Origin of the sequence: Martelella mediterranea, from assembly GCF_021021415.1 — a bacterium.
In the GTDB taxonomy this organism is placed as follows: Bacteria; Pseudomonadota; Alphaproteobacteria; order Rhizobiales; family Rhizobiaceae; genus Martelella; species Martelella mediterranea_C.
In genome coordinates, this window is record NZ_JAINWJ010000015.1 from 1 (window position 1) to 57,671 (window position 57,671).

The 57,671-nt window shown below is 61.9% G+C and carries 51 protein-coding genes and 2 pseudogenes (1 of these 53 running past the window's edge); 34 read left to right on the top strand and 19 right to left on the bottom strand.

Annotated features, from left to right (window positions below):
* The 8 genes from K7H91_RS11210 to K7H91_RS11245 all read left to right on the top strand — a co-directional run.
* A partial coding sequence (locus K7H91_RS11210) for a dihydroorotase (RefSeq protein ID WP_230720318.1) occupies positions 1-865 on the top strand: 865 nt, incomplete at its 5' end.
* Positions 862-2,109, top strand: coding sequence for a Zn-dependent hydrolase (locus K7H91_RS11215; protein ID WP_230720319.1), 1,248 nt, complete (start codon positions 862-864; stop codon positions 2,107-2,109). The genes K7H91_RS11210 and K7H91_RS11215, both read left to right, overlap by 4 nt.
* A gap of 3 nt (positions 2,110-2,112) precedes the next feature.
* A complete protein-coding gene (locus K7H91_RS11220; protein WP_230720320.1) occupies positions 2,113-3,204 on the top strand; it encodes a DUF917 domain-containing protein in 1,092 nt (363 codons plus the stop codon).
* Between the two features lies 1 nt (position 3,205).
* Positions 3,206-4,864, top strand: coding sequence for a urocanate hydratase (locus K7H91_RS11225; RefSeq protein WP_230720321.1), 1,659 nt, complete (start codon positions 3,206-3,208; stop codon positions 4,862-4,864).
* Positions 4,865-4,927: 63 nt separating this feature from the next.
* On the top strand, positions 4,928-5,932 hold the full coding sequence (locus tag K7H91_RS11230; protein ID WP_230720322.1) for a hypothetical protein: 1,005 nt from the start codon (positions 4,928-4,930) through the stop codon (positions 5,930-5,932).
* 27 nt (positions 5,933-5,959) lie between these two features.
* On the top strand, positions 5,960-6,517 hold the full coding sequence (locus tag K7H91_RS11235) for a TRAP transporter small permease (RefSeq protein ID WP_230720323.1): 558 nt from the start codon (positions 5,960-5,962) through the stop codon (positions 6,515-6,517).
* Complete coding sequence (locus tag K7H91_RS11240) at positions 6,517-7,809, top strand: TRAP transporter large permease (protein ID WP_230720324.1); 1,293 nt, start codon at positions 6,517-6,519, stop codon at positions 7,807-7,809. Before K7H91_RS11235 ends, K7H91_RS11240 begins: the two co-directional genes overlap by 1 nt.
* 99 nt (positions 7,810-7,908) lie before the next feature.
* Entirely contained in the window at positions 7,909-9,576 is a 1,668-nt protein-coding gene (locus tag K7H91_RS11245; RefSeq protein ID WP_230720325.1) for an HAL/PAL/TAL family ammonia-lyase, read from the top strand.
* A gap of 177 nt (positions 9,577-9,753) precedes the next feature.
* On the opposite strand, the pseudogene K7H91_RS11250 reads toward K7H91_RS11245, so the two are convergent.
* The 10 genes and pseudogenes from K7H91_RS11250 to K7H91_RS11295 all read right to left on the bottom strand — a co-directional run.
* Positions 9,754-9,861: pseudogene (locus K7H91_RS11250) on the bottom strand (IS5/IS1182 family transposase); the annotation flags it as partial.
* Positions 9,846-10,132: pseudogene (locus K7H91_RS11255) on the bottom strand (Tn3 family transposase); the annotation flags it as partial. The pseudogenes K7H91_RS11255 and K7H91_RS11250, both read right to left, overlap by 16 nt.
* 185 nt (positions 10,133-10,317) lie before the next feature.
* Positions 10,318-11,664 carry an MATE family efflux transporter gene (locus K7H91_RS11260; protein ID WP_230720326.1) on the bottom strand — a complete coding sequence of 449 codons (1,347 nt, stop codon included), beginning with the start codon at positions 11,662-11,664 and terminating at the stop codon, positions 10,318-10,320.
* Positions 11,665-12,024: 360 nt separating this feature from the next.
* Positions 12,025-13,146 carry a PLP-dependent cysteine synthase family protein gene (locus tag K7H91_RS11265; RefSeq protein WP_230720327.1) on the bottom strand — a complete coding sequence of 374 codons (1,122 nt, stop codon included), beginning with the start codon at positions 13,144-13,146 and terminating at the stop codon, positions 12,025-12,027.
* The gene (locus K7H91_RS11270; protein WP_230720328.1) at positions 13,143-13,517 is read right to left on the bottom strand and encodes a RidA family protein; all 375 of its coding nucleotides are present in this window, start codon (positions 13,515-13,517) and stop codon (positions 13,143-13,145) included. The genes K7H91_RS11265 and K7H91_RS11270 overlap by 4 nt, the downstream gene beginning before the upstream one ends.
* Positions 13,514-14,101 (bottom strand): peroxidase-related enzyme, encoded by a 588-nt coding sequence (locus K7H91_RS11275; protein WP_230720329.1) that lies wholly within the window; start codon positions 14,099-14,101, stop codon positions 13,514-13,516. Before K7H91_RS11275 ends, K7H91_RS11270 begins: the two co-directional genes overlap by 4 nt.
* Complete coding sequence (locus K7H91_RS11280) at positions 14,098-14,586, bottom strand: hypothetical protein (RefSeq protein WP_230720330.1); 489 nt, start codon at positions 14,584-14,586, stop codon at positions 14,098-14,100. The genes K7H91_RS11275 and K7H91_RS11280 overlap by 4 nt, the downstream gene beginning before the upstream one ends.
* On the bottom strand, positions 14,583-15,872 hold the full coding sequence (locus K7H91_RS11285) for a TRAP transporter large permease (RefSeq protein WP_230720331.1): 1,290 nt from the start codon (positions 15,870-15,872) through the stop codon (positions 14,583-14,585). Before K7H91_RS11285 ends, K7H91_RS11280 begins: the two co-directional genes overlap by 4 nt.
* A complete protein-coding gene (locus K7H91_RS11290) occupies positions 15,869-16,390 on the bottom strand; it encodes a TRAP transporter small permease (protein WP_230720332.1) in 522 nt (173 codons plus the stop codon). Before K7H91_RS11290 ends, K7H91_RS11285 begins: the two co-directional genes overlap by 4 nt.
* Before the next feature lie 5 nt (positions 16,391-16,395).
* Complete coding sequence (locus tag K7H91_RS11295; RefSeq protein ID WP_230720333.1) at positions 16,396-17,406, bottom strand: TRAP transporter substrate-binding protein; 1,011 nt, start codon at positions 17,404-17,406, stop codon at positions 16,396-16,398.
* 124 nt (positions 17,407-17,530) lie between these two features.
* Between K7H91_RS11295 and K7H91_RS11300 the strand changes: the two genes are divergently transcribed.
* The 3 genes from K7H91_RS11300 to K7H91_RS11310 are packed head-to-tail and all read left to right on the top strand — an operon-like array spanning position 17,531 to position 20,947.
* Positions 17,531-18,496 (top strand): LysR family transcriptional regulator, encoded by a 966-nt coding sequence (locus tag K7H91_RS11300; protein WP_230720334.1) that lies wholly within the window; start codon positions 17,531-17,533, stop codon positions 18,494-18,496.
* A gap of 19 nt (positions 18,497-18,515) precedes the next feature.
* Entirely contained in the window at positions 18,516-19,952 is a 1,437-nt protein-coding gene (locus tag K7H91_RS11305; RefSeq protein WP_230720335.1) for an NAD(P)-binding domain-containing protein, read from the top strand.
* An 11-nt stretch (positions 19,953-19,963) separates the two neighbouring features.
* Positions 19,964-20,947: a membrane dipeptidase gene (locus tag K7H91_RS11310; RefSeq protein ID WP_230720336.1), complete on the top strand. Its 984-nt coding sequence runs from the start codon at positions 19,964-19,966 to the stop codon at positions 20,945-20,947.
* A gap of 78 nt (positions 20,948-21,025) precedes the next feature.
* Here the strand turns inward: K7H91_RS11310 and K7H91_RS11315 are convergent, their stop codons facing one another.
* Entirely contained in the window at positions 21,026-22,402 is a 1,377-nt protein-coding gene (locus tag K7H91_RS11315; RefSeq protein WP_230720337.1) for a PLP-dependent aminotransferase family protein, read from the bottom strand.
* Between the two features lie 310 nt (positions 22,403-22,712).
* On the opposite strand from K7H91_RS11315, the gene K7H91_RS11320 reads away from it, so the two are divergent.
* From K7H91_RS11320 to K7H91_RS11375, 12 genes are all read left to right on the top strand, one after another.
* Complete coding sequence (locus K7H91_RS11320) at positions 22,713-23,102, top strand: DUF983 domain-containing protein (protein WP_230720338.1); 390 nt, start codon at positions 22,713-22,715, stop codon at positions 23,100-23,102.
* Between the two features lie 379 nt (positions 23,103-23,481).
* A complete protein-coding gene (locus K7H91_RS11325) occupies positions 23,482-25,263 on the top strand; it encodes an SLC13 family permease (protein WP_230720339.1) in 1,782 nt (593 codons plus the stop codon).
* Between the two features lie 107 nt (positions 25,264-25,370).
* On the top strand, positions 25,371-26,069 hold the full coding sequence (locus K7H91_RS11330; protein ID WP_230720340.1) for a DUF4129 domain-containing protein: 699 nt from the start codon (positions 25,371-25,373) through the stop codon (positions 26,067-26,069).
* Positions 26,066-27,418 (top strand): hypothetical protein, encoded by a 1,353-nt coding sequence (locus tag K7H91_RS11335; RefSeq protein WP_230720341.1) that lies wholly within the window; start codon positions 26,066-26,068, stop codon positions 27,416-27,418. Before K7H91_RS11330 ends, K7H91_RS11335 begins: the two co-directional genes overlap by 4 nt.
* Positions 27,372-28,328: an AAA family ATPase gene (locus K7H91_RS11340; protein WP_230720342.1), complete on the top strand. Its 957-nt coding sequence runs from the start codon at positions 27,372-27,374 to the stop codon at positions 28,326-28,328. Before K7H91_RS11335 ends, K7H91_RS11340 begins: the two co-directional genes overlap by 47 nt.
* Complete coding sequence (locus K7H91_RS11345) at positions 28,328-29,641, top strand: DUF58 domain-containing protein (RefSeq protein ID WP_230720343.1); 1,314 nt, start codon at positions 28,328-28,330, stop codon at positions 29,639-29,641. Before K7H91_RS11340 ends, K7H91_RS11345 begins: the two co-directional genes overlap by 1 nt.
* Positions 29,638-30,681 carry a stage II sporulation protein M gene (locus K7H91_RS11350; protein ID WP_230720344.1) on the top strand — a complete coding sequence of 348 codons (1,044 nt, stop codon included), beginning with the start codon at positions 29,638-29,640 and terminating at the stop codon, positions 30,679-30,681. Before K7H91_RS11345 ends, K7H91_RS11350 begins: the two co-directional genes overlap by 4 nt.
* Complete coding sequence (locus K7H91_RS11355) at positions 30,678-31,610, top strand: RDD family protein (protein ID WP_230720345.1); 933 nt, start codon at positions 30,678-30,680, stop codon at positions 31,608-31,610. Before K7H91_RS11350 ends, K7H91_RS11355 begins: the two co-directional genes overlap by 4 nt.
* Positions 31,611-31,696: 86 nt before the next feature.
* The gene (locus K7H91_RS11360; protein ID WP_230720346.1) at positions 31,697-32,470 is read left to right on the top strand and encodes a hypothetical protein; all 774 of its coding nucleotides are present in this window, start codon (positions 31,697-31,699) and stop codon (positions 32,468-32,470) included.
* A gap of 670 nt (positions 32,471-33,140) precedes the next feature.
* The gene (gene dctP, locus K7H91_RS11365) at positions 33,141-34,097 is read left to right on the top strand and encodes a TRAP transporter substrate-binding protein DctP (protein WP_230720347.1); all 957 of its coding nucleotides are present in this window, start codon (positions 33,141-33,143) and stop codon (positions 34,095-34,097) included.
* Between the two features lie 253 nt (positions 34,098-34,350).
* A complete protein-coding gene (locus tag K7H91_RS11370) occupies positions 34,351-34,860 on the top strand; it encodes a TRAP transporter small permease (RefSeq protein ID WP_230720348.1) in 510 nt (169 codons plus the stop codon).
* 2 nt (positions 34,861-34,862) lie between these two features.
* Positions 34,863-36,179, top strand: coding sequence for a TRAP transporter large permease (locus K7H91_RS11375; RefSeq protein ID WP_230720349.1), 1,317 nt, complete (start codon positions 34,863-34,865; stop codon positions 36,177-36,179).
* Positions 36,180-36,302: 123 nt separating this feature from the next.
* Here the strand turns inward: K7H91_RS11375 and K7H91_RS11380 are convergent, their stop codons facing one another.
* The 4 genes from K7H91_RS11380 to K7H91_RS11395 form a co-directional block, all read right to left on the bottom strand.
* Positions 36,303-37,601, bottom strand: coding sequence for an NAD(P)/FAD-dependent oxidoreductase (locus K7H91_RS11380; protein ID WP_230720350.1), 1,299 nt, complete (start codon positions 37,599-37,601; stop codon positions 36,303-36,305).
* Positions 37,602-37,655: 54 nt separating this feature from the next.
* A complete protein-coding gene (locus tag K7H91_RS11385; protein ID WP_230720351.1) occupies positions 37,656-38,081 on the bottom strand; it encodes a RidA family protein in 426 nt (141 codons plus the stop codon).
* Positions 38,082-38,108: 27 nt separating this feature from the next.
* Entirely contained in the window at positions 38,109-39,248 is a 1,140-nt protein-coding gene (locus K7H91_RS11390) for a tyramine oxidase subunit B (protein WP_230720352.1), read from the bottom strand.
* A 360-nt stretch (positions 39,249-39,608) separates the two neighbouring features.
* On the bottom strand, positions 39,609-40,706 hold the full coding sequence (locus K7H91_RS11395; RefSeq protein WP_230720353.1) for an AraC family transcriptional regulator: 1,098 nt from the start codon (positions 40,704-40,706) through the stop codon (positions 39,609-39,611).
* Between the two features lie 360 nt (positions 40,707-41,066).
* Here K7H91_RS11395 and K7H91_RS11400 point away from each other — a divergent pair, with 360 nt between their 5' ends.
* The 5 genes from K7H91_RS11400 to K7H91_RS11420 all read left to right on the top strand — a co-directional run bounded on the left by K7H91_RS11400 (position 41,067) and on the right by K7H91_RS11420 (position 47,977).
* Positions 41,067-42,599, top strand: a complete 1,533-nt coding sequence (locus K7H91_RS11400) for an ABC transporter substrate-binding protein (RefSeq protein ID WP_230720354.1) — start codon at positions 41,067-41,069, stop codon at positions 42,597-42,599.
* 73 nt (positions 42,600-42,672) lie between these two features.
* Entirely contained in the window at positions 42,673-43,689 is a 1,017-nt protein-coding gene (locus tag K7H91_RS11405) for an ABC transporter permease (RefSeq protein WP_230720355.1), read from the top strand.
* Positions 43,686-44,525: an ABC transporter permease gene (locus K7H91_RS11410; RefSeq protein ID WP_230720356.1), complete on the top strand. Its 840-nt coding sequence runs from the start codon at positions 43,686-43,688 to the stop codon at positions 44,523-44,525. The genes K7H91_RS11405 and K7H91_RS11410 overlap by 4 nt, the downstream gene beginning before the upstream one ends.
* Positions 44,526-44,544: 19 nt before the next feature.
* Positions 44,545-46,377 carry an ABC transporter ATP-binding protein gene (locus tag K7H91_RS11415; protein ID WP_230720357.1) on the top strand — a complete coding sequence of 611 codons (1,833 nt, stop codon included), beginning with the start codon at positions 44,545-44,547 and terminating at the stop codon, positions 46,375-46,377.
* A 97-nt stretch (positions 46,378-46,474) separates the two neighbouring features.
* Complete coding sequence (locus K7H91_RS11420; protein WP_230720358.1) at positions 46,475-47,977, top strand: aldehyde dehydrogenase family protein; 1,503 nt, start codon at positions 46,475-46,477, stop codon at positions 47,975-47,977.
* 44 nt (positions 47,978-48,021) lie between these two features.
* Here the strand turns inward: K7H91_RS11420 and K7H91_RS11425 are convergent, their stop codons facing one another.
* The 4 genes from K7H91_RS11425 to K7H91_RS11440 all read right to left on the bottom strand — a co-directional run bounded on the left by K7H91_RS11425 (position 48,022) and on the right by K7H91_RS11440 (position 51,623).
* Positions 48,022-48,759 carry an SDR family NAD(P)-dependent oxidoreductase gene (locus K7H91_RS11425; protein ID WP_230720359.1) on the bottom strand — a complete coding sequence of 246 codons (738 nt, stop codon included), beginning with the start codon at positions 48,757-48,759 and terminating at the stop codon, positions 48,022-48,024.
* A gap of 157 nt (positions 48,760-48,916) precedes the next feature.
* The gene (locus K7H91_RS11430) at positions 48,917-50,059 is read right to left on the bottom strand and encodes an acyl-CoA dehydrogenase family protein (RefSeq protein WP_230720360.1); all 1,143 of its coding nucleotides are present in this window, start codon (positions 50,057-50,059) and stop codon (positions 48,917-48,919) included.
* Positions 50,060-50,155: 96 nt separating this feature from the next.
* The gene (locus K7H91_RS11435) at positions 50,156-51,079 is read right to left on the bottom strand and encodes a flavin reductase (RefSeq protein WP_230720361.1); all 924 of its coding nucleotides are present in this window, start codon (positions 51,077-51,079) and stop codon (positions 50,156-50,158) included.
* 133 nt (positions 51,080-51,212) lie between these two features.
* Complete coding sequence (locus tag K7H91_RS11440; protein WP_230720362.1) at positions 51,213-51,623, bottom strand: DUF4440 domain-containing protein; 411 nt, start codon at positions 51,621-51,623, stop codon at positions 51,213-51,215.
* 311 nt (positions 51,624-51,934) lie between these two features.
* Between K7H91_RS11440 and K7H91_RS11445 the strand changes: the two genes are divergently transcribed.
* The 6 genes from K7H91_RS11445 to K7H91_RS11470 all read left to right on the top strand — a co-directional run.
* Complete coding sequence (locus tag K7H91_RS11445; RefSeq protein WP_230720363.1) at positions 51,935-52,408, top strand: MarR family winged helix-turn-helix transcriptional regulator; 474 nt, start codon at positions 51,935-51,937, stop codon at positions 52,406-52,408.
* Between the two features lie 421 nt (positions 52,409-52,829).
* Positions 52,830-53,852 carry a TRAP transporter substrate-binding protein gene (locus K7H91_RS11450; protein ID WP_230720364.1) on the top strand — a complete coding sequence of 341 codons (1,023 nt, stop codon included), beginning with the start codon at positions 52,830-52,832 and terminating at the stop codon, positions 53,850-53,852.
* Between the two features lie 28 nt (positions 53,853-53,880).
* On the top strand, positions 53,881-54,384 hold the full coding sequence (locus tag K7H91_RS11455) for a TRAP transporter small permease (protein WP_230720365.1): 504 nt from the start codon (positions 53,881-53,883) through the stop codon (positions 54,382-54,384).
* Positions 54,381-55,670 carry a TRAP transporter large permease gene (locus K7H91_RS11460; RefSeq protein WP_230720366.1) on the top strand — a complete coding sequence of 430 codons (1,290 nt, stop codon included), beginning with the start codon at positions 54,381-54,383 and terminating at the stop codon, positions 55,668-55,670. The genes K7H91_RS11455 and K7H91_RS11460 overlap by 4 nt, the downstream gene beginning before the upstream one ends.
* A gap of 48 nt (positions 55,671-55,718) precedes the next feature.
* On the top strand, positions 55,719-56,810 hold the full coding sequence (locus tag K7H91_RS11465) for an NAD/NADP-dependent octopine/nopaline dehydrogenase family protein (RefSeq protein WP_230720367.1): 1,092 nt from the start codon (positions 55,719-55,721) through the stop codon (positions 56,808-56,810).
* Positions 56,807-57,671, top strand: partial view of a 3-hydroxybutyryl-CoA dehydrogenase gene (locus tag K7H91_RS11470; RefSeq protein WP_269066170.1) — the 5' portion only. It continues 119 nt past the right edge of the window; 865 of the gene's 984 nt are visible here — the first part of the coding sequence; the start codon lies at positions 56,807-56,809; its stop codon lies off the right edge, out of view. Before K7H91_RS11465 ends, K7H91_RS11470 begins: the two co-directional genes overlap by 4 nt.

The window sequence follows — 57,671 nt, forward strand, 5'->3', positions numbered from 1 at the left end:
GCAAGGATCAGAGACCAAACCATCAAACAGAGTTGATGACGATTATGTGCGCGCAGCAATCGCCGAGGTCGAGGCTGCGGGCATCACCGACTGGCGCGCCCACGGCCTGTCGCGCCCGCAACTGGCCGAAACGCTGGCAATGTTGCAGATCTACGAAACCGGCGCGGAGACCGGCTGCCCGGCCCATGTCGTGCACTGCTCGGTCGCGCGCGGCTACGAAATTGCCGAGAATTACCGCCGCCAGGGCTTCTACGCGACCGCCGAATGCTGCATCCACTATCTGACGCTGGACGAGGAAAACGATGTCGCGCGTCTGGGCGGCATGGCCAAGATCAACCCGCCGGTGCGGCCGCGCCGCGAGGTCGAGGCGATCTGGCGTCATGTCGCCGAAGGTCGTGTTTCCATGGTCTCGACCGACCATGTGAGCTGGGCGCGCGAGCGCAAGATCGATCCGGAAATACTCAAATGCGCCTCCGGCGTTCCCGGGCTCGAGGTGATGGTGCCACTGTTCGTCAAGGGCGCGATGGAACGCGGCGTCCCGCTGTTCTGGGCTGCCCGGCTGATGGCCGAAAACCCGGCGCGCCATTTCCGCCTCGATCATCGCAAGGGCGGCATCGAAGTCGGCCGCGACGCCGACCTGACCGTGCTTGTCGACCGGCCCGCCGTCTATGAGGCCGCCGCCAGTGCGCATTCGGTTGCCGACTGGTCTCCCTATGACGGCATCGCCTTGCCCTGGACCGTGGCCGCGGTCTGGCATGAAGGCAGGATGGTGTTCGACGGCAACGCGGTTCTGGCCGCACCGGGCAGCGGCGGCTTTGTCCGCCCGCCCGAAACGCTGGGCCTGCGCCGGGAGTTGCACGCATGAAACGCAATCTCCACGCCTCACAGGATCGGATAACCGCTGACCTGACTGCGCTTTCCGCGATCACCGACACCGAAAGACCGTGGACGCGGCGCGCCTTCTCGCCCCTGTTCGACGAGGGGCGTCGCTTCCTGTGGGATCGTTTCAAGGCGGCGGGCCTTGATGTTTCGCTGGACGCCGGCGCCAATCTGACCGGAATTCGCCAGGGAATCGCGCCGGACTCCGGCACGATCATGCTGGGGTCTCATTCCGATACCGTTCCCGATGGCGGGCGCTTCGACGGCGTTGCCGGGGTCGTCGTGGCGCTTGAGGTGGCTCGCATTCTTGCAGACAGGGGCGTGATGCTGCGCCACAACCTTGCCATCACCGACTTTCTGGCCGAGGAAGTGTCTATTTTCGGTGTTTCGTGCATCGGCTCGCGCGCCATGGCCGGTGTTCTGCCGCCCGCCTGGCTTGAGCGCCAGAGCGCCGGTCGCGATCTTCGCCGTGCCATTGGTGATGTCGGCGGCAATGCCGAGGCTCTCACCGGACCGTTGCGCCTCGATCTCAGCGCCTTTCTGGAAATGCACATAGAACAGGGACCCGTGCTGGAACGCGAGGGGCTGAGCCTTGGCATGGTGACCACGATCGTCGGCATAACCCGGGTGGAGGTCAGCATCACCGGGCGACCCGAACACGCCGGCACGACCCCGATGGATGGCCGCGCCGACGCCCTGGCTGCCGCCTCCGAACTGGTCCTTTCAATCCGCGCGAAGGCCGTTGAGATGACGGCAGCGGGGCGGCATTTCACCGCGACGGTGGGCGAGTTCGAGATGAAGCCCAATGCCGCCAATGTCGTTCCCGGCCATGTCCGCATGCTGATCGATATCCGCGCCGAGACCGAGGCCGACATGGAGGCCTTTCTACGCTGGATCAAGGACAGCGAACAGGATGGGCATCAAAACGGCATCGTCATCGAGACCCGCAAGATTTCTGAAAACGATCCGGTGCGCCTTGATGACGCTCTTGTCGACGCCCTGTCCGACGCGGCTTCTGCGCTGGATATCGGCCACCGGCGCATGGTTTCCGGCGCCGGCCACGATGCAGCGTTCATGGCCCGGCTCTGCCCGGCGGCAATGGTGTTCGTACCCTGTGTCGGCGGGCGCTCGCATTGCCCGGAGGAATGGGCCGACGCGGCCGATCTGTCTCTTGCCGCCGAGGTCCTGGCGGATACCGTAATCTCGATCGACGCGAACAAGGAAGGATAACAGATGGCACGCGTTCTCACCGAAAAGGATGTGGAACCCGCCGTGCGCGGCGGCGCGGTCTATGCCGCGGGCGGCGGAGGCTGGGTGCATCACGGGCGCATGCTTGGCCGCGCGGCTGTCAATGCAGGCGCGCCGGAATTGGTCTCGGTCGAGGAGCTTGACGATGATGACTGGGTCGCCACCGCCGCCGCCATCGGCGCGCCCGCCTCGACCACGCCCTGGGAGATGCGCGGCGTCGATTATGTGAAGGCGGTTGAGCTCCTTCAGGAGGCGCTCGGCGCGCGCGTCGCGGCGCTGATGATCGGGCAGAACGGTAAATCCTCGACCCTCAACGCCTGGCTGCCTTCCGCCATTCTCGGCTGCAAAGTGCTCGATGCGGTTGGCGACATGCGCGCCCACCCGACCGGCGATATGGGCGCCATCGGCATGGCCGGACGGCCGGAAGAAACGATCCAGACCGCCGTCGGCGGCAATCGCGCGCAAAACCGCTATATCGAGCTTGTCGCCAGAGGCGCCACGGGCCGCGTCTCGCCGGTTCTGCGCACCGCCTCGGATATGTCCGGCGGCTTTATTGCCTCGGCGCGCAACCCGGTACGCGCGTCCTACGTCGCCCGAAATGCGGCCCTTGGCGGAATTTCGAAGGCGCTGGAACTGGGCGAGGCGATTCTGGCGGCCGAACCCAGGGGCTCCTCCGCCATGCTCGATGCCATCGCCCATACAACTCGCGGAAGCTATATCGTCGAAGGAGAGATCACGGCAAAGAACGTGACCTATACCAACGAGGCCTTCGATGTCGGAACCGTGACGATTGGCAGCGGCGACCGCGCCGTCACCTTGCATGTGATGAATGAATATATGGCCGTCGACGCGGCAGACGGACGCCGTATCGCCACTTTCCCCGACGTTATCACCACGCTTTCGCCCGACGCGGAACCGCTGTCAGTCGGCGAGCTGAAGGTGGGTATGAAGATCCATGTCCTGCACGTGCCGAAAGCGCTTCTGCCGATCAGCGCCGGCGTTCTCGATCCCGCCGTCTATGTTCACCCGGAAAAGGTCATGGGCATCGACCTGACCTCTTATGCCTTGGAGGGCTGACATGCCGAAGGACAATCCCCGCCATCCGGCTTTTCCGATCCCCTCCGGCCCGACGCTTCGCGCCAAAGGCTGGCGGCAGGAGGCCCTGTTGCGCCTGATGGAAAATGTCCTGGCCGTCGGCGAGGACCCGGCAAATCTGGTGGTCTATGCCGCTCTGGGCAAGGCCGCGCGCAACAAGGCCGCACATGATGCGATCCGTCAGGCACTGATCGGCATGGACGAAGACCAGACCCTGGTGATCCAGTCGGGCAAACCCGTCGGCCTGATGAAAACCAGTCCCGAGGCGCCGATCGTGATCATGGCGAACTGCAACATCGTCGGGCAGTGGGCCAGGGCCGAAAACTTCTATGATCTGGAACGCAAGGGATTGATCTGCTGGGGCGGCCTCACCGCCGGGGCATGGCAGTATATCGGCTCGCAGGGCGTTATTCAGGGGACTTATGAGATATTCATGCGGATCGCCGAGCGCCGTTTTGCTGGCAGTCTTTCCGGCCGTTTCATCTTGACCGCCGGTCTCGGCGGCATGGGCGGCGCCCAGCCGCTGGCCGGACGGATGGCGGGCGCTGCGATCCTATGCGTTGAGGTCGATCCCGCCCGCGCGGAAGCGCGGAAGAAAATCGGTTATCTCGATGAAATCGCACCGGACCTCGACGCAGCACTCGCGCGGATCGAGCAGGCCCGCGCCGAAGGTCGTGCGGTCTCAGTCGGGCTCGTCGGCAACGCCGCGGAGATTTACCCCGAGATCGCCCGGCGCGGCATCACCCCCGATATCGTGACTGATCAGACCTCGGCGCACGATCTGGTCTATGGTTATATCCCCGAGGGGTACGACATCGAGCGCGTGCGCCGCCTACGCTTGCAGAACCCGGACGAACTGATCGAGGCCGGCCGCGCTTCAATCACGCGACATGTCTCGGCCATGCTGGATTTTCAGAAGAGCGGCGCCGAAGTGTTCGACAATGGCAATCTGATCCGCACGCAGGCGCAGATCGGCGGTGTGGAGAATGCCTTCGACATTCCGGTCTTCACCGAAGCCTATCTGCGGCCGCTGTTTTGCCGCGCGATCGGTCCGTTTCGCTGGATGGCGCTGTCGGGCGAGGCTTCCGACATCGGCAAGATCGACGATCTCGTGCTCGAAATGTTTCCCGACAACAGGATCGTCACCAACTGGATCCGGCTTGCGCGTGAAAATGTTCCCTTTGAAGGACTGCCCGCCCGTATCGCCTGGCTTGGCCATGGAGAGCGCAGCGCGCTGGCGCGCGCGGTCAACCAGATGGCCGCGACCGGCGCGTTACAGGGGCCGGTTGCGTTTTCCCGCGATCACCTTGACTCGGCCGGGATGGCGCATCCCAATATCATGACCGAGAACATGCGCGACGGCTCCGATGCGATCGCCGACTGGCCGCTTCTGGACGCGATGCTGTTATGCTCGTCCCGCGCCGATCTCGTCACCGTGCATTCCGGCGGCGGCGGCTATGCCGGCTATATGACCTCGGCCGGCGTCACGATCGTCGCCGATGGCACCGAGGCGGCCGACCGTCGCCTCGAAATCGCGCTCGACAATGACACCGGGCTCGGCGTCATCCGCTATGCCGATGCCGGCTACCAAGACGCGCTGGACGAGGTGGCGCTTAAAAAAATCAACCATATTCCCGTCTGATCCTCCGGAGTGACGGGAGACGCATGCACAACCGAAAAATACCAATCAAAGAGGGAAATGATCATGAAACTGAAGACCATTCTCACAGGCGCATTGCTGTCGGTCACGCTGGCCTCTGCCGCCTTTGCCCAGGAGGCGACCGATGAGCTCAAATTCTCATCCTTCCTGCCGGCCTCGACCGTGAACAACGCCGTATCGGTTCCGGCATTCATCGAACGCGCCGAAGAGCTTTCGGACGGCGCCTTGCAGATCAAGCTTTATGCCGGCGGCTCGCTGGTTTCGGGCGGCGAGGTGCAGCTCAAGATCGTGCAGGACGGCATAGCCGATATCGCCGAAATCCCGATCCCCTACACGCCCGGCCGCATCGAAGGCATGGATGTCTTCGAGCTTCCCAATCTCGCGCGCTCCAACTCCGACGGTTCGCTGGCGACGCTGGCGCTGATCGAAGAGGGCAAGATCACCGGACTGGATGATCTCGTCGTGCTCGGCGTGTTGCAGGCCGGCCCTTATTTCATCCACACCAGCGAGGAAATCGACAGCCTGCGCGACCTGCGCGGCAAGAAACTCAGGGTTTCAGGACAAATGCAGGCACAGATCGTCTCGCGGCTGGGCGCGGTCCCGGTTTCGAATATTCCGGCCACGGGGCTGGCGGAGAATATCAGCCGCGGCCTGATTGACGGCGCGCTGGTCGATACCGGCAATCTCTACAATTTCGGCATCGGCGATCTCGTGCATTATCACGTCACCAACCTTCCGCTGGGCTCGTTCACGGTGTTGTGGGCAATGTCGCGCGATCGCTATGAAAGCCTGTCGCCGAAATCACGCGAGGCGATCGACGCGCTGCGCGGCGAGTGGTTCACCGAAGTGCTGGGCGCCAACATGGACAAGCAGACCGATGAAGTGACGGCGCGGCTGGAAGCATCGGGCGATCACCATTTCGTCACCTTCAGCGAAGCCGATATGGAGCGGGCCGACAAGGTGCTGCAGCAGGTCGTCGACAACTGGGTCGCCGCCGACCCGGCCAATGCCGATACGCTGGAAGCCGCGAAGACACACCTGGGCAAATGATCGCCCAGCCGGGAGAAGGAACGCGAAATGGCCAGGCTGTCCAATATGCTTGCGGTGGTGGGCCTAAGCGCCCTTCTGGCGGTGACCGCCCTGACCCTGTTCGATATCGCGCTGCGATCGGACATCGTTTACGGCCTGCGCGATCTTTCCCCCGGCTTCGACAATTTCGTGATGAACTCCGGCATTGACGGCTTGTCCGATCTATATGCCCCGCTCGGCATCGTCGCCATCGCCTTTTGTTTTCCGGCGATGGCAGCGGGCCGCAGCGCGATCACGGTGCGCTTCCTGATTGACGTCTTGCCGTGGCGTCTGCGCGAGACTCTGGATGTCTGCGGACACCTGTGCCTGCTGGCGATGTTCGCGCTGATGGCGTGGTGGGTCAGCGACTATACGCTCGACATCTGGCGCTCGGGGGAAACGACCTGGCTCCTGAACCTGCCGCGCTGGCCGGCATGGGCGCTCGCCTCGCTTGCCTTGTGGATGTCGACACTGATCCAGTTCGTCGTTCTGGCGCGGCAATGCGGACGGGCGATTTCGGCATCCGAGCCACCCCCTCTGGAAAACGCCGCGGAAGGAGCGGAATGATGTCGGACATCATGATCGGAGCGGCAGGTCTCGTAACGCTCTTGGCCTTCATTCTGGTCGGCGTCCCAATCGCCGCATCAATGGCTATCGTCGGCACGCTCTTCACCCTTTTCCTGACCTTCGAAGCCTCGGTCTTCTCGATCTTTGGCGTGGCGACGGTGCAGTCACTTTCCTCTCAGGAATTGCTGATCATTCCGCTGTTTATACTGATGGGTGGCTTTTCCATCATTGCCGGAATGTCCTCGGAGATCTATCGGCTTGCGCATGCCTGGGTCGGACATCTGCGCGGCGGCCTGGCGCTGACGACCGTGGGCAGCAGCGCCGCCTTCGGCGCGATCTGCGGTTCATCCGTTGCCACCACCGCGACCATGGTCCAGATCGCCCTGCCGGAAATGCGGCGGCGCGGCTATTCCGATTCCCTTATCGCCGGTTCCATCGCCGGCGGCGGAACGCTGGGTTCGCTGATCCCGCCCTCCGTGGTGATGGTCGTCTATGCCATCCTGACGCAGCAGAGCGTGCTGTCGCTGTTTCGCGCGGCAATCGTGCCCGCCATTGTCGCAGTGCTGTTTTACGCCATCGCCGTGCGCGTCTATATCGCCGTTCACGGAGACACGTCGGAAACCCTGGCCCGCGCCACCTGGAGCGAGCGCGCCAAGGCGACGGGACAGGCCAGGCTGACCATGCTGGTCGGCGTGATCATGCTTGGCGGCATCTACAGCGGCATTTTCACCGTCAACGAAGGTGCGGCGGTCGGCGTTGCCCTGGTGTTCGCGACCTGCATCGTGCGGGCACGTCTGACCCGCAGCAATTTCATCGACACGCTCAAGAAGGCGGCCTCGAACGTCGCCATGATCTATCTCATTCTGATCGGGGCCGAGATCTACAAGAGCTTTCTCACCCTGTCGGGCCTGCCCGAGGCCGCGATCGCCTGGGTCGGCGGCATGGGACTGCCGCGCGAGGCGGTGCTGATTATCGTGATCCTGCTCTATATCGGCCTCGGCTGCGTGTTCGATGCGATGGCGGCGATGATTTTGACGATGCCGTTCATCTATCCGCTGATCGTCGGGCAACTTCAGTACGATCCGATCTGGTGGGGGATCATGAATGTGATGATCATCGAGATCGGCATGATCACGCCACCCGTCGGCATCAACCTGTTCGTGCTCAATGGCATCCAGAAGGACCTCAAACTGCGCGATATCTACCGCGGCGCGTCGTTCTTCATCGTCGCCGACGTGCTGCGCATCATTTTCTTCCTGCTGTTTCCCGGCCTGGTTCTGCTTTTCGTCTGAGCCGGACGACAGCGTCTGTGCCGTTAATGCGGCACCTCAGCGTATACCGGCCGCGGTAAGGCCGGATCTGCCATTCAAACAAAACAGAGGGTGACCACGATGAGTTTTATGTTCAGAATTTCGAGACAGCTTATCGCCGGCAGCGCCGGCCTCGCGATCTGCCTTGCCGCAGGTGCGGCACTCGCCGACGACTGGGTGATCGCAGGGCAGGACATGACCTTGGAAGATATTGCCGGTATCAGCCATGACAAGGATGCGCGGATAACCCTTACTGGGCCAGCATCCGAGCGCATCGAGCAGGGGCTCGACCTGGTCATGGAGGCGGCGTTGCAGGGCAAGGCCGTCTACGGCTTGACCGTCGGCGTCGGCTGGAACAAGGATCGTCCAATCTTCGCGATGGAGGACGGCAAAAAGGTGCTGGATGCGGACTTGCTGGAGATGTCGCGAACCTTCAACCTCTCCTCGCTGCGTGCACACGGCGCCGGCATCGGAGATCCGATGCCGGTGGACGATGTTCGAGCGGCCATGGCAATCCGCCTGAACCAGATCGCGACGGGGCGAACCGGCGTGCAGCCGGCGGTGGCGGAAATGTACCGTCGGTTTATCGAACAGGGCATCACACCGGTCGTGCCCGAACGCGGTTCGGTTGGCGAGGCCGATATCACGCTTGCGTCTCACATCGGACTTGCAATGATCGGCGAAGGAGACGTGTTTGTCGAAGGCGAACGGATCTCCGCCGCACAGGCGCTGAACGATGCTGGCATTGCCCCGCTGGAGCCGATCGGCAAGGACTTCCTGTCGATCCTGAGCACGAATGCGCTCACTGTTGGCCGGGCGGCTCTGCTGAGCGAGGAGGTCAGGGAGTATCTCGATCTTCAAACCGCGATCTTCGCACTGCAACTGGAAGGTTTTAACGGCAATATCGCACCTTTCCTCGCCGAGAGCGCCGAGGAGCGGCCCTTTGATGAAAACATTACCGGCGCGGAAAAGGTCCGTAGCGCGCTCAAGGGTAGCTATCTCTGGGAAACCTCCGCCGGCCGACCTTTGCAGGACCCTCTTTCCTACCGGACGATGGCCTATGTACTGGGCGGTGCCTATGTGGCATTGCAGGATTTGCAGGACGCGCTCGAAATCCAGACCAATCACAGCGACGACAATCCGATGGTGGTCGTCGGCTCAGTCGATACGGACGCCTCCTCGCAGGTCGCCAGCTATCTGATCGAAGGCGATGTCTCGGGTGCGATCTATCCGAGCGCGAATTTCGAAATGCTGCCCATTGCGACGCGCATCGAGGCTTTGAACACAGCTCTGGTCCGGCTGTCGCAGGCGATCACGATGCAGACCATTCGCCTCGAAAACCCCGAAATGACGGGGCTTTCCCGCTTCCTGGCGGCAGACGGCAATGCGGGTCACGCCTTCGGCGCGATCCAGAAACCGCTTGTGTCGCTGCTGGTCGAAAACGCGCAGATCGGCGCGCAAGCGCCGGTCGCGTCGATTGCCATGGCGGGCAATATCGAGGACCTCAACAGCAACGCACCGTTGTCTGTCGACAATCTGGCGCGGATTCTGGACAATATGTACTGGATGTCGTCGATCGCGTTGCTCCACGCCGCGCAGGCCGTGGATCTGCGCGATAGCCCGGCGCTGGGAGAAGCCTCGGGCGCGCTGCTTGAGGCCTACCGCGCGACCGTACCCTTTGTCGAGCAAGACCGCATCTACACCATCGATTTCGCCAACGGCTACGAATTCTTGCGCAATGGTGGATAAAACAACCGCATGGCCGGTACCGGCGTCGCGTCGGCCCGGCCTTGCCTGTTCTTTCTAGGTCCGCAATTGAAGGCTTTGGACATCTGGCCCAACCCTGCGGTCAGAACAAGAGCAGTCCGGAGTCGCGACAAGGCCGAACCGAACATGATCGTTGCCGTTAGAGCCGGATTCAAAAGTTCATGATGGGAAGCAATATCGTGCAAGGCGTCTGGTCATAACCGTGATGCTTGCGACCCATGTTGTGGTGCTTGCGATGGACTTCTCCCAATCCTTGGCGAGGCGACGGCCCGTTCGCTATAGACCGTATTCCAATGCACGATCGCGTTGACGACAAGATTGAGGCCGGATGCGCGAAATAAATGGCTTTCGAACAATCGGTCGCGGATTTCGCCGCGCTCGCGGAAGAAAGCAGTGCGCTTCAGCTCGTGCGCAGCTTCGCCTTTATTCAGGCCGGCCTGGCAGTGGCGGCGCAATGATCGGCTGGTTTACCATTCGATCATGAACAGTGATCGCTCGATCCGCCGAGTTCCCGTAGCGCTCTTGCGAGCTGGCTTTCTACAGAGATGCGGACGGCTTCTGTTATTTGACACGGCACCGGGCCCCACTCGCCTTAAATATTTCAAAGTCTTATTGTGCTGACCGGCGTCGAATCCACATGCCGATTTACAAGTAGTGGTTGGCTTGAGAGACAGAGGAGCGAACAGGTTTCCTGCAATCCGCGTCCTCCTTTTTCCCGGACGTTCAACGGTGCTGTGTGCCCGATGGCGAAAAGGTCCGTTCCGCCAGCTTCGGCAACGTCAGCCGGAAGAAGATCGAGCGCGCGCCCTGGAACAGCAGCATCGCCATCCAGAGCCCGTGATTGCCGAATAGCGGCTGCAGCACCGCCCATGCCGCGAAATAGCAGGCGAGCGACGCCAGCATCAGCGTGCGCATCTCGCGCGACCATGTCGCGCCGATGAATACGCCGTCCATCTGGAACGCGATCACGCCGATAAGCGGCATGATCGCCGCATAGGGCAGATAGGTGTGGGCGAGCGCCTGCGTCTCCGGGATCGGCGCGATCAACGCCACAACCATGGGCCCGGTCATAAAGAAGATCGCCGATACCACGAGCGCCATTGCCACGCCCCAGAGCGTGGTGAGCTTGATGACGCGATCGAAGGCCGGGCGATAGAACGCGCCGACGGCACGGCCAGCAAGCTGTTCAGCGGCGGTCGCAAAACCGTCGAGGAAGGCAACGCCAAGGAAATAGTAACGCAGCAGCACGGTATTGGCGGCCAGGATGTCGGTGCCCAACACGCCTGACTGGCGGGTGAAGAAGGAAAGCCCGATCAGAAGCGCGAAGGAGCGGATCATCATGTCGCGGTTGACCGAGAACATCCGCTTGAGGGCGGAAAGGTCGGGCCACTCCCAAAGCTGCCGGTCGGTGCGCCGAAGGATGAGGGCCGCGCCGATCACGGCCGTCAGCCCCTCGGCGATCAGGCTCGCCGCACCCGCTCCGGCCAGTCCGAAGCCCAGCCACAATACGCCGGCAAAGGCCAGAAACAGGTTCAGTGCATTCAGCGCCACCTGCAGAAGCAGCGCGGTTACCGCTTCGCCGCGACCGATCACCCAGCCGAAGACCACGAAATTGAACAGCGCGAACGGTGCCGACCACACCCGCCAGGCATAATACGTCCAGGCCGCTTCGCCCACCGCGCCTTCGGCATCGAGCGCTGCCAACCCCAGATGCCCGATCGGCACGTGCAGCAGGAGAATGAGCAGGCCTGCGACGAGCGCGATCAGGATGCCCCCAAGCAGCATGCGTTGCTCCTGGCGGCGGTCGGCCGCGCCGACAGCTTGCGCGATGAAGCCAGTCGTCGCACCGCGCAGGAAGTTGAAGGTGGTGAACAGGACATCGAAGATGACGGCAGCAAGCGCCACGCCGCCAATCAGCACCTGATCGCGCAACTGGCCGACCACGCCGGTCGCGGCGAGGCTGACCAGCGGCGTCGAAAGATGGGCGACCATCATCGGCAGCGCGATCGTGAAAACCTGCCGGTGCGTTACCTGAAAGGGGCGCGAAACCCGACCGACGGTATTCTCCACGATAAGCTGTTCCCTGCTGGCACAACGAACGACTCGAAAAACGGACTCGGTTTTCGGCACGCGCGATGCGTAGATTCAATAACTTCGGAGCGCCCTTGGGGGTCCAAATGGACGCACGATGCTCCAAGCGATCCGCCAATCATAGCTGGCTGGTCCAGCGGAAAAGACAAAACATGGATTAGGGCGAGAATCTCCAACTCGTCAAGAGCGCTCGCCGGTGACCGGCTTCAGGCGATGGCGCCAGTCGAAACCGGCATTCTCCTGAGTACCTAAACAGTTGAAAAAATGTGAGTACCGCCGCCATGCCCGACGTGAAGACCTCTCATCCTGGCCTCTCAACCCAAACCGGAAAGACGCGGCTCACGCTTCGCGCAATTCTCCGCTATCGAGAAAGCGCTCCAACTGATCGACATAGGGCGCAATGTCGAGGCCGTTTTCCTTCAGCCAGTCGGGGTTGTAATAGGTATCGGCGTAGCGTGCGCCGCTGTCGCAGATCAGGGTGACGAGCGCGCCTTCGCGCTTTTCGTGCATCATCTGCGCCGCGATCCGGCAGAGGCCGAAGAAATTGGTGCCGGTCGAGCCGCCGACCTGGCGGAAGATTCGCTTTGAGAGCACGTGCATGGCAGCAAGCGATGCTGCGTCGGGGACCCGGATCATGTGGTCGATGACCGTCGGCAGGAAGGAGGGTTCGACGCGCGGCCTGCCGATGCCCTCGATCCGGGAGCCGTCATTGCGGCTGATGGTGCGGTCGCCGCTGACATAGCTGTCATAGAACACCGAGTTCTCGACATCGACCACGCAGAGCCGTGTCGGCAGGTTGCGGTAGCGGATATAGCGGCCGATCGTGGCCGAGGTGCCGCCGGTTCCCGCGCTCATCACCACCCATTCGGGCGTGGGATGCTCCTCGTTTTCCATCTGCGCGAAAATGCTCTCGGCGATGTTGTTGTTGCCGCGCCAGTCGGTGGCGCGCTCGGCGAAGGTGAACTGGTCGAGATAGTGGCCGCCGGTCTCGGCGGCGATCCGCTGCGCGGCCTCGTAGACCTCGCCGGAGCGTTCGACCAGATGGCACTGGCCGCCGAAGCGTTCGATCGCCTCGATCTTCTGGCGCGATGTGGTGCGCGGCATCACGGCGATGAACGGCAGATGGAGGATGCGGGCAAAATAGGCTTCCGAAACCGCCGTTGAGCCCGACGACGCCTCGACCAGCGTGGTGCCCTCGCGGATATGGCCGTTGCAGATGCCGTAAAGCACCAGCGAGCGGGCGAGGCGATGCTTCAGGCTGCCGGTCGGGTGCGTGCTTTCATCCTTCAGATAGACCGAAAGACCGGCAAGGCCGGGAAAGACCGGCTTGATCAGATGGGTGTCGGCGGAGCGGCGGGCGTCGCCCTGTAAAAGCCCGATGGCGCGGCGCGCCCAGGCCCGCTCGGCGCAGGCCGGCAGCGCGATGTCCAGACTGTCGGTCAGGAGGCTCTCGCCGCTCATAGCGCGATTACCGCCTCGACTTCGACCATCGCCCCCTTGGGAAGGGCCGAGACTTCATAGCAGGCGCGCGCCGGGAACGGCTCGGCAAAGGTCTTGCCGTATTCTTCGTTGACGTCGGCGAAGCCGGAAAGGTCGGTCAGAAGCACGGTAGTCTTGATCGTCTTCGTCAGGTCGGTTCCGGCTTCCTCGGCAATCGCCGCGATATTCTTCAGGCATTGCCGCATCTGCTCCACCGCGCCACCTTCCACGAACGCGCCGGTTGCCGGATCGATCGGAAGCTGACCCGACACGAACAGCAGATCGCCATGGCGAACGGCCTGGCTGTAGGGCCCGATGGCGGCGGGTGCCTTGTCGGTGGCGATGGCTTTCATGGCGATGTCCTCTTCTCTTCATTGTCGGAATGGCCAAGCGGGTGCATCAGCCGGTTGGCCCAGCCGAATATAGCAATAGCATGAATGAGGTCGATGATCTCGAAGGGTTCGAGGCCTGCGGCCTTCAGCGCCGCGATATGGCTTTTGTCGGCTTTGGGCGGTGTCGCCGTCAGCGCCTCGGCGAACGCGACGATCGCGGCATCGCGGCCCGACAGCGCAGCGCGATTCTCGGTCCAGAGCGCGGCTATAACGTCGGATGAGCCGGACAGGCGAATGTGCTGGCGGGCGTGGACATTGGCGCAGTAGCGGCAGCCATTGACCTGGGATGCGGCCAGCGCGCCAAGCTCGCGGTCGGCGCGCGGCAGTCCGCCCTCGGCATACATGATCGCGTTGAACAGCGTGGTGCGCGCGACATAGCTTTCGGGATCATGGGCAAGGGTGCGCACATAGGGCGAAACCTTCTTCGCCGACGGCGTCACCTTCATCGCTTCCAGTTGTTCCGGTGTGGCGTCCTCGATCTCGACCGGCGGCAGATGCGGATGCCAGGTGAGCGGTTTGATGCGGATGGCTCCCAGAGCGCTCATGCACCTTCCTCCAACAGTGAAAGGCCGTGGGCGACCCTGATCTGAAAGCAGGCAAAGGCCAGAAGCTCGGACAGCGCGATCACCTGCGACACGCTCAGTCCGGCCTCAAGCAGCGCATCGAGGCTTTCGCGGGTGCTTGCGCCCGGATTGGCGGCGATCATGTCAGCATGGGCGGCGATCGCTGCAAGGCGATCGTCTTCCGGCATCTCACCGCGTGAAAGCGTGGCCAAGGCCTCGTCTTCCGGCACGGGATATTCGGCGAGCAGGCGTTCATCGTCCGCGGTCAGCGCCACCCGGCGGGCGATCGCAGCGCGCAGCGCCGGCGATAGGCCGAGATCGTTTTGAGGGGTGAGAACCGCCGCGCGGCAGTCTTCCGCGCCGTTCAGGAATTCGGGACGAAGCGCGCGAAATTTGTAGATTTCGCCCTCGTCGGCAAGGCCGCCGGCGCGGTCCAGCGCGTCGGGCCGGGCATGGTGTATAGTCATTGCGGTCCCATGATGAGATTGGGGAGCCAGAGCGTGATTTCCGGCACGGTCGCCAGCAGGATCAGCACGACGATCGGCGGGATCAGCAGTGGCAGGATCGATATCGCCAGCTTTTCGAAACGCACGCCCGAAACGGCCGACATCAGGTAAAGCCCGACGCCGAGCGGCGGCGTGGCGATGCCTAAAAGCAGGGCAAGGGTGATCACCATGCCGAACTGCACCCGGTCGATGCCGAAGGCATCGGCGGCGGGCAGAAGCAGCGGCAGGAGAATGATCTTGGCCGGCGTCGCCTCCATGAAGCAGCCGATGATGACCAGCAGCACGATGGTGAAGGCCATGAACACCCACGGCTTGCTGATCGCCTCCAGAATGCCGGAGGCAAAGGCCTGCGGCACCTGCTCGAAGGCAAACAGCCAGCCCATGATCTGGGAGACGCCGATGATCATCATGATCAGGGAGGAAAGCACCGCACTTTCGGTGAGCGCGTCGCGCACGCCCTTCCATGTCACCGTGCGATAGAACAGGCCGATCAGCAGCGAATAGCCGCAGGCGATCACGCCGGCTTCGGTGGCCGTGGCAAAGCCGAAGATGATGGCGCTCAGGATGATGGCGGGCGCGATCAACGCCGGCAGTCCCTCGAGCGTGGCGCGGCGGATATCGCCGATGCTGGCGCGTTTCTCACGCGGCATCGGCGTCCAGATCGAAACGACGCGGATATAGAGGATGAAGGAAATCGCCACGAGAATGCCGGGAATGATGCCGGCCAGAAACAGCCGAGCCACCGATTGGTTGGCAAGCCAGGCATAGACGATCAGGCTGATCGAGGGCGGAACGATCGGCCCGACAAGCGAGGTCGCGACGGTCAGCGCCGCGGAGAATTGAGGCGAATAACCGCGCTCGCGCATGGCCTTCACCTCAAGCTGGCCGAGACCGGCGATATCGGCCGTGGCCGCGCCCGAAACGCCCGCAAACAGCAGCGATGCGACGACGTTGACATAGGCAAGTCCGGCGCGGAAATGGCCGATCAGTGCCAGACAGAAATTGAAGATGCGATCGGTCAAACCAATGGTGTTCATCAGATTGCCGGCCAGCACGAAGAACGGGATTGCGAGCAGCGCCGGCTTTGCCGCGCCGTCTAGAATCTGTTGCGGGACGACGATGCCCATATCGCCGAAACCGGCCCAGTAGAGGCCGATAATGGCGCCGGCGCCGATGGCGACGGTCACCGGCACGCCGATCAGCATCAGCAGCACGAAGCCGCCGATGACAATGAGGCCGAGGGTCATTCGACGGCTCCTTTTTCGACCGGTTCGATATCACGCGGGAACGCTTCGGCCCGGCCGGTGGCGATCTCGATGAAGGACAGCAGGAAATGCAGGAACACCAGCGATGCGGAGACGAACAGCGGCAGCGACTGGGTCCAGATCGGCAGGCCGGTGCCATCCATCGGCGCGCGCTGCAGCGAGATCAGCGCCGGCGCGCCGCGCAGGATCGCCGCCATCACGCCCATGCCGACAAGGCAGGCGAACATGCCGCCGACCCGCCGCCCGACGGGCGGCAGGCGCGACATGAAGATATCGACAACCACGTCGCGGCGGTTGCGCATATAGACGAAGAAGCCAAGCAGCAGCATCCAGATGAACAACAGCAGCGTCCACGAGAATATCCAGCCGAAGGCGTGATCGAACACCGCCCGGAAGGCGACGTTGAAAAGGTTCAGCGCCACCATGACGGCGAGACAGAGGGTCGCCAGCCCCTTGAAGAGGCTGGCGATGGCGTCAAGAAACCCGTCAAGCGCGCGCATCGAACTTACTCTTGCTTCGCTGCCTGAACGGCGTCCAGCAGGCCTTCGGGCAGTTCGCCGTTGTCGGCGCGCTGCTGATAGAAGGCCGCCATCCTGTCGCTGAACTGCGTGGTGTCGAAGTCGAAGTTCACGGTGACGCCATTCTTGGCTTCAAGGTCCGTCTTCAACGATGCGGCCTGTTCTTCCAGCAACTGACGGGCATAGGCTGCCGCTTCCTTGTGGGCGCGTTCGAAGGCATCCTGCTGCTCCGGCGTGAGCTTTTCCCAGGCCTTGTCGTTCATCATCCAGGCCACCGCCTGCGGATATTCATCAGTACGGATGATGTAGGGCGCGACTTCGTAGAAGCGGGTGGATTCGATCAGCTCCGCCGGAGAGGTCACCGCGTCGACGATGCCACGATTGATGCCGTCATAGACCTCGCCCCAGGGCAGAACCCGCACTTCCGCGCCGAGATAGGTCCAGGCGTCGATTACGAGCTGATCCTGGAACTGGCGCATCTTCAGGCCCTTGATATCGTCAACGGACTCGACCGGCTTGGTCGAAAGAAGCGTGCGGAACGTGCCGCGCGGCATGTCCGGAATGCTGCCGAGGACGGTGATGTTGGCCTTGTCCTTCACTTCCGTGAGCCAGGACTGGAACAGATCGCCGTCGATGAAGGTCGACCACTGATCGTAATTGTCGAACAGGAACGGCGCGGAGGCATAGCGGATGCTGTCCTCCCAGCGCGACATGAAGGACAGGCTCGACGGCGCGAGCTGGATGATCCCCTGGCTGAGCTGTTCGATGACGGAATCCATCGAGCCGATCTGCTCATTGGGATAGATCTTCACCTCGATCTCGCCATCGGTGTATTCCGACACCAGATCAGCGAACTTCTGGTAGGCCTTCCCCTCGAAACTGTCGGGGGTCATCATCGAGCTCAGCCGCCAGACGTCGGCTGCCGAGGCGGTCTGCACCATTGTGGCCGTTGTGATCGCGATCGTCGCGACGCCTGCGATGCGTGCTATCAAAGACATGCTGCTATTCCTCTGTTTTATCGTTCCGTTTCCGGTCTCGCCATCGCGGCTCACTGCCCGTGACGCGTGAATGGCTTAATCTGCACTTGCCAATATCACGTATATGGATAATGATGAGTTCAATATGTCAATATCGAATGATAAAATTTCCGATGTGAAAGCGCTCGAAGCCTTCCAGGCCGCCATGGCCTGCGGCTCGATGACGGCGGCTGCCAAGCAATTGGGTATCGGCCAGCCGGCCGTGACGCGACAGATCAAGGAACTGGAGGATTCGGTGGGTTTCCCGCTGTTTCACCGCAACGGGCCGCGCATATCGCCGACCGAGCGCGGGCTTCAGTTCTATGGAGAGGTGCAGCGGCTGATGTCGGGCCTGCATCAGATTCGCGAACGCGCCGCCGCCATTCGCGACGGTCAGATCGCCGCGATCGATATCGCCGCAACGCCAACCATGGCGGGCGGGCTTCTGAGCCCGACACTGGCGCGCATGGGGCTGGACCTGCCGGGTGTCGTCAATATCGAGGCCATGAGTGCCGAGCATGTGGCGCGTGCCCTGACCAGCCGGACGGCCGATTTCGGCCTCTCGGCCCTGCCATTTGAACACGCCACGCTGGAAGCGAAGGTGATCTGCGAATCCCGCCTGGTCGCAGCCGTCGAAAAGGGCGGTGCGTTTGATGCCGAGGAGCCGTTGCCTCTCGAAGCCTTAGCGGCCGCGCGGCTTCTGACCGTCGGCAATGCCTACCGCATTCGCGGCAAGATCAACGGCGCACTCAAGCGCCAGGATATTGTGCCCGCCGCCGAGATCGTCACCAATTCCTCGCTCAACGCGATGATGGCCGCCCGCGCCGGGCTCGGCATCGCCATCATCGATCCGGTCACGGCATTCGGCATTCCCGTCGATGGCGTGTCGATCCGGCCGCTCGCCGTGGACCTGCCCTATATCTGGGGTCTTTTCAGCGCCGCGGGCCGTGTGCTTCCCGCAGAACTTCTCTCCTTCGTGGCAGGTTTCGAGGCTGCCTGTTCAACGACCATACCGGATTGCGTGTTTCACGATCCCTCGGACATCCGGGCGCTGGAACGGTCCAGTCTGTAATGCAAGGAACTCGATCCCGATGACGCAAACCTCTGGCCTTCAGGCTCTGGAAGCCGAACTCGAACGGCAAAGCATGCTGCTGAACCTGCCGCCGAAGGCATGGATGCCGGCAACACGCGGCCCGGATGGCGCCGAGGTTCTGGATGTCGCGATCATCGGCGCGGGCCTTTGCGGCCTTGCCGCCAATCTCGCGCTCAACATGGAAGGCATTTTCAACGTCCGTCTGTTCGACCGCGCGGCGAAGGGACGCGAGGGGCCATGGGTCACCTATGCGCGCATGGAAACGCTGCGCACCGTCAAGGAAGCCGCCGGGCCCGCCATGGGCATTCCCGCGTTGACCTTCCGCGCCTGGTTCGAGGTGCAATGGGGCGTGGAGGCCTGGGACCGCATGGAGTTCGCCCCGCGCACCATGTGGATGGACTACATGAACTGGTTTTCGCGGGTGACCGAGGCCGATATCGTCAATGACTGCGATGTCGAAGGGATCGCGCCGGAGGGCAATCTGCTGCGGCTGACGACAACGCAAGGAACGGTGCTGGCCCGCCGGGTGGTTATCGCCACCGGTCTTGACGCCATGGGCGCGCCGCGCCTTCCCGCCGTCGCGCGCCATATTCCCAAGGGCAAGGTCTATCATTCCGCCGACGTGTTCGACGCGAAAACGCTGAAGGGCAAACGGGTCGTTGTCGTCGGCGCCGGTGCTTCCGCCATGGACAACGCGGCGACCGCGCTGGAAGAGGGCTGCGCCCGGCTCGATCTTCTGGTGCGCCGTCCCGCCATTCCCGTCATCGACAAGTTTACCGGAACCGGTTCGCGCGGCATGACATCGGGCTTTGTCGGCCTGCCCGACCGGGTCAAGTGGGAGATCATGAACGAGGGCGACCGCTTTCCCGTGCCCCCGCCGAAGCACTCGGTCGAGCGGGTTGCCCGCCACGACAATGCCTTTCTCCACGTCGGCGCGCCGGTCACTGGAGTTGAGGAAACCGCGGATGGCATCCGTGTCTTTACGCCAAGGGGCGCGCTCGACGCCGATGTCGCGATTTTCGCCACCGGCTTCGGCATCGATCTTGCAATGCGGCCGGAGTTTGCCGCCTTCGCCTCCGACATCCGCACCTGGGGCGATGTGATGGGCGCAGCAAAGGCGGCGGAAAACCCCGGCCTCGCCGCCCATCCCTATCTCGGCCCCGACTTCACCTTCATCGAAAAGCGTGAAGGCGCATGCCCCGCGCTTTCGAAACTCACCTGCTTTGCCTACCCTTCAGTTCCCAGCCACGGCAAGGTGACCTCCGGCATCCCGGCCTCGAGCGAGGGCGCGCGACGGCTCGCCTCCGGTCTGGTGCGCTCCTTCATGGCGGAGGATGCCGAAATCCATCTCGCCCGCTTCCGCGACTACGATCGCCCCGACATGACCGGCGAGGAATGGCTTCCGAGCGAACTCGCCGCCACGGCCTGCATTTAGGAAAAGTCTCCATGAACGAACTCCATTCCTCCTCGATCGTCATTGACGCGTTGCAATGCTCGGATTTCAACCGCGACATCCTTCTGGAAGCCCAGGCGGGCGGCGTAACCGCGATCAGCGCGTCCTCCGTACTGTGGGAAAACTTCCGCGGCGGCATCGAATATGTGGTCATGTGGAAAGAGAAGCTGGCCGAAAACGCCGATATCGCGATGCCGGTGAAAACGCTGGACGATATCCGCCGCGCCAAGGTGGCGGGCAAGGTCGGCATCATCTTCGGCTGGCAGAACACCTCGCCGGTCGAGGACCGGTTGGACTATTTCGGCATCTTCAAGGACCTCGGCGTCAACATCATGCAGTTGACCTACAATACCCAGAACCTGTTCGGCGCGGGCTATCTTGAGGAAAAGGACAGCGGCCTGACCGGCTTCGGCCGCGAGGCCGTGGACGAGATGGGAAGATGCGGCATTCTGATCGACCTCTCCCATGTCGGCATCCAGACCTCCCTCGACACGATCGCCTGTTCGAAAAAGCCGGTCGCCATTACCCACTGCCTGCCGCGCGCGCTGAAGGATGTGCCGCGCAACAAGCCGGACGAGGTGTTCAAGGCCTGCGCCGAAAAGGGCGGCGTCATCGGCACCTCGCTGTTTTCACCCGGTCTTGCCAAAGGCAATGACGCAACGGTTGCCGACGTCATCGACGCCATGGAATATACGATGGACCTTGTCGGCGAGGACCATGTCGCGATCGGTACCGACTTCAATCACAATCGCCCCCGTCCAGGCCCGTGGCTGCTCTGGGCCAACAAGGACAAGGGCACTGGCCGCACGCTGACCGAGTTCGGCTCGGCCAGGATCACCAAGCCCGAAGGCATCCGCCGCAATGACGAATTCCCGAACCTGACCGCGGAAATGCAGCGCCGCGGCTGGTCGCAAAGCCGGATCGAAAAGATCCTCGGCGGCAACTGGATGCGGCTGTTCGGCACAGCCTGGGGCTGACGCGATCTGGTTCAGAAGGGCTCCCGCAAGGAGCGGGGAACGCGCGAAGCCGGGACAGGGAAACGTCGCCGAGAAAAATCAGACGATGGCCTTGATGCCGAGCGAGGGTTGATCGATCAAACCGGCAAGCAGGACGAGCCCCTCCTCCAGCAAATCCCGATCCGGCGCCACGCCGAGCGAAATACGCACCGCCTCGACCGGATGCGCAACAGTTGCAAAGGCCGTGGCGGGCACGATGGAAACCCCTGCCCGGTCGGCATGTTCGGCAAAATCCGATGCCCGCCAGCGCCCCGGCAGGCGAAGCCAGAGATGATGACCATGCCGATCGGCGGCAAAGTCCAGATTTGCGAGGGCCGTCGCGGCAATTTTCTGGCGCGCCTTATTCTCCGCGCGAATAAACCGGGTAATTTCGTCCAGCATACCGCTTGCGATCCAGCGGCTTGCAAGCGCCGACATCAGCGGCGGCGCCATCAGCATAGTCGCGCGCAGAACGCTCGCGAGACGACGCGCTGCATGGTCGGAGGGCGCTGCGACATAGGCGATGCGCAGCGCCGGCGTGGCGCATTTGGAAAGCGTTGCGATGTGCCATGTGATATCCGGGGCGAACGCGGAAATCGGCGGCGTCGGATCGGGCAGCAGAGCAGCATATGGATCATCCTCCACAATGATGACTTCGTGGCGACGGGCAATCTCTGCCAGCGATCGCCGGCGCTCTTGCGGCAACGTGGCCGTCGTCGGATTGTCGATGCTGGGAATGACGTAAAGTAGTCTGACATTGCGATCCCTGCAGGCCTTTTCGAAGGCGTCGGGCAGGATGCCGTCGCTGTCCATGGCCAGCGGCGCTATCGAAAACCCCTTCTGGATCGCGACCGCCTTCAGGCCGGGATAGGTCATGGCGCCTGCTGCGACAATGTCACCCTGCTTAAGCAACAGGTCGCAGATGGCATAAAGAGCGCACTGGGCGCCGGCACTGACGACGATCCGATCGGGCGTCAGTCCGTCGGCCCGTGCGCCGAGCCAGCGTGCGGCGGCGGCCCTGTCCGGCTCCGCACCTGTGCTTTCCTGATAGTGCAGATGCAGCAATCCGGTCGGGCTACTCAGAATCTCCTTCAGCATGTCCGGGATCAGGCGACCGAAATCGGCATCGGACGGCTGTGGCGGAATGTTCATGCTGAGATCGATCAGCGGATGAACGTTCTCCGCCGGCGCGCCGTGCTGTGTTTCTGAAATGAAAGTGCCGCGACCGGCCTGCGCCGACACAAGGCCACGCCGGCGCGCCTCGTTGAAGGCGCGCGTCACCGTGGTCAGATCGACGCCAAGCGTCTCCGCTATGGCGCGCTGCGCGGGCAGGCGCTCACCATGCGCAACCCGCCCTGAGCGAATATCGGCCTCAAGCGCGTCGACAATGCCGAGATATTTCATCCGGGCGCCTTCTATCAGTCGGGGTGTCCACATCGCGCTTCAAAAACTCCGTAGGCCGTACAATTATCCATACAATGTACGGGTATGTGTGTAAACCAATCGCTTTGCCGGAACCGATCTATTGCAAGAGATTGCTTGATATTCAACGTACACAAACGGCTCGAGGCGTAAATGATAAATTTCCCTGATTGTGTATGGCACCAAAACTGTTGCACCGAGCGCATACAAATATTACGTACGTGGATAAATGTATGGCTCGATTGAGTCCACGACAGCCTCATGGCAGCGCAGCTCAGATGATGCGCCAGAATGGATTACCGTGACAGAATCAAAGAAGAACACCATGATCAAAAGCAATGATGAGTGGCCCAGACTTGAGCCCTGGCGCGTCGGCATCCGCGGCAGGTGTCCGCGTTGTGGCAAGGGCAGGCTGTTTTCAGGCTTCCTCAAGCTTGCGCCCGGCTGCGAGGCTTGCGGGCTGAGCTACGACTTTGCCGAACCAGCCGACGGCCCCGCTTTCTTCGTGATCTGCTTCGGCTGCGTCCCCTCGGTGTTCTTCGCCGTGTGGGCTGAGGTCACTTTTCAACCCTCGATGTGGTTTCACGTCCTGGTATCGGTGCCGCTGGTGTTCCTGTCCTGCGTGCCGCTGCTGAGACCACTGAAAGGATGGCTGGTCGCAAGCCAGTTTCATCACAAGGCCGAAGAAGGCAAGCTGGTGGGACGAGAGGACTGAACAAGCTGCCGTCCCCGCATCGGTGGGGCAAACCAACACATGGAGTGCACCGCGCCACGAAAGCGCCTGTCTCCCGGGTGTCGGCCCCATCCGCGCGACGAATCGCGAGACTCGATCGAGTCCGCTTTCGGCCAATCAGACAACCCTGAAAACATCCTATTATAATAACCAGACTTTACCAGCTGACGATCAACTCAGTGTCGTAGCGGCGCCCCTATAGCGGGGCTATGACGCCTTATGCCAAGGATCAATGACTGGAACCTTGCCGGCCACCGTTTCCTGCTGACCCGTTTTGTTGCTATTGAGGCTTGAACCGGCCCTAGCGTGACCGAATTCATAGCAGCATTCTCATATGTGCTGGACAGCAGAACGGATAGTTATGATCGAGTTCATCGGCGTTTCCCCAGCCATTGTGGCACTAGTGCTTCTGGCGCTTTTGTTTGTCGCTTTCACGCTCGAAAAGTACCCGCCGGACGTCACGGCCGTCATCGGCGCCGCCGTGTTCATTATCCTTGGACTGGTGCCTGCGGATGATGTGATGGGCGTGTTTTCCAGCTCTGCTCCGATCACAATCGGGGCGATGTTCGTGGTCTCAGGCGCGCTGCTGCGCACCGGCGTACTGGATGCCCTTGCCGATTTCATCGTGGAACGCGCCAAATCTCACCCGGTCCTGGCGATTGTAATCTTTATCTTCATCGCCGCCGCTGCCTCCGCCTTCATGAACAGCACGCCCGTTGTTCTCGTTCTCATTCCGGTGGTTGTTCGGCTTGCGGCGAGCCTGAGCATGGCGCCGACCCGGCTGCTGATCCCGCTTTCCTACACGGCCATTCTCGGAGGGACATGCACGTTGATCGGCACCTCCACCAATCTTCTGGTGGCAGGTGTTGCGCAACAGAACGGTCTGGAGGCGTTCTCGATCTTCGAGATCGCGCCCGTCGGCATCATCTCCGCGATCGTAGGCGGCGTTTCTGTTTTCGTGCTCGGCAAGTTCCTTCTCCCGCAACGCGATAGCGATGAGAATGTCCTTGATGAGGAGACGCCGTTTCTGTCCGAGATCACAATTCTGTCCAAGTATGCCGGCATCGGAAAAACGCTCTCCGAAGCCAGCGATTTTCAGCGTTCCGGCATTCGCGTGACAGGCATAAAGCGCGGGAGCGAGATCGAACGCGGCGACTTGTCCGAACACGTCCTTCAACAGGGAGACACGGTGATCGTCATTGCGCCGACATCCGAGCTCCTGACCCTTGAAGAGCAGGACGGATTGCAGGTGGGCCTGAGCCGTTCGGTTCTGCTGGACCCGGATGCCGAGACACGCGTGGCCGAAGTTATCGTGTCGCCATCGCGCAGAAGCTCGGGCACGAGCATAGCGGGCCTGGCGCTCGGGCGGCGCGCCGGCATGCGTGTTTTGGGCGCCTATCGCGCCAGCCACGTGGCCGGCCCCGACTTGGTGAATGTTCAATTGCGGCCGGCAGACAAACTGCTTCTTGAGGGCACGTCCGAAGGTTTCAATGATTTGTCCAGGGTCGGCGACGTTGTTTCCGTTACGGAACCAGGCGGCCGCGCCTTTCGGCGTCGCCAGGCCCCGATTGCCGTACTGACCCTGATCGGCATCGTCACGCTTGCCGCCTTCAATGTTCTGCCGATCGGCATCCTTGCCCTGCTGGGCGTTGCCGTCATTCTCGCGCTGCGCTGTATCGACAGCGATGAGGCCTGGAAGACCATAGACGGATCCATTCTTATTCTGATCTTCGCGATGCTGATCGTCGGCGCCGGCCTGGAAAACAGCGGCGCCGTGGAGCTTGTCGTGGGTATGCTGAAACCGTGGCTGCAAAACCTGTCGCCAATGCTCATGCTGCTGGCGGTCTATTTCGTCGGCTCCATCCTGACGGAAACCGTCACCAACAATGCCGTGGCGGTGGTCTACACGCCCGTCGTCATAGCGCTTGCCACCCAGCTCGGTCTTGATCCGCGTCCGTTCGTCGTCGCGGTCATGTTCTCGGCAAGTGCGAGCTTTGCGACGCCGATTGGCTACCAGACAAACACGCTCGTCTATGGCGCCGGCAATTACCGCTTCAGCGACTTCCTCAAAATGGGTATTCCGATGAACATCATCGTCGGACTTACCTCGGTCTTCGCGATCGGCCTTTTCTTCCCGATGTGAAAGCCGGCCCTATGTCGCAGCTTGCTCTTTGCGCGACGACCGCCTGGCGTTTGAAGCCGCCCCGCACACGTGCTAAAGCCGGACGGACGTTCTCGGGGACAGATTCGATGAAGCCGGAAAGCCGCATACTGTCAGCCATTTATGCGGCTTTATTGCTGGTCGTCGCGAGCCTCGCCGCCGGTTGCACGGAGGCGACCGACCGCCCGCTTGATCCGCCCCGAGGCCCCTCGGGCGAGGCCTATCTTGAGGCGGTCGAGGGGAAGGGCCTGCAGACCGGCATAAGCTACAGTTCCGGTGAGAAGGAAGTCCCCGAGCTTCCCGACAGGCCGGAGAATGGCGATTTCGACATCGGAAAATCGGCCGGCTGGGCGCTGATCGCGTTTCTGGTGCTGGCTTTGGCGGTTCTTGCCTTCCGCTCCCGCAACGTATTTGCGGAACTTGCCGGCTCCAATGGGGGACGCGCCTTTTCCGCGACACCTCGCCCCCAGGAAACCACGTCAACTGCCATCGACCATGACCTTATCGAGAGGCTGCGCGGCGAACCGGATCACCGCGAAGGCCTGCGCGCCGTGCTTCAGCGTTTTCTGGTCCTCGCGGCTGAGGAAAACAGCATTCCGGTCAAGCGCAGCCTCACCACGCGGGAAATCATGCAGCGCCTGCCCGGCGGGTTCGCGCAGCGCGAGGCGCTTGAAACGCTGGCTCTGGAAGTCGAGCGCGTCGTTTTCGGCGGCCACGCCATCGATCCCGCGCGGTATCAGCATTGTCTCGACCTTGCGGCCCCGTTCCTCAGGAGGGCCAAAACATGAGCGAGCAATCTCAGGACAACGCTTCCGGCAATTCCGCCCCTCTCATCATTCTGGCCGTGGTTGTGATTGCCGGGCTTGCGCTGATGTATTTTTCGTCCTCTTCGAGCCGCATCGACCGCAGCGCCATCGGCACGGACGGGCTTGCGATCTGGCTGCGGGATCAGGGCATGGATGTTCTGAACACGGCTCCCGAGGAGATCGTCGGGCAAAAGACACCGATCCTGCGCATCCTGCCGCTTTATGACACCGATCTGACGGTCGGACCTCGGGAAGCCGAGGAGCTTGAGCAAGGAAGCCCGCGCGCGACGCTGCGCAACCTCTCGCTTGCGGCATTCCGGTCCAAGATCGAAAGCGCGGACACGCTTGTGATCCTGCCCAAATGGCGCAGCGACATGATCACCAGCGGCACCGCCGATCCCGACGTGCTTATTCCGCCGGGACAGATGACGATCTTCGGCCTCTGGCGCGGCCCCACCGTCGCGGCGGCCGGCGATGGCTTCGTGCAAGCGCCCGTCACGAAGGATCTGACGGAGGAAACGCTTGCGGACGAGGCGGCGCTTTATGCGCCGCGGGTGCTCAGCGATATCGTCGACGATGCCTGCATGCCGCTCCTTTCCCTTGCCGGGCGGGGCACGCTGCTTGCCCGCTGCGATGATCTCTGGGGCGAGGGCCGCAGCTTCTACCTGCTATCCGACCCCGATCTGGTGGACAATCACGGGCTCGCCAATGGCGACAACGCGGATATCGCGGTGGCGATGATCGCGCCGCTTGCCGCGGGCCGTCCGGTCTATATCGACACGACCACCTACGCCAATATCACCGACACTAGCGGCCAGGACCCGCGGACGCGTTCGCTCGCCGACCTCGGCCGGTTTTTCGAATACCCGTTTTCGCTGTTCTGGATCGGCATTGTCATCGCGTCCGGGCTCGCGCTGTGGCGCGGAAGCCGCCGGTTCGGCGCGCCGGTCGGCGAAGCGAGTGCCCTCGACATGGCCTCCAAGGCGCGCACCATTACGGCTTCGGCGCGGCTGTTGCGGCTTGCAGGCAGCGAGCGCGATCTCGTTTCGGCCTATATCCGGGCGCGTATGGAGACGCTCGACGGCATCGTGCTTGGCGCCGCGCGCCGGCCGATGCCCGCAAACGAAATTGCCGGCGAAATCATCCGCCGCGTCAGCCACCGCGTTCCCGAAACCGGCAAGCGTCTGGCCGAGGCCTATGGCCAACTGGCCGGAGACGGACCCGAGACCCATCAGCGCCTTGCGGCGCTCATTCCCTTTGAAGAAGCATTTCAGGAGACCCTCGATGCATTTGGACACGCTTCGCGACCTTCGCGACCGGCTGACCGGTGAGATTGAAAAGGCGGTTCAGGGGCAGGAGGCGATTGTCGAACTCCTGCTGATCTCGCTGTTCGCGCGCGGCCACTGCCTGCTGGAGGGGCCGCCCGGCACGGCAAAGACCCTGCTGGCGCGCAGCCTCGCCGCATCGCTGACCCTCGATTTCAAGCGCATCCAGTTCACGCCGGACCTGATGCCGGGCGATGTGACGGGCTCGAACATTTTCGACTTCGATGCCCGGCGCTTCGAACTGATCAAGGGACCGATCTTCACCGATATCCTGCTAACCGACGAGATCAACCGCGCGCCGCCGAAAACACAGGCCGCCCTTTTGCAGGTGATGAGCGAACGCCAGGCGACGATCGACGGTGTGGATCATTCCGTCGGTGACGTCTTCTTCGTGGTCGCGACCCAGAACCCGATCGAGCAGCAGGGCACCTATCCCCTGCCGGAAGCGCAGCTCGACCGGTTCCTGTTCAAGCTGGTCATCGATCACCCGGATAAGACGGCGGAGTTCGAGATCCTCAAGCGCCACGCCAATCAGGGGCTCGATGCGCATGCAAGACAGGCGGCGATCAAGCCCGTGGCCGACCTTGAGGACATCCGCGCCGGACAGGCTCTGATCGACGACATTCGCCTGGACGAGACGATATTGCGCTATGTTCTGGCGCTGGCGCGGGCGACGCGCGAGGATGGCGATATCGCGCACGGCGTGTCGACCCGCGCGGCGGATGCCCTTTGCGGCGCGGTCCGCGCCCGCGCGGCGCTCGACGGTCGCGACTATGCGTTGCCCGACGACGTCAAGGGCCTGTTCGTTCCGGTGATGCGCCATCGCATCGTTTTGGGACCGGCGGCCGAGATCGAGGGCCGCACGCCGCAGGCGGTGCTGGAGGGCATACTCGACAGAACCGAAGCGCCCCGCTGATGCGTCCCTCCGTCCTGCTCCTTGCTCTGGCCTGCGCTCTGGCGGTCTTGACGGTCGCGGTTCTCGCAGTGCCCGCGGTTCCGGTCGAGATCGTTGCCGGTGCATGGCTGCTGCTCGGTGCGGCGGTGATCGCGGACTGGGCTGTCAGCCCCGGCGCGCGTCATTTCGCCATGGAGATCGACGCGCCGGCCGAAATCTTTGCGGGTGAGGAAGGGATTGTTGCGCTGCGGCTGAAGGGCAAGGAGGGCACGCGCGCTGTAGCGCCAGCCGCCGGCCGTCTGCGCTGGCCGGAGGGGCTGGCCGGTCCGGGAGACTTCAGGCTGATGCCCACGGGGGCGCATATCGCCGCCGCCGATCTTCCCGCGCGCGCTTTGAAACGGGGCAAGTGGCGGATCGCGTCCGTCTCGACGCTGCGCAGGAGCCGTCTCGGTCTTCTTGACCTCATCGCCAATCATCCGCTCGACCGCGAAATCGCCGTCGTTCCAAGCATCCGCGCGATCACCTCGGGCGCAATCGACACGCAGCTCGCCACGACGGAGTTTGGCGCGAAGGCGGCCAGCATTCATGGCGAAGGCTCGGAGTTTCATCAGCTCCGCGAATTCGTAGCCGGGATGGACACCCGCATGATCGATTACAAGCGCAGCGCCCGCCATGGCGGGCTGGTGGCGCGGCAGATGCAGGCAGAGCGCAACCACGCGATCGTGCTCGCCCTCGACAACGGTCATCTTATGCGCGAGCCGATCGACGGGCTCGCCAAGATCGACCACATGATCAACGCCTCGCTGGCGCTTGCCTGGGCCGGCATCCAGAGCGGCGACAGGGTCGGGCTGTTCGCCTTTGATGCAAGGCCGCGCCTGTTCGTGCCGCCGATGGAGGGCCGGCGCGCCTTCGCGCAGCTGCGCTCGCACACGGCGGCGCTGGACTACCGGCTGGTGGAGACCAACCACACGCTGGCGCTCAGCCATCTGCACCAGCGCCTGTCCCGACGCAGCCTCGTTGTCGTGTTCTCCGACTTCGTCGACACGACGACGGCGGAGCTGCTGATTGAAAATGTGCAGATGCTGAACCGGCATCATGTGGTGGTGTTCGTCAGCCTGCGCGATCCGCTGCTTGCGGCCTATCACCACAAGTCGGTGAACAGCCTCGCCATGGTCTCCGAGGTGGCGGCCGCCGCCGATCTCGAGCGGGAGCGCCGGCGGGTGCTGAATAGTCTTTCCCGGCTTGGCGTCTTCGTCATCGAAACCGCGCCGGGCGGGCTGAGACCGGAACTGATCTCGACCTACCTCTCCATCCGCTCCCGGGAGCTGATATGAAAACATCCGGCGAAACGATCCGTTCAAGCCGTTTTCGCCTGGAACGCGAAAGCGACTGGCTGCGGCTGCAGGCCATTCTGGACCAGGCGGAACGGCGGGGCGTGAAAAGCCTCGCCTTCGAGGATGCCCGCGATCTGGTGACGCTTTACAGGCAGGCGGTGAACGCGCTTTCGGTGGCGCGCGAGATCTCGCTCGATAGCGCGATTGTCGCCTATCTGGAAAGCCTGTGCGCGCGGGCCTATCTGGTGGTCTATGCGCCGCGCGCCAGCATTCGCGGCATTGTCTCCCGCTTCTTCCGCCAGGGCGCGCCGCTGGCTTTCCGTCGTTCGGGCATCGAACTCGTACTCGCCTTCGTCCTGATGGTTCTGGGCGGCGTGGCGGCTTTTGCGCTGACGCGAACGGACCCGACCTGGTTCTATGCCTTTGTGCCGGAAGGGCTGGCGGCTGGGCGCGGCCCGCAGGCCAGCGCCGATGCGCTGCGCCGGGTGATTTACGACAGCGAACCGGGCGCGATCGAAGAACTCGGCGCCTTCGCGACCTATCTGTTTTCGCACAATACAAGGGTTGCCATCTTCTCCTTCGTTCTCGGCATTCTCGCCTGCGTGCCGAGCGCGCTGCTGATGCTCTACAATGGCAGCGTCATCGGTGCTCTCGGCGCGGTCTATGCGGACAAGGGGCTGGGACTGGACCTGTTCGCCTGGCTTTCGATCCATGGCGTCACCGAGCTTTCCGCGATCGCCATCGCCACGGCGGGCGGCTTTCGACTGGGACGCGCGGTTCTGTTTCCGGGCGAGAAAACGCGCAAGGCCGCGCTCGCCGACGCCGCGCATGATGCGGTCAAGCTGGCCGTGTTGGCGGCGCTGATGCTGGTGGCCGCCGGGCTGCTGGAAGGCTTCGCCCGGCAACTCGTGACCGCGCCGGTGTGGCGGATCGCGATCGGCTGGAGCATCGGCGCGCTCTGGTTTTTCTGGTTGCTGGGTGCCGGGCGGCAGAAGGGCTTCGCAAGGAGCCGACCAGTGGCCACGGAGGCGACATTATGAGCGCCGAAACAGCCACGATAAAGCCCGGAACCGCCAAAGCCAGACACAGCGGGAAGGTGAAAGCGGGCGGCCGGCTGCTGACGATCGTGCCGCCCGAGGGCGTGCCGTTCGATCTCAGGATCGCCAGCCTGTTCGCCCGCGCCGGCGCGCAAATCATCGACATCATCATCACGGTAGGCGCCAGCCTGCTGTTGCTGGTGGCGGTGGGGCTGATCGGATCGGTGGATTTTGCGACCGCCACGGCAATCGCATCGCTGATCTTTCTGTTCATCGGGACGCCCTACTATATCCTCGCGGAACTGCTCGCCAACGGGCGCACGCCGGGCAAGCGGCTGCTGGGCATCCGCGCGGTCTCCGTAGAGGGCGGCGGATTGTCGGTGCATCAGATCGTGGTGCGCAATCTGCTCAAGGAAATCGAAATCTTCACGCCGATCCTTTTGCTGTTCGGCGCAACGCCCGATAATCTTCTGATCCCCTTGGTCGCGCTGGCATGGCTGATTGTTGTGATCGCCTTTCCCGCTTTCAACGCGCAAAGCCAGCGCATCGGCGACCTGATCGCCGGCACGGCCGTGATTGCAACGCCCGCTGCGGCGCTTCTGCCCGATCTGGCCAGCGCCCCCGCAACGCCATCGGCGGAGCGTTTCGTTTTCACGCCGACGCAGATGGACCTTTACGGCGCCTATGAGCTGCAGGTTCTGGAAAAACTGCTGCGCGGCGAGCGAAACGAAATCAGCCGTCCGCGGCTTTCCGACGCCGCCATGCGCATTCGCCGCAAGATCGGCTATGAAGAAACCATCGCGCCGCATGAGGAAGAAGCCTTCCTGCAGGCGTTCTACATCGCCCAGCGGGGCTATCTCGAACAGAAGAAACTGTTCGGCGACGCGCGCGCTGACAAACACTACGGAAGCGAACATTCGGGTGCCGACTGACGCATTTTCCATTGAAACCATGGACTTTTTCGTCTCATCGGTTAGTCAGCACCAGGTTTTGACGAATCTGAAGGAGCAAGCCAAACATGACATCCACCGACGCCCCGGCCACCAGGCCCGCCTTTGGCGTGAACGAGCGGATTGGAGAAACATTCTCCGTTTTGCGCCAACGTTTCATGACCTTTGTCATCCTGTCCGCAGTCCCCGGAATTCTCGTTGAGCTCACCTCCTATGCCACGGGTCTGGGCACCGGGTTTGAGGCCGACCCGTTCGCGTCGGGTCAGGCGACCCCGTCTGTCTTCATCATCATACTCGTTTCGGCGATCCTGCCGATGCTGCTCTATTCGATCATGACCGGCATGATGGTTCTGGCCGCCTATGACACGAAGTCGGGCCGCCCGGTCCGGCTGGAGGCCTATCTGAAGGCCGTGATCCGCCGCCTGCCGGCGCTCATCCTCGTCACGCTTGTCGCGTCCTTCGGCGTTGCCATCGCCTTTATGCTGTTCATCGTTCCGGGGCTCTGGCTCGCCGGCGCCTGGGCCGTCTGCGTCCCCGTCGTGATGATCGAGGGCATGGGTTTCGGCGCCCTTGCGCGCAGTCGTCAACTGACGAAGGAATACCGCTGGCCGATCATCGGCTTCATCGTGGTCGCCTACATCATCATCTTCGTCATCACGTTCCTGGTCGCGCTCGCGGCAGGCCTGCTGCCGATCCCGATGCTCATTGTCGCCATTGCACTCGGCCTGATCAACGGCGTCGCCACGGCCCTGATTTCGATTGCGGTTTCGGTGGCCTATGCACGGCTGCGCGAAATCAAGGAAGGCGTCGGATACGCCGACCTCGCAGAGGTGTTTGACTAGAGCGGTTCCCTGACTGGTCAAAAGCCGTTGGGCTTTGCCACTTGAGGATAGGTTTGTCAGCAAACTAAGGCCAGCACCAAAGCGCTGGCCTTTTTCGGTGCATATCGCAACTCGTTAACGGCCGGACTGCATTTTCCGAACAGATCCAAAAAAGCGCAAATTCATACCGCCCTTCGGATGTGCCGCAACCGGCCGTCCACTTTGTCGAAGCCCTTCGCCATAGCTACGGCTGTGCCGGCGGGCTTGTTCGCGTGGAATGTCCGGTTTCGACAAACAGAACGGATTCCATTTAAACCTGAAGGACTCTAATCGCAACGATGGCGAAAGGTCGATGTCTTTCATTGGCGAGCGTAACAGTTCAGTAAACGCAGGCCAAGGCTGACAGGGCTCGATCATCAGCATGCCCGCAGTCCGAACGTCGCCGCTAGAAATAGCGCTTGAGTTCCAATTTATTTTATAACTATAATAATATCCGCCGCGTCCGGACAGGGTGCGCAAACAGGGTCGGCTACCTCGGCGCCAAGATCGGGGAACGACCGGACGGAGTGTGCAGTACACATGACCACGCGCTGAAGAAGCTGCGGCCGGTTCGGCAGACGTGGAAACATCGCGGTTTACAAAACTCCGGTCCTCGGATCGAGAGCCAAAAATGGAAAAAAGGGGAATTTATATGCGTCGCTTATTGCTTGCCGGCTTGTCCGCAGTCGGTCTGGCCTTGTCCTTCACAGTAGCCACGGCCGAGGAGGTTACGCTCAAGGCCGGTGTCTTCATTCCGCCCAACGCCTCCTTTGGCGTGCCGATGGACATTTTCGTCGATCATGTCAACGAAGTCGGCAAGGGCGTTCTGCAGATTCGGCTGTTGGGACCGGAAGCCATTCCCGGCGCCGAGCAGCCCAACGCCGTGATCTCCGGCGTGCTCGACATGGCCGCGGTTCCGCCGCCCTACTACAAAGGCATGTTCGTGGAAGCCGATGCCGTATCGCTGACCGACCACACGCTGGCCGAACTGCGCGAATCCGACGCTTACAAGATGATAAGCGACATGGCCGAGGAGAAAATGGGCGTCGTCTACCTGACCACCTATGGCGGCGGCATCACCTTCCACGTCTACCTCAACAAGGACGCAAACAGCCTGGACGATGTCCGCGGCAGCCGGCTGCGCAGCCAGACGATCTACAAGCAGATTTACGATCAACTGGGTGTGGAGGGGACGAACATTCCGACCCCCGACGTGTTCACGGCGCTCGAACGCGGCGTGGTTGAGGGCTATGGCTGGCCGCTGAACGGCATCGGCGAGATGGGCTGGGCCCCCGAGACCAAGGTCCGGATCGACCCGGGTTTCTATAATGTCGACGTGACCGTGATCATGAACGAGAAGAGCCTTGAGAAACTCGACGACGAGCAGCGCAAGGTGCTCTTCGACTCGGTGGCGTGGTTCGACGACTACATGGTCGAGTGGACCGAGAAAGCGCTTCAGGACGAAATCGAGTTCCAGAAAAACGCAGGCATCAAGACCATCGATATCGGCCACGAATATGTCGATCTCGCGTTGGAGCAGTATTGGGCCGACCTCGAAAAGCAGAGCCCGGAGACCATCCCGGCCATCCGCAAGGCGCTGATGAAATAGTTGTCCTTGCTCAGCCAGTTGGACCGGGGCGCCTCCCCGGTCCTTTCTGGCGCCAATCCCAACGGCAATCCGGTTGCACCGCCGTCGCACATGTTCCCCGGCCGGCAGACCTTGCGGCGCCATACGCCCCAGCTCTGTCATCGATGCGGGTACACATGCGTGACGGTAGTGCGTCCGAAGCCGATCGATTGACGTCAAGGCTGAACTTCCAACGCCCTTCCAAGCGCCAGACGCCAGCCCAGGACACCCTGACATGACATTTCTCGTTAGGATTTATCTACTCATCATAAATTTCCTCGCCGCCATCGCCATTGCGATGCTTGCGGTGCTCGTGCTCCTGATCGGCGGAGAAGCCATCACCCGCACGCTGCATCTGCCGTTCTTGCCGGGCGTCGTGGAACTGTCGGAATACGCGCTGTTCATGATGGCGATGCTTGCCGCGCCCTGGCTGCTGCACCACAACGGTCATCTCGCGGTCAACGTGGTCGTCGACCTTCTGCCGCAAAAATTGCGCTCGGCCACCGCGTTGCTGACCTGGGTACTGGGGCTCTGTGCCACAAGCGTGACCTTCTGGATCGGCGTCCGGCTCCTCATGCAATCGTACACATCGGGCCAGCTGATCTTTCGCGATCTCATCATTCAGGACTGGCTGCTTCAATGGCAAGTGCCACTGGTGATGGCCCTGCTAAGCATCGAATTTCTCGGCCGGATCGTCTCGGCGGCCCTCCCCTCCACGGGCTCTGCTCAACACAAGGCGCAATAATCATGCAGGAATGGACTTTCGCACTATTGCTGATGTTCGGCGGCGTGGTGGCCATGCTGCTGATCGGCCTACCGATCGTGTTCGCCTTTCTGGTGGTCAACATTGTTGGCGCCATCATCTTTCTCGGTGGGGAAATCGGGCTCACGCAAATGGTGAGAAACATGGGGCCCGCCGTCGCCAACTATTCGCTCGCGCCGGTGCCGCTGTTCGTCCTGATGGGCGAGATCATGTTGCAGACCGGCATGGCATCACGATCGATCGATGCGATTGACCGGCTGATATCCCGCGTGCCCGGGCGCCTCTCCATCGTCGCCGTTCTGAGCGGCACGGTGTTCTCCTCGCTTTCGGGATCGACCATCGCCAATGTCGCAGTGGTGGGGCGTACGCTTTATCCGCAAATGCACGATCGCGGTTATCACCCGGTCATGGCGGTCGGCCCGGTCCTTGCCGTTGGCGGCATCGCCATGCTCATTCCGCCATCAAGCCTCGGCGTGCTCCTAGGCAGCCTGGCGCAGATATCCATCAACGACCTGCTGCTGACCGCGATCGTTCCAGGCGTCCTGATGGCACTCCTGTTCCTGGGATTCATTATCGTAAGCTGTGTCATCAGGCCCGATATTGCGCCGGTATTTGATGTCAAGGAGTTGACCTGGAAGCAACGGCTGATGCCGGTGGTAACCCATGTGTTGCCGCTCATGCTGATCTTCGTGGCGGTCGTGGGCAGCATGTTCACCGGCGTCGCCACGCCGACCGAGGCATCGGCGATCGGCGTGCTTGCAACAATCGTTGCGGCTGCGGGCTACCGGGCACTGTCGATCGAAAGCCTGCGCAAATCGCTGGTCGAAACCACGAAATTCAGCGGCATGCTCCTGATCATTATCTGTACCTCGGGCACCTTCTCGCAGATCCTCGCCTTCAGCGGCGCGACCCAGAGCCTTGCCGAGATGGTAACGTCCTCCGGCCTGACACCGCTTCTTCTGGTGCTCGGCATGCTCGCCGTGCTGGTGTTCCTCGGCTGTTTCATGGATCAACTGTCGATGATGATGCTGACCCTGCCGATCTTCATGCCGATCGTAGCCGGCCTCGGGATCGACCAGCTCTGGTTCGGCGTGCTCGTGCTGATCGTTCTCGAGATCAGCCTTATTACACCGCCTTTCGGCCTGCTGCTATTCGTGATGCAAGGCGTCGTCGGAAAGCAGCTGAAGGTCACGACCATCTATGCCGCGGTCGCGCCATTCATCCTGCTCGAATTTATCATTCTGGCGCTCATGATCGTCTTCCCGCAGTTGACATCCTGGCTTCCAGGCCTGCTGAGGTAGGATACAGCGAAGAGCATCCAGACAATGCAAACGAAAGGTCGCGACCAGCATACACCAAGCTGGTCGCGACCTTTTTGCTTGTCATGAAGAGGTTTCGAAGGCCTCGCAGCCCCAACGCGTTGGCTATTTCGAAAGCCGGCTGAAGCGGTAGGGTGCCGGGTCGACGATCGGCGTTGCGTTCGACACGAGATCGGCAGCCAGTTGGCCTGCGGCGGGCGACGTGCCGAAACCATGACCCGAGAATCCGGTGGCCAATGTCAGGCCGGGGACCCGATCAAGGCCTGAAATAACCGGCAGCGAATCCGGGGTGACGTCGATCATCCCGGCCCAGGTCTCCCTGATCTCGGCTTTCTCGAAAACCGGGAAGGCCTTGACCGTATTGGCGATGGCTTCGGCGATAAGGCCCGCATCGACCAAGGGGTCCTTTGTGCGCACCCGCTCGAATGGTGAAGGACCGGTATCCTTCCACCGTCTCGGCAAGCCGAGATCGCCAAGGAACTCGCGCCCCAGCGATAAACGCAAATACTTCCAATTGTCCCGAAGGGTCGGCAGATATTTGAGCCCGATCAACAGGTTGTCGATGGTCAGCGGATGGCAGAGCGCGCCGCGCTGGGTCACGGTGTATCCGCCGTCCAGCCGCTTTCGAAACGAAAAATCCGAAGCCCCGAACGCGATATCCGACGGCCCGTCCATGGGCGCTGTGCGGATGACGGAGGCGACCATCGGAAGCGTGGGCAACGAGATGCCCATATTGCCAAGGAAGCGACGCGACCACAGCCCGGCGGCAAGCAGCACCTGATCGCATTTGATTTCGCCGCGCTCGGTGTGGACGCCCGCCACCCGCCCTCCCGCAAGGGAAAGCGAAAATGCGGTGCAATTCTCGATGATGACTGCGCCCTTCTGCTGCGCCGCCGTCGCGATCGCGCTCGAAGCCAGCGTCGGCTCGGCATAACCGTCCGAGGGCGTATAGATGCCACCCGCCCATTTCTGTGCCGTGCCGGGCATCAGATCGTCGATCTCGCGCGGCGTCACGAGGCGGGAATCGAGCGAAAGGTCAGAGACGGCCTGTAGCCATTTCCTGTGAGGCTCCATTTCGGCTTCGGTACGCGCGGCATACATGATGCCGGCGCGCCGGTACCCCGCGTCAAAGCCCGTGCGCTGGGGCATCTGTGTCCAGAGCTGGTCGGAGGTCACGGCGAGGGCCACATCCTCTGGGTGGCGGTTCAGCTTCCGCACCCAGCCGAGATTCCGGGATGACTGCTCTGCGCCAATCCGCCCCTTTTCCAGAATGGTGACCGGAATGCCTCGCTCGGCAAGCGTCAGACCGGCCGTCAGCCCGATGATCCCGCCGCCGAGAATGACGACAGTGGTCTGCTTGGGCAAATCGGATGAGGTCTGTACGGGTCTGATGAGCGGCGCCATGAGAAGGGTCCTGAACGCGGTGCGTGTTCGCTTAGGAGTGAATGGGCATGTGGATCACGTGGCGGAGAGATTGATCAACCTGGTGTTGCCCTTGCCCGCACCACGATAGGCCGTCACGTCGATCTCCACACGGTAGACTTTGGAACCCAATGCCGGGCAGACCATCGTCGTCGCCGGATCGATGCCGCGAAACGCCTTGCCCAGAACCTCGCCCACGGCATCGCCATCGGCCGGATCCTGAACATAGACTCGTGATGAAACCACATCCTCCAGGCCAGATTCCACCGCGCGAAGCGCCCGCTCGATATTGGCCAGAACCTGCTCGGTCTGCGCGGTGATGTCGTCCGGAATCTCCTTGGTTTCCGGATTCCGGCCCGCGGTGTTGGACACGAAAATCAGATTGTCCACCGCGACCACGCGCGAATAGCTGGCCCAGTCCTCGAACTTGTTGCCGGTTTTTACCTTGATCACATCAACCATTTTTTGTCTCTCCAGATTGCAGCAAGCCTAGCGAAGAACCGGCTCGTCCCAGAGATTGAGCTTCACGCCAATCCCCTTCTCGATCGCATTGCGGTAAAGGATCGTTCCCCATGCGACGTCCTCGACCGGCATGCCGCCGACCGAAAGCATGATGATTTCGTCGTCATTCCGCCGGCCGGGCGCCTCGCCGGCAACGATGCGGCTCAGATCCTCAATGTCATCCATGCGCAGCCGGCCTTCGTCGACCAGATCCATGAAGCGCATGCCAACCGCGGGAATGTGATTGTGCGTCGGCTTCGGGGTTTCGTGGTGCCAGGCCTCATAGAGCGGCGTGAATTCCAGCACCTTGCGCACATCGGGACCTTCGACGCCGCGGTCGAAATTTCCAAGGGCCGGCATGGCGAAGAACGTGCCGGGGCTGATCCACTCGCGCTTCACATGCGGATAGGTGGACGGATCGCCCGTCGGGCCGGATGAGCAATAGGCCACCACATCGGATCCGCGCACCAGTTCCTCGTCGGTGCCGACTTCCTCGATATGTTTGACCTGCGGATAGGTACTTCTGACCCATTCCGCGAAAGCGTCGAGATTCTTGCGACCACGTCCCTTCACCTTGACGGTGTCGATGCCGGGGCAGGCGGCGATGAAAGCGCTGAGCGAGGTCTTGCCCATGACGCCCGGACCGAGGATGCCTGCAACCCTGGAGTCCTTTCTCGCCAGATGCCTGGCGCCAACCCCCGGCACAGCGCCGGTGCGATAGGCCGACAGCAGGTTTGCCGACATCAGCGCGAGCGGCGCGCCTGTATCGGTGTCATTCAGGATGAACATCAGGATCGAACGCGGCAGGCCCCTCTCCCGGTTCGCGATGTTGGAGCCGTACCATTTCACGCCGGTCGTGCCGAATTTGCCGCCAAGATAGGCCGGCATCGCCATGAAACGGCGATCTGCCGTGGGCTTCGGCATGTTCGGGAACGGCGAATTTTCGGGGAACAGGATCAGCGAGCCGTGCGAACTGTTGTTCGCTCCGGCCATGCGATAGTCGCCACCAGCAAGCAACGCGAACATCTCTTCCATGGCATCGACACAGGCGGGCATGTCGGTCACACCGGCGCGCACCATATCGGGCTCGGACAGGTAGATGAAATCGATCTTGGTGGAAATGGTCATTCTGTCATCCTCGTTGTCAACCGGCGGTTCGCCAAACCGTGGCCGTCTGCTGCGAGCCTCTGCACGAGCGCAAGGTGACCGGTAGAGCGGCACGGCGCTCCGACCTTCCCAAAGCGCCACGTCTCCTCTCCCGCAGCATAACTACGTATTCGACGGCCCAAGACATGTCCGGATATGCGGAGGTTTCAATCACGGGCCGTCTGCCAACTCCCGGCGAACGGTTTTTGAGTGGTACTGCATGGGCAGACCCCCATGAATTGCGCTTGCGGTCATTTACGTTACAATTCCGGCCACGCTCCGTGGGGACGGTCGCGGCTCTCCGGACCGCTGCGCGCAGGCAAAATCGGTGGCGTTTTCACATCAAGGATGGGATGATTGTCTGCGGACAGCCTTGCGCGCAGCACTCGGCGATACGCCGGTCAGACTCCGAAAGGCGCGAGAGAACGCCGCCTGGTTTCCATAGCCGAGATGCTCGGCCATTTGCTCGATGGTGATCGTTCCGCCACTCATCAGATTCCGGGCCTTTTTCAAGCGTTCGTCATTAACGATTTTTCTGAAGCTCGTGTCGTGCGCGCTGAGTTGGCGACGGATGGTGCGGGGGCTGACGGCGAGTTCGTCGCACACCGATTTAAGATCGATAGCCTCCCGGCCGAGCCGCCGCGCAACGATCAGCGCAACACGCTCGGGAAGCGAGCAATGAGGCTCTTCCGGCGCGCTGAGCAGATCGAACAGGTGGCTCTCGACGATCTGACGGGCTGCCTCGTTGAAGCGCAGCCAATTGCTTAAGGGGCGCTCGAGATCGGATTCGCGAAGCACCATGCCGTTGGCGGAGGCGTTGCCTCTGATCCTGCATTTGAAGAAGCGACGCAGAACCTCTGCGCGGTCGGAAACGTCGTGCTCGAACCTCACTTCCACAGGGTTCCAGCGGTCGGACAGCAATTGCCGCACCATGCCGCACAGGCCCGCTATGGCGTATTCCGCGTCCTGGCGCCTCGGCCATACGCTCAGATCGTCGATCATGTAGACGTATACGCTTTGCTCTTCCTGCCTCTTGCAGGCCATGGTGGTATGGCTCTGCCATAACCTTTGAAAACGCGCGAATACGTCCAGAGCACCTCTTAACGTCTGGGCCGTCGCAAGCAGGGAATAGACCGGACCAATCTCCCAGGCGCGAAACGCCTGGCCCATTTCCAGGCCGAGATAGGGCCGCTCCAGCAGGTTGGCCGCATCCTCGAAGAAACCGACATAGGCGCGCAACGGGATCATCGCATATGGGCTCACGGCCGGGCCATCGGTCAGGCCATGCCGGTACAAGAGGTCCGTCAGGTTCTTGCCGTCACCCGTTAGTTCCCTGACAATGGCGTCAACGAACAAGCGCCGCACGACCGGCAGGGCTTCGCTGCGACCGGCAACTTCATAGGTTCCCGTTCCAGCGGCATGTTTAGCGTTGGTCTGCATGGCCTACTCCAATACGGTAGGCGGCGGCGACCGCCGTCCCCAAATTTTATTTTACTTACGAAACAATAGCGCGATTATGGCCGCTAATGCAAAATATTCGGTCACAAAGTGCATGGATCGCGGGTTTTGGTGTCCTCTACACTCACATGAGTTCGTTCGACCGTCCAAACTGGCTCCGCTGTACCAAGACTGCGATGAACAGACCGGAACTAGATATACCATGTTCTACGCTCACTGGTTTGCAGTTTCGGCCGCGGACTTTCCGCAATCGCGCGTCAAAACGGTCGGACTTTTTATTCAGCGGACCGGAGCGGTCTGCAATGCGGCATTCGTGTCCTCAGCCAAGCAAGGAGAATACCGATGAACAAGATCGACAGGCGACTGTTCCTGAAGCTCGCAGCCGCGGCCGGAGGGGCACTGGTGGCCCGCCCGAATCTTACCTTTGCCGATGATGGCGAAATCGAAAACGTCTCGATCGCCTGGACCTCCGATCCGGTAACATGGGATCCCAACCAGCGGCTTGCGCCCGACCCGCAGTCCATTCTCAAGACCATTTTCGATCAGCCGATCGACCAGCTTCAGAATCTCGAGCTGGCGCCCAATGTGCTGACGGACTGGGAACTGGCTGACGACGCAATGAGCATGCATGTCTGGATGCGCGACGACATCACGTTTTCCGACGGTTCGCCGATGACGATGGAGGACTTCCGCTACACCTTCTTCGAACGCATTCAGCAAGGCGATGAAATCGATCTCGTTGTCGGCTTCGGGGTCGTATCCGACATCGAGATCATCTCGCCAACCGAGGGCATCATGCGGTTTTCGCAGCCCTTCGCCACCCCGGCGCAATGGCTGAGTTTCAGCGCGAGCTTCGTGATTTCGAAGGCCTATGCCGAGAAGGTGGGCATCGAGGGCCTGCAGACCAAGCCAATGGGCTCGGGACCCTATGAACTGGTGGAATACGAGCGCGACAGCCGGATCGTGCTGAAACGCCGCGACGACTACTGGGGCGAGTTGCCGGCCATCAAGCAGCTCACCTTCGAGATCATTCCCGACGCCACGGCCCGTCTTGCGGCGCTTGAATCCGGCAATGTCGACTTCGCCGTCGAACTGTCGATCCGCGACGTCAAGCGCCTGCAGCAATCCGATCGCTTCAAGGCCATCGCCAACCCGATCGCCCGGATCATTTATGTCACAGTGCGCGCCGACGGCACCTTCGAGGACAAGAACATCCGTCTTGCCGCCCACTACGCCATCAACAAGGAATTGTTGTCCAAGGCCTTCTTCGGCGGAGACGCCGTGGCGATCGATGCGCCCTCGATCCCGGGCATGCCCGGCTATCCCGAGGATTTCGAATTCCCCTACGATCCCGAGAAGGCCATGGAATTACTGGCGCAATCCGGCTATGGCCCGGACAATCCGGTTACCATCGGTTTCGCAACCACCAACGGCAACTTCACCGGCGATTACGATATCGCCCGCGCCATCGTGACGATGTGGGAGAAGGTCGGCATCAAGACGGACCTCCAGGTCATCACCGAGGGGCAATGGTACGATCTCAACGCCACCGGCAAGCTTCCCGATGCGTCGCTGTTCGTCTGGGAGAACGGCACCGGCGACCCGGAAATCTTCACCGGCAACATGTTCAACGCCGATCTGCCGTTCGCCACTTTCCGGCGCCCCGACATCACAGCCAAGATCAAGCCGCTGTTCGATATCGCGGACTATGACGAGCGCATCCGCAAATATGATGAGCTGAACCGCTGGCTCATTGAAGAAGGGGCGATCATACCATTGCTGCAGGCGATCCAGACCATCGGCTTCAGCAACCAGTTCAACTTCCAGCCCTGGACCAATGGCTGGATTCTGCCCAGCGCCATCACGAAGGCCTGAACGGGTCTGTCGATCTCCCTTGACCGCCGCCGCTCAGCGGCGGTCAGCAATTCTCTTTCAGGGACCGAGATAGTTGATCAAATCACTGCTGTTGATCTTCGCACGACGCCTCGCCTCGCTTTTGCCGGTGTTCGTCATCGTTTCGATGCTGGTGTTCGTGGCCTTGAGAGCACTGCCGGTCAATCCCGCTCAAATGGCGCTGCCGCCGCAGGCAACCCTTGAACAGGTCGAGGCCAAGCGCCTGGAAATGGGGCTCGATAAACCCATCTGGGAACAATATGCCCACTGGGTGGGACAGGCTGTCCGGGGTGATTTCGGCGATTCCGCCCAGTACCGAATGCCGACCAGCGAGGTCATACTGTCGCGCCTGCCCGCCACTGTCGAACTGGCGCTCGGCGCACTGATCTTTGCGGTGATCGTCGGCGTGGCCGGCGGGCTGACTCTGTTTGCGGTTCGCGGCACGCCGCTTGAGGGCGCGGCGGTTTTCGGAACGTCGGTGCTGATGGCGCTGCCGGATTTCCTGTTGTCCCTGCTCTTCATCCTGCTTTTCGGCGTGATCATTCAGATTTTTCCCGTCAATGGGCGTCTCGGTCCGGGAATGATCGTGCCCGACCAGACCGGTTTCTTGGTTATCGACGCCTTCCTGACCGGCGACCCGACGCTAATCGGCAGCGTTCTCTCCCATATGGTGCTGCCGGTCATGGCGCTCGGCCTCGCCTTCGCCCCGCTGATCATCCGGGTGCTGCATTCCAGCCTGATCTCGATCTATGAGGAAAGCTACATCCGCCAGGCCCGGATGCGCGGCCTGAGCGAAACCCAGATTCTGTTCGGGCAGGCGCTGAAAAACGCCATGCTGCCCGTTATCATCCTCGTCGGCACTCAGTTCGGCCTGCTTTTTGGCGGAACGTTGCTGGTCGAGATGATCTTCTCCTATCCCGGCATTGGCAATCTGATGCTGCGGTCGATGCAGTCCAGCGACCTGGAGGTCATCCAGACGGTCGCGCTGATCTATTGCGCGACCACGCTGCTTTTCAATTCACTCGCCGATGCTCTCGCCTACATGATTAATCCAAGGTTGCGTTCCTCATGAGCCGATTTCCGACCAGATTGCTCGACACGCGCTTCATCATCGGCTCGGTATTGGCGTCGACCGTTCTCTTCGCCGCGATCTTCGCCCCCTGGCTGGCGCCCTACCCTCCCAACGACCAGGATCTGCTGAATATGCTGATGCCGCCGGTCTGGGCCCCGGGCGGTTCGATGGAACACGTGCTGGGCACCGACAGCCTGGGGCGGGACACGCTTTCCCGCCTGCTCTACGGGGCGCGGATCGCCATGTATGTCGCCTTCTTCGCCTCGACCGGGGCGATGCTGCTCGGCGCGGTGCTCGCCAATCTGGCAGGCTATTTCGGCGGTTGGGTCGACTGGCTCATCAGCCGCCTTGTCGAGGTCTGGCTGTCCTTTCCGCCCGTCGTGCTGTCCATGCTGTTGATCATCGGGCTTGGCATCGGCATCGACAAGGTGATCCTCGCCATCGTTCTGGTGGACTGGACGCGGTTCTGTCGTGTCTTGCGAAGCGACGTCCAGGTGACGCGGCGCAAGGACTATGTCTCCTTCGCCCGTCTCATCGGATTTTCGCACCTGCGCATCATGACGCGCGAGATCCTGCCCGCGACCATGCCGATGCTGATCACCCTGTTCAGCCTGCAGATGGGCATCTCCGTCGTCGTCGAAGCCATCCTGTCCTTCGTCTCGATGGGCGTTCCGCCCAATGAACCGGGATGGGGCCAGATGATCGCCGATGCCCGCATGGACGTCTATTCGGCGCCGTGGGGACTGCTTCTGCCCATCGCCGCTATCTTCCTGACCGTGCTCGGTTTCAACCTGCTCGGCGACGGATTGCGGCGCGTTCTCGACCCCCGTCAATAACAAACTGGATCAATCTGCCATGGCCTCGGTACCTATCCTGCGAATATCCGGCCTGGAGGCGGGACTGCCCGCGGCGAAAGCGCGGGTCCTGAGCGATATTTCACTGACGATCGAGCCGGGAAGAATCCTTGGCGTGATCGGTGAATCCGGCGCCGGTAAGTCGATGCTCGGAAACGCCATCGCCGACACGCTCGCCCCTGGAATCGAAGTCACCAACGGCCGGATAAACTTCGACGGCCACGAACTGACGACAATGTCGCGACCCAAGCGACGGCAAATTCTCGGGCGTGAGATCGGCTTCATCCCGCAAGAGCCGATGACCGCGCTCAATCCCAGCCTGACTGTGGGTCAACAGTTCGTGCGCCACCTCAAGCGCATCGGCATCGAGCAGAAATCCAGCCGGAAGGCGCGCGCGATCGAACTTCTGGACGAGGTCGGTCTGCACAACCCTTCGCAACTTTTGCATTCCTATCCCCACCAACTCTCCGGTGGCATGCTGCAACGGGTGCTGATCGCCATGGCGTTCGCCTCCAATCCCAGGCTGGTCATCGCCGATGAGCCGACAACGGCGCTCGACGTGACAATGCAGGCGCTCGTCATGGAGCTGATCAAGAGAATGCGGGACTCGCACCAGACCTCGGTGCTGCTGATCACGCATGATCTGCGGCTTGCTGCGGATGTGTGCGACGATGTGAGCGTTCTTTACGCCGGGCGTATTGTGGAGGACGGACCGGCAAAAAGCATTCTCAACGACCCCAGGCATCCCTATTCGCGCTGTCTTAACCTCGCGACACCGAGCATGGAGGCCGCGAACCGAACCCTGCTGATACTGCCGAAGGCGATGGCCAGCATTGCCGAACGCAATGAACTGCGCGGCTGCGAATTTGCGCCCCGCTGTCCCCTTGCGGTCGAACACTGCAGTCAGCAACGTCCACCGCTTGAAACCAAAATCGGCGGCCACCGGAGCGCCTGTTTCCGCTCCGAACTCACAGCAACGATCGAAACGCCGCCCGGAACGATGGACGCGCTGCAGGATTTCTCCTCGCAGAAGATCGTTCTCAAGGCCTCCAATCTTCGCAAGAGTTATGTGTTGAGGGACCTGTTCGGCCGGGCGCGCCACGTCGAAGCCCTCAAGGGCCTCAATTTTGAGGTGCGCGAAGGCGAGTTCGTCGGCGTGGTCGGGGAAAGCGGCTCGGGAAAAACCACGCTCACGAAACTGATCGTCGGCCTTGAAGATGTCAGCGAAGGGGAATTGAGGGTTGCCGAACTCGACGGCGCCGACCATTCCAGCGCGAACCGGCGCAGAATTCTCGACCAGGTGCAATTGGTGTTTCAGGATCCGGAATCGGCCCTCAATCCGCGCAGGACCGTCGGGAGCCTGACGACCCAAGCCGTGGAAGCGAAGGGGCTTCCGCCATCTGCGCAAAGCCGGGACGCACTGGCGCGCCAACTGCTCGAATATGTGAAGCTGACGCCGGACATGATATCCCGCTTCCCCAAACAGCTCTCCGGCGGCCAGAAACAGCGCGTCAACATTGCGCGCGCGCTCTGTTCGAACCCGCGGCTGCTGGTGGCCGACGAGATCGTGTCCGGTCTCGATGTTTCGGTGCAGGCGCAAATTCTGGAACTGTTGCGGGAACTGCGCAAGAAGACGCCGTTTTCGCTGTTGCTGATCTCTCACGACCTGTCCGTGGTCCGCCACCTCTGCGACAGGGCGCTCGTCATGTACAAGGGCGAGATTGTCGAGCAGGGACCCGTCGATGAGGTCTTCGGCAATCCCCGGCACGATTATACGCGCACTCTGGTCGCCGCAGCGATCGGCAAGCCACCCCACGAGATGGACATCGCCTAGAGCATCGGGCGAAAAAGTGGAATCCGGTTTTTCGATAACCCGATGCGTCAAAACAAAGAGCCGGAATTAACCGGCAACGCACACCATGGAGACAGCAATGAACAAGCTCGACAACGACCTCGGCAGACTGGGCGCCGCCGCGCGCGCCTTCCTCGATCGCGATCACGGACTGCATATCGACGGCAAGTCGAGCGCCGACGGTTCGCGATACGAGATCATCGACCCGACAAGCGGCAGGCCGGTTGCGACGGCGACCGAAGCGAGTGAGGCGGACGTCAATACGGCTGTCGCCGCAGCACGGCGCGCCCTCAAGGGGCCGTGGGGCCGCATGCGTCCCAATGAGCGCCAGAACTGCCTGCTGCGCATGGCGGCGCTACTTGAGCAGAACGGCCAGGAGATATCGGAGATCGGCGCCGTGGAATCGGGACGGTTGCTGGCCAATACGCGCGGCATCGATGTCGATTACTCGAACCATTTCCTCACCTACATGGCCGGCTGGGCAACGAAGATAGAAGGCAGCACGATGCCGCTGTCGATGCCCTACATTCCCGACGGCGATTTCGATGGCTTCACGTTGCGCGAGCCCATTGGCGTTGTCGCCGCGATCGTTCCGTGGAACGTCGCTCTGGGCATCGCCGTCTGGAAGATCGCGCCTGCGCTTGCGGCGGGCTGCACCATGGTGCTGAAACCCGCGCCGCAGACCCCGCTGACCGCGTTGCGGTTCGCCGAGATCGCTCTTGAAGCCGGCGTTCCGGAAGGCGTGTTGAACATCATCACGGGCAGTGCGCCCGAACTGGGCTCGGCCCTCGTCCGGCATCCTGATGTCGACAAGATCACCTTTACCGGCTCCACCGAGACCGGGCGTTTGATCGCGCAGGCGACCGCCGGTTCCTTCAAAAGCGTGAGCATGGAACTGGGCGGCAAGTCCCCGTTCATCATCATGGAGGACGCCAATCTCGATCGCGCCATACCGGCAGCCGCCTGGGGTATATTCGGCAATCACGGGCAGAATTGCTGCGCCGGGTCCCGCCTCTACGTCCACAAGCGCCACTATGAGGACGTTCTTGAGGGCGTTTCGAAAATCGCACGGGACATTCAGCTTGGCTCGCCGCTGCTCCCGGAAACGCAGATGGGGCCGTTGGCAAACCACAGGCAACGCGAACGGGTGCTCGGCTATATCGAGGCCGGGCGCAGCCAGGGCGCGCGCGTCGTCGCCGGCGGCGGCGCTCCCGATCATGGCGGCGCTTATATCGAGCCGACAGTGCTGGCCGACGTCACTGCCGACATGACCCCGGTGCGCGAGGAGATTTTCGGTCCGGTGCTGGTGGCCGCATCATTCGATACAGACGAAGAGGCGCTACGCCTCGCCAACGACACGGAATACGGCCTGGGCGCCAGCGTCTGGTCGCAGGACCTCGACCGCGTCCGGGCCATGACCCGGGGCCTTGAGGCCGGATCGGTCTGGGTGAACGTCCACAACGCGCTGGATATGGCCCTGCCCTTCGGCGGCTGGAAGAATTCCGGCCAGGGTTTCGATCTCGGCAAGGAGTCGGTTCTGGGACACACAAGGCTTAAGGCAGTGGTTCACCACTATCAGTAGCTGGCAGATACCCCGGGCGGCTATTTCGCCCCCGGGGATTTCCCTTAGCGCATATAGATGCCGCCATTGACGTCGAAGCAGGCCCCGTTGACGAAGCCGGCTTCCGGGCCCGCCATCAGAACGATGAGCTTCGCGACGAATTTCGGATCGCCCAGATGCCCGACCGGGATACCGGCCAAGGCGGCGGGGAGCTTGTCGTCGGTCAGGACGGAACGCACCATCGGCGTATCGTGCGGACCGGGCGCTATGGCGTTGGTCGTCACCCCGAACGCGGCGAGGTCGCGCGCAAAAACTTTCGTCAGCGTCAGGATGGCGCCCTTTGAGGCGGCATAATGCGCGCCGGTCGCCGTGCCGCCATTCTGTCCGGCGATCGAGGCGAGATTGATGATCCGCCCGTAGCCGTTCTGCTTGAAGTGCCGACCGAAGATCTGGCTGCCGGCAAAACATCCGCCCGCATTTGTCGCGAGGATGTTGTTGAAGTCCGCCGGATCGATGTCGAGCAGCGGCTTCACCTCGGTGCGCGCGGCATTGTTCACCAGAACATGCGCCTTGTCCCAGCGTTCGACGATCATGTCGAGCGCCGACTGGAAGTCGCCGGGCTGCGAGACATCGATTTTTGCCGCCACAGCCGTCTGGCCGGTGCTGTCGAGCCGGATCGCCACGTCCTCGGCAGCCGTCATGTCGACGTCCGAGACCACGACGCGAAAACCCGCCTCATGCAGGGCGTGCGAAATATCCGCGCCGAGCCCGTTTCCGCCGCCGGTGACCACGGCGGTCTGCATTCCATCAACCTCGGGCGCGGCCATCACGATGCGCCCTCGATGTAAGCGGCGGCCCGTAAATCGCGGGCGCGGGAGAATGCGTGCATATCAGTCGTCCTTTCCGGTTGTCTCATGCCACCTCGACAGGTGACATCGTCGCGTTTCGAAACCTGCGGCCTCAGGGATAGCCGGGAAAACCCGGCTGATCGAGCATGACCGCGCCGGCCGCCGTCCAGGTTCCCATGCCCATGAAGGCGTGCTGACCGACGGCGGCTGCGTCCATCATGCACCGGTTCAGCGTGTGCCCGCGAACGATGGCGGGCGTGCCGCCGAGTTCGAAAGCGCGCCTAGAAACATCGGCCCCGGCCCGCGCCGCTTCGGTGGACGCGAGGCGAAGATTGAGATGCACATCGGGCGAAACCGGATCGCCCGCCAGAATCTGCTCCCAGGCCTTGTCGGTGACCTCATAGAAGAATGCGCGCGCGCCGGCGAGCGCGGCTTCCGCCTTGGCGAGTTCCTGCTGTACATAGGGTTTGGCGCCGGCCGAGGGACCGCCGGTGATCGATTTGCGCCCCGCGCTTTCGCGCAGGAAGTCGAGGGCCTCGCGCGCCGCGCCAAGCCCGACGACCGCAAGCACCTGAGCCGCCAGCGCCATTGCCGGGTATTTGAAGATCGGCTCGCTCCGCTCGGCTTTCGCGCCTCGGATGAAGGTCCAGTCCGCCGACACCAGGACATTTTTCGCGACGATGTCGTGGCTGCCGGTCGCGCACAGTCCCACCGTATCCCAGACCTCCTCGATCTCGACCCTGTCGGCCGGCATGACCGCCATACGCGGCAAGGGGCTTTCGTTGGAGTCATCGATGATGCCGCCGCCAATCAGATCAGCGCCCATGCAGCCCGACGCGTAAGGCCAGCGGCCGCTGACCAGAAAGCCCTTGTCGGTCTTCTCGACCTTTTGCGGGGGAAAGATCGATCCGGCAAAGGTCAGATCCGGGTTCTGGCCGTAAATGTGCTCGAACGTGTCCTTGGGCAGCGCGGCAAGATAGGTGGAACTGACGCCGAAGCTGGCGACCCAGCCCGTTGACGCATCGGCGCGCGACAGTTCCTCGATGAGATGCAGGAACTGAGCAGGGGACAGCTCGTCGCCACCCAAAGACCTGGGCACAAAGGCACGATAGACGCCGATCTTCTTCAGCTTCCGGACGATATCGCCAGGAATATGCCGCAGCGTCTCGAACTCCTCGCGGCGCGACCGGACCTCCTGCTTGAGGCTCTCCAGCTCGCCTTTTCCCTCAACCGCTTCAATTACTTGGTCGCTCATGCTCGTCTCCCTTTTTCCAGGGCTTTTCCGGCGCAAACCGGAATTGCTCTATCTGTCTGTCTTTTCGCGCCTCAGGCGCCAGGTGCCAACTGAGGGTTACCTGGCTTCCGGTTCGCGGGTTGCGCTTACGAATTTGAGAATTCCACGGCTCAGCAACTCCGCGTCGCGCTGATGCGCGCGCCGCGGCCAGCGATGGATGGAGTTGAGCATGCCGATGATGGCGTTGGCGGCCATGTCCGGGTCGTCGACATCGAACTCACCGCTTTCCTTTCCACGCTTCAACAGTGCGCGCAGCTTGTCTTCCACATTCCGCTTGCGCTCGTTCACGCCTTGAAGTTCGTCGGCGGCGGCAAAGTTCTCGTGCGAATAAAACTCGCGCAGCAAATCCACCCTGGGGGCGTTCAGGTCGATAAAGACCCGCGCGAAATCCCCGAGTTGGTCTGTTGCCGAACCCGATGTCTTCATGGTCCTGTCGAGCGCTTGGTCGACCTCTCCCACGACGGCTTCATAAGCCGCGATCTGCTCGCTTTTGGCGCGGACAAGGCTTGCCCAGGTGCCGTTCATGAAAAGCAGCGGCTGCTCGTCCGGCATCACCGACACCGCTTCGACAAGTCCCACAAACAGCGTGTGCGTGGAAAACTCGATCGACTGTGCGAGGCTGCATTCAAAGCTCGCGGCGCTGTCGGACAACACTGGCGCGCCGCGCCCGGAGGTGCGCCACGCGCCATAGGCAAAGCGCTCTTCGCCCTTGGCCCCTTTGCCGCCGGCAAAGGCGCTGGCGATCTCATGCTGATCGCGCCGCAGCACGTTGACCACGAAGCCGTCACCAGCGGTGATCGCCGCGTGCGAGGCGTTGGAGCGATTGACCGCGACGCCCAGTTGCGGCGGCTCGGCGGTCAGCGACATCACCGCGGTCGCCGTCATGCCTGCACGCGCGCCGGGGGCGCCCGCCGTGATCACGTTAACCGCGGCAGCCAATTGCCGCATGCCTATTCGGAAGTCGTCCTGCGAAACCGTCATGTCTACGCTCCTCCGCGATTTTGCCTATTATGAGAATATTCACTCGAAATGTCGAATATTTTTTTGACAAAAAGCAGAACCACCACCTCGAAGCCAGACCAGATAGCGGCTTGAGCCAATCAGGACTGGCCGCTTATGGGCAAAAGGTCTCCTGAAGAAACAACCAACCCGGCCGCTTCCCCTCGCCCCGATCCACCAGCACCGCCGCTGCCCAACGATCATTGGTCCCGGTGTCCTGAATCTGGCGCTCCTTGTAGCGGACAAGCGCAGTCTTGCCCTCGACATGACGGATTTCCACGTCGCTGATTTCCATGATCAGCGTCGGTCGGCTGCCGCGCTGCTTGGGAAAGCCGACATGCATGGCCTCAATGCTCACGACATTGCCTGCCGCGCCGACCATCTGATAGCCGGGCTCGAAGCAGTGGAGGACCGCCTCGGCGTCCTCCGTCCCTTCCGCTCTGAACCAGGCCTGCAACTGCCGATGCAGCGCATCCGGCTCCTTCTCTGCCATAGCCGTGAATGATGCTCGTTTTGAATCCGTCATATACTATTCTCCCTCGAAACCGTTTGCCGGCGGTCCTCTCAGCCCGAGAACAGGCCTGTCATTCTGGTCTTTTTTCGCCAGCCGCCTCGGTCGCTATTTGGTTGATACGCATGTTGGAACTAGCATATTTGCTAGAATATTCAAACGAATTTGGGTATACTTGAGGGATTGGAAACGGCAGTCGCCGCAAAAAGCGCCTTGCTCGCGGCCCTGCAGATGATGTTTAAGACGTATTCAAACTGCGTTTGCGCAACTTGGAAAGACTGGATCGGCATCATCACGGGACGCCGGGGATGGAGAACTCAGTTCAAATGAGCAAGACGACCGAGCCTAAGGTGAGCCTCGACCCGACGAAAGACGACTTCGATTATCAGACGTCTCCCTTCTACAATCTTGCACGGGTCCTCTCACTTTATCATCAGCGCCTCGATGCAGCTCTCAAACCGGTGGGCATGGATGTGGCTCGCTGGCGTATCCTCACCATTCTCGAGAAACGCGAGCCCGCCACTGTCACCAAGCTGTCCACAGAAACGATGATCCGGATTTCCACCATTGCCAAACTGGTTCAGCGGATGGCGGCGGAGGGTCTTGTGGACACAAGGCCATCGACCGAGGACGCACGCTCCACGGATGTATTTCTGACCGAGCTTGGGCGTGAGAAGATGGCGGTGGTTTTCCAGAAGGCCCGCGCGATCGCGATTCAGGCCTGTCACGATATCGAGACTGATGACCTGCATGCCGTCAATGTGATCACCCGGAAGATCTTCTCCAATCTCAATCCTTGAACGTCGGCCTTGAACATAGGCTTTGAACGCGAGCCTCGAATGCCGGCCGAAGCGATTTGGGCCCCGAGCGCACACTGCTCAAGCAGGCGAGCCAACAAAGCGTGACCGATTGCGGATCACGCGCATTGACAAATTACCATTTTCATGTGAATTTTCTCCTAAATAAGAAGATTGATCGAGGCCAGCATGCCCGATCACGAGAGGGGACTGATGGTATACGGAGCAATGCCCGGAGGGAGACCGGGTCATCCGATGTTGTGCTCGCTACACCTTTTGCGTGACGTTCAGCGAACGCTTGCGCCGCTATACGCCGACAACTAAGCACCAAAAATCCGCAGCGAGAACAGTTCAACGCCTCCCCTTGAACAGAAGAACGTTACAAAATTTTATATGTAAACGACTGAAAAAGGAGACGTCACAGATGAAGTATATCGGAAAGCTCGCGGCTGCATCCGCTCTGTTTTTGATGCAGGCCTCCAACACGGTATGGGCCGAGACCACGATGCGGTTCTCGATCTGGCTGCCGCCCACTCACCCGCTGGTGGAAGATGTTCTGGTTCCCTTCGCCGAGGATATCGAGAAGGTCACCGAGAACCGGGTGAAAGTGGAAATACTACCGGCTCCGCTGGGTGCTCCTCCCGCTCACTACGACCTCGTCAAGAACGGCGTCATCGATCTGGCGCAGGGCAACCAGGCTTACACGCCGGGCCGGTTCAAGACGATGGTCATCGGCGAACTGCCCTTCCTTGGCGACACCGCCGAAGCGACCTCGGTTGCCTACTGGCGCACCTGGGATGCCATGCTGAAAGATGCCGGCGAATACGACGACGTACACGTGCTGAGCGTATTCACCCACGGGCCCGGCGGGGCCTTTTTCAAGAATCCCGATATCGACAGCATCGAGCAGATCAATGGCCAGAAGATGCGCGTCGGCGGCGGCGTTGCGCACGAGGTCGCCACCACGCTCGGCGCCGCGCCGGTCGAAGGCCCCTCGTCCAAGGCATACGAGCTTCTGTCGCAGGGTGTGGCGGATGGCATCCTGTTCCCGCTGGAATCCGTGAAATACTTCAATCTCGACGGCCTGCTGTCGAAAGGGCTTATGGTTCCCGGCGGTCTCTATAACACCTCCTTCTTCATGATCATGGGCAAGAACACCTGGGAAAGCCTCTCGGAAGAGGACCAGGCCGCCATCGACAAGATCAGCGGCGAGGCGCTGGCGCGCAAGGCAGGCCAGATGTGGGACCGGATCGACGGCGACGCCCGCGAGGCAATGGCCGGCACGGTTGAAATCCAGGAGATCTCCGACGCGGATATGGCGTCCCTCAGGGAGAAGCTTCAGCCGGTCATCGAAAAAGGCATCGAAGAAGTCTCCTCCACGGGGATCGACGGCCAGGCCGCCTATGAGATGATGAAGGCCGAAGTGGCCAAGGTATCGGCCGAATAGGCAATCGCTTGAAGGGGAGGTCACGGGCATGCGTTCCAAACCAATGAAGATCGCCGTTCTGGGTCTCAAAATATTATGTGGCCTGATGCTGGTCTCCATGATGATGCTCACGATCGTGGACGTCGTCGGACGCTACCTGATGAACCGCCCTCTTATCGGCGCAACCGAAATGACAGAACTGCTGCTGGCGGCCATCATCTTTGTGGGGCTGCCGGCAGCGGGCCTCGATGACGAACACATCACTGTGGACATCATCACCGCGCAAACGCCACTCTCCGTCGAGCCGTTCCGGCGGGCGCTGGTCGCCGTCTTGTCGGCGGCAGTTCTGGGCGTGGTGTGCTGGCGGCTGTGGATCGTGGGCGACAATCTGGCGGGCTACGGCGCGGTGACCGACAGTCTGGATATCCCCGTCGCCCCCGTCGCCTACCTTACCTCGGTCCTGACCGGCATCGCCGTGCTTGTCACCCTGCTGGTCGGCTTTACCCCGCCCCGGCGTCCACATCACGTTCAAGACCAGGATAAGACCATATGAGTAGCTGGGAAGTCGGCATCGCCCTGCTCTTTATCATGCTCGGGGCAGGCGTCCCGATCTCGTTCGCCCTCACGCTTGTCGGCACGATCGGCACAGCCTCGATCATTGGCTGGCAGGCCTCTTTTTCCCTCCTCGGGCAGACATTCTTTGACAACAGCCACGCCTACTCGCTGTCCATCCTTCCGCTCTTCCTGATGATGGGCAATTTCGTCGTACAGTCCGGCGTCGCGAAGGAAATGTACGATGCGGCCTATGCGTGGCTGCGCCATCGCCGGGGCGGGCTGGCGCTGGCGACGATCGTCGCGTGCGGCGGCTTTTCCTCGGTCTGCGGATCATCTCTTGCGACCGCGGCGACCATGTCCAAGATCGCCATGCCGTCAATGCGCCGGTTCGGCTATCCCGATACGCTCTCCACCGCCTCGATCGCGGCAGGCGGCACCCTTGGGATCCTGATTCCACCTTCGGTCATCCTGGTCATCTACGGCATCATGACGCAGCAGGATATCGGCAAACTGTTCATCGCCGGCATCATACCCGGCATCGTCGGCATCCTCGGATACGCGATCGCGGTCATCTATTCGGTGCGCCGGCGCGGCGTAAACCTGCCCGAAGAGCCCAAATTGCCGCTGATGCAGCGCATCTATGCCTTGCGCGGCGTTTCCGGCGCGCTGCTGATCTTCACCTTCATCATGGGCGGCATCTATTTCGGCGTCTTCACCCCGACCGAAAGCGCCGGCATGGGCGCCGGGGGCGCGCTGCTGCTGCTGATCGCCAAAGGCCGGTTCAAATGGCGGGAAACGCTTAACACTTTGTTCGATACAGCCAAGACCACGGCGATGATGTTCTTCATCCTGTTCGGCGCGCTGACCTTCGCCAATTACGTCAACCTGTCCGGTATGACCTCAGATATGCAGTCGCTGCTCGGCGCTTTCGGCGACAATCCTTACGTGACCATGCTCCTGATCGTGCTCATCTACATCGTGCTTGGGTGTATGCTCGAAGCGCTTTCGGTGATCACCCTCACGATCCCGATCTTCGTCCCGATCGTCGCGGCCCAGGGTTTCGACCTAATCTGGTTCGGGATCTTTGTCGTGGTCGTCTCGGAAATCAGCTACATCACGCCGCCGGTCGGATTGAATGCCTTCGTGCTGCGTTCCGTCGTCCGCGACGTGTCGCTTGGTACGATCTTCAGGGGTCTGGTGCCATTTCTGGTCATCGACATCCTGCGGGTCGCGCTTCTTTTGCTCTTCCCGGCTCTGGTCCTGTTCCTGCCGTCCAACATGTAGCCGTCCCGGTCGGCGCCCCAATGCACATGCACAAGGAGTGAAGCGCATATGATTATTACGGTTCTGGGTGGAGGAAACGGGTCATTTGCCGCCGCGGCAGACCTCACGCTCGCCGGCCACGAAGTCCGCTTGTGGCGACGCGATGAGGCGCAGGTGTCCGCGCACCGCGCGGCGGGCGGCACCATCACGCTGATCGAGGGCCGCAAGGAGGCCGTCGTGACGCTGCACACCATAACAAGCTCCATCGCCGAGGCTCTTGCCGGGGCCGAACTCATCCTCTGCCCCTTGCCGGCGTTTGCGCAGGTTTCGATCGCGCGGCTCGCCGCGCCGCATCTGGAGGACGGTCAGGTGGTCTTTCTGCCGCCGGGCACTTTCGGCAGCTATGTTTTCGCCAAAACCGTCAAGGACGCCGGCGGGTCGACGGACGTCGCCTTCGCCGAGACCGGCACGCTGCCATGGCTTGCGCGCAAGAAAGGCGCTTACGAGGTTCGTCTGTCGGGGCGCGGCGTAAGGCTGCCGACAGGCGTGTTCCCGCAATCCAAATCAGCCCATGCGCTGGAGGTGATCGGGCGCGCGTTTCCGGGGGTAATCGAGGATTGCGGTGATGCGCTATCGGCCGCCCTGATGAATGCCGGGCCGATCATCCACCCGCCCCTGATCGTGATGAACGCGGCGGCGATCGAGCATTTCGACACCTGGGACATTCATACCGAAGGCACCCAGCCAGCCGTTCGCCGGGTCACCGACGCGCTGGATCGGGAGCGCATCGCGGTGCGGGAAGCGTTCGGCTATGGCGCGCCGCACTTCCCCCTCGCCGATCACTACAGCAAGACCGGCGAACTGTGGATGTACGGCCGCGAAGACCACGACACCATCAGCGAAACCCGGGACTGGAACGAGAGCCTGGATCTGACAGCACATCGCTACATGCTCGAGGACACGCGCATGGGCTTGTCCCTGCTGTCCTCGTTCGGCGCGCTGGCCGGGGTGTCGACGCCGCTCGTCAACGGTTTCATGGCCATTGGCGGCGCGATCGTCGGCGAGGATTTCATGAAGACCGGACGCAGCCGTTCGGCGCTGGGCCTCGATCATCTGGACCGGGACGCGCTTCGGGACCTGCTTGTCGAGGGTTTCAGATGAGAGAAAAGATCGCCTGCCTCGGCGCAGGGCGCATGGGGCGCGGCATAGCCGTCGTGTTCGCCTATGCCGGCCATCCCGTCGACATCATCGACTTCAAGGACCGCGACGCGGACGGCTTCGGCCGTCTCGTCGCGGAGGTTCGCGACGAGATAGCCTCGACGCTGGCGATGCTGGCCCGGATCGGCCTTATGCAGGACCAGCATATCGACATGATCGCCAATCGCGTGCGGGTGGTTCCCAAGGGCGAAGCGGCCATCGCCCTTGTGGATACCAGCGTCGTTTTCGAAGGACTTCCGGAGATCCTCGATCTCAAGCGCGAGGCGTTCGCCGAGATCTCCGCCATGGCCGGGCCGGAGGTCATCATCGCATCCACCACGTCGACCATTCTGGTCGACGACCTGTCGGGATCGGTGGTCCATCCGGAGCGCTTCCTGAACGCGCACTGGCTCAACCCCGCCTTCCTCGTTCCTCTGGTGGAAGTCTCGCCGGGCGCCAATACCGGTGACGCGACAACCAAAAAGCTGATCGCCTTGCTCGAAAGCGTAGGCAAGGTGCCGGTGGTCTGCGCCGCGCGCCCCGGCTATATCGTGCCGCGCATCCAGACACTGGCGATGAACGAGGCCGCGCGCATGGTCGGCGAGGGTGTGGCCACGGCCGAGGATATCGACAAGGCGATTATCCACGGTTTCGGCTTTCGCTTCGCAATCCTTGGCCTGCTGGAATTCATCGATTGGGGCGGCGGCGACATCCTGCACTATGCCTCGCGCTATCTCGTCGGCGCACTTGGCGATGAGCGCTATGCCGCGCCTCCGATCATCGCGGAGAACATGGAGGCCGGCCGCATCGGCCTCAAATCCGGTG

Excerpts from the sequence above, each read along its gene's own strand:
- K7H91_RS11270 (WP_230720328.1), bottom strand. The coding sequence starts at position 13,517 with ATGAAAGCCATCGCCACCGACAAGGCACCCGCCGCCATCGGGCCCTAC.
- K7H91_RS11275 (WP_230720329.1), bottom strand. The coding sequence starts at position 14,101 with ATGAGCGCTCTGGGAGCCATCCGCATCAAACCGCTCACCTGGCATCCG.
- K7H91_RS11420 (WP_230720358.1), top strand. The coding sequence starts at position 46,475 with ATGAACAAGCTCGACAACGACCTCGGCAGACTGGGCGCCGCCGCGCGC.
- K7H91_RS11295 (WP_230720333.1), bottom strand. The coding sequence starts at position 17,406 with ATGTCTTTGATAGCACGCATCGCAGGCGTCGCGACGATCGCGATCACA.
- K7H91_RS11235 (WP_230720323.1), top strand. The coding sequence starts at position 5,960 with ATGGCCAGGCTGTCCAATATGCTTGCGGTGGTGGGCCTAAGCGCCCTT.
- K7H91_RS11390 (WP_230720352.1), bottom strand. The coding sequence starts at position 39,248 with ATGACCATTTCCACCAAGATCGATTTCATCTACCTGTCCGAGCCCGAT.
- K7H91_RS11395 (WP_230720353.1), bottom strand. The coding sequence starts at position 40,706 with ATGCAGACCAACGCTAAACATGCCGCTGGAACGGGAACCTATGAAGTT.
- K7H91_RS11430 (WP_230720360.1), bottom strand. The coding sequence starts at position 50,059 with ATGAGCGACCAAGTAATTGAAGCGGTTGAGGGAAAAGGCGAGCTGGAG.
- K7H91_RS11415 (WP_230720357.1), top strand. The coding sequence starts at position 44,545 with ATGGCCTCGGTACCTATCCTGCGAATATCCGGCCTGGAGGCGGGACTG.
- K7H91_RS11445 (WP_230720363.1), top strand. The coding sequence starts at position 51,935 with ATGAGCAAGACGACCGAGCCTAAGGTGAGCCTCGACCCGACGAAAGAC.
- K7H91_RS11335 (WP_230720341.1), top strand. The coding sequence starts at position 26,066 with ATGAGCGAGCAATCTCAGGACAACGCTTCCGGCAATTCCGCCCCTCTC.
- K7H91_RS11410 (WP_230720356.1), top strand. The coding sequence starts at position 43,686 with ATGAGCCGATTTCCGACCAGATTGCTCGACACGCGCTTCATCATCGGC.
- K7H91_RS11370 (WP_230720348.1), top strand. The coding sequence starts at position 34,351 with ATGACATTTCTCGTTAGGATTTATCTACTCATCATAAATTTCCTCGCC.
- K7H91_RS11290 (WP_230720332.1), bottom strand. The coding sequence starts at position 16,390 with ATGCGCGCGCTTGACGGGTTTCTTGACGCCATCGCCAGCCTCTTCAAG.
- K7H91_RS11245 (WP_230720325.1), top strand. The coding sequence starts at position 7,909 with ATGAGTTTTATGTTCAGAATTTCGAGACAGCTTATCGCCGGCAGCGCC.
- K7H91_RS11450 (WP_230720364.1), top strand. The coding sequence starts at position 52,830 with ATGAAGTATATCGGAAAGCTCGCGGCTGCATCCGCTCTGTTTTTGATG.
- K7H91_RS11240 (WP_230720324.1), top strand. The coding sequence starts at position 6,517 with ATGTCGGACATCATGATCGGAGCGGCAGGTCTCGTAACGCTCTTGGCC.
- K7H91_RS11440 (WP_230720362.1), bottom strand. The coding sequence starts at position 51,623 with ATGACGGATTCAAAACGAGCATCATTCACGGCTATGGCAGAGAAGGAG.
- K7H91_RS11305 (WP_230720335.1), top strand. The coding sequence starts at position 18,516 with ATGACGCAAACCTCTGGCCTTCAGGCTCTGGAAGCCGAACTCGAACGG.
- K7H91_RS11265 (WP_230720327.1), bottom strand. The coding sequence starts at position 13,146 with ATGAGCGGCGAGAGCCTCCTGACCGACAGTCTGGACATCGCGCTGCCG.
- K7H91_RS11465 (WP_230720367.1), top strand. The coding sequence starts at position 55,719 with ATGATTATTACGGTTCTGGGTGGAGGAAACGGGTCATTTGCCGCCGCG.
- K7H91_RS11215 (WP_230720319.1), top strand. The coding sequence starts at position 862 with ATGAAACGCAATCTCCACGCCTCACAGGATCGGATAACCGCTGACCTG.
- K7H91_RS11355 (WP_230720345.1), top strand. The coding sequence starts at position 30,678 with ATGAGCGCCGAAACAGCCACGATAAAGCCCGGAACCGCCAAAGCCAGA.
- K7H91_RS11330 (WP_230720340.1), top strand. The coding sequence starts at position 25,371 with ATGAAGCCGGAAAGCCGCATACTGTCAGCCATTTATGCGGCTTTATTG.
- K7H91_RS11310 (WP_230720336.1), top strand. The coding sequence starts at position 19,964 with ATGAACGAACTCCATTCCTCCTCGATCGTCATTGACGCGTTGCAATGC.
- dctP (WP_230720347.1), top strand. The coding sequence starts at position 33,141 with ATGCGTCGCTTATTGCTTGCCGGCTTGTCCGCAGTCGGTCTGGCCTTG.
- K7H91_RS11285 (WP_230720331.1), bottom strand. The coding sequence starts at position 15,872 with ATGACCCTCGGCCTCATTGTCATCGGCGGCTTCGTGCTGCTGATGCTG.
- K7H91_RS11315 (WP_230720337.1), bottom strand. The coding sequence starts at position 22,402 with ATGTGGACACCCCGACTGATAGAAGGCGCCCGGATGAAATATCTCGGC.
- K7H91_RS11350 (WP_230720344.1), top strand. The coding sequence starts at position 29,638 with ATGAAAACATCCGGCGAAACGATCCGTTCAAGCCGTTTTCGCCTGGAA.
- K7H91_RS11345 (WP_230720343.1), top strand. The coding sequence starts at position 28,328 with ATGCGTCCCTCCGTCCTGCTCCTTGCTCTGGCCTGCGCTCTGGCGGTC.
- K7H91_RS11425 (WP_230720359.1), bottom strand. The coding sequence starts at position 48,759 with ATGCAGACCGCCGTGGTCACCGGCGGCGGAAACGGGCTCGGCGCGGAT.
- K7H91_RS11360 (WP_230720346.1), top strand. The coding sequence starts at position 31,697 with ATGACATCCACCGACGCCCCGGCCACCAGGCCCGCCTTTGGCGTGAAC.
- K7H91_RS11375 (WP_230720349.1), top strand. The coding sequence starts at position 34,863 with ATGCAGGAATGGACTTTCGCACTATTGCTGATGTTCGGCGGCGTGGTG.
- K7H91_RS11320 (WP_230720338.1), top strand. The coding sequence starts at position 22,713 with ATGATCAAAAGCAATGATGAGTGGCCCAGACTTGAGCCCTGGCGCGTC.
- K7H91_RS11400 (WP_230720354.1), top strand. The coding sequence starts at position 41,067 with ATGAACAAGATCGACAGGCGACTGTTCCTGAAGCTCGCAGCCGCGGCC.
- K7H91_RS11380 (WP_230720350.1), bottom strand. The coding sequence starts at position 37,601 with ATGGCGCCGCTCATCAGACCCGTACAGACCTCATCCGATTTGCCCAAG.
- K7H91_RS11460 (WP_230720366.1), top strand. The coding sequence starts at position 54,381 with ATGAGTAGCTGGGAAGTCGGCATCGCCCTGCTCTTTATCATGCTCGGG.
- K7H91_RS11325 (WP_230720339.1), top strand. The coding sequence starts at position 23,482 with ATGATCGAGTTCATCGGCGTTTCCCCAGCCATTGTGGCACTAGTGCTT.
- K7H91_RS11300 (WP_230720334.1), top strand. The coding sequence starts at position 17,531 with ATGTCAATATCGAATGATAAAATTTCCGATGTGAAAGCGCTCGAAGCC.
- K7H91_RS11225 (WP_230720321.1), top strand. The coding sequence starts at position 3,206 with ATGCCGAAGGACAATCCCCGCCATCCGGCTTTTCCGATCCCCTCCGGC.
- K7H91_RS11230 (WP_230720322.1), top strand. The coding sequence starts at position 4,928 with ATGAAACTGAAGACCATTCTCACAGGCGCATTGCTGTCGGTCACGCTG.
- K7H91_RS11385 (WP_230720351.1), bottom strand. The coding sequence starts at position 38,081 with ATGGTTGATGTGATCAAGGTAAAAACCGGCAACAAGTTCGAGGACTGG.
- K7H91_RS11435 (WP_230720361.1), bottom strand. The coding sequence starts at position 51,079 with ATGACGGTTTCGCAGGACGACTTCCGAATAGGCATGCGGCAATTGGCT.
- K7H91_RS11455 (WP_230720365.1), top strand. The coding sequence starts at position 53,881 with ATGCGTTCCAAACCAATGAAGATCGCCGTTCTGGGTCTCAAAATATTA.
- K7H91_RS11220 (WP_230720320.1), top strand. The coding sequence starts at position 2,113 with ATGGCACGCGTTCTCACCGAAAAGGATGTGGAACCCGCCGTGCGCGGC.
- K7H91_RS11280 (WP_230720330.1), bottom strand. The coding sequence starts at position 14,586 with ATGACTATACACCATGCCCGGCCCGACGCGCTGGACCGCGCCGGCGGC.
- K7H91_RS11340 (WP_230720342.1), top strand. The coding sequence starts at position 27,372 with ATGCATTTGGACACGCTTCGCGACCTTCGCGACCGGCTGACCGGTGAG.